The organism is Dactylosporangium sp. CA-139066, from assembly GCF_050936175.1.
Classification (GTDB): domain Bacteria; phylum Actinomycetota; class Actinomycetes; order Mycobacteriales; family Micromonosporaceae; genus Dactylosporangium.
Genome location: NZ_JBNJNH010000001.1, coordinates 6,013,370 through 6,071,040, shown reverse-complemented (window position 1 = coordinate 6,071,040; position 57,671 = coordinate 6,013,370). Strand labels below are relative to the sequence as shown.

Here is a 57,671-nt window from a genome sequence, read left to right as displayed (position 1 = left end):
CGGCGGTGCGCTGGCACAAGGTGGTGATCCGGGTCATCACCACGCCGCAGGCCGTGCTCAACGCGCTCAAGACCGGCCAGGCCGACGTCGCCGTCGGCGACCCGTCCACCGTCGCGGCCGCGAAACAGGCGGGGCTCACCGTCGCCTCCGCGATGTTCCTGTGGACCGGCGTGGTGCTCGCCGACCGGGGCGGCACGCTCGCCAAGCCGCTCGCCGACGTGCGCGTGCGGCAGGCACTGAACTACGCCACCGACCGGGCCGCGATCGCCAAGGCGCTCTTCCCCGGCGTCGGCGAACCCGCGCACCAGATCACCGTCCCCGGCGGCCACGGCTACGACGAGAGCCTCGCCGCCGCATACCCGTACGACCTCGACAAGGCCAGGAGCCTGCTCGCCGCGGCGGGCCACGGCGGCGGCTTCACGCTGACCCTCGTCACGCCCGAGTACCAGCAGCTGCACCTCATGGCCCAGGCGCTGGCGCAGCAGTGGAAGCAGATCGGGGTGGACCTGCAGGTCACCGACCACGCCAACGCCAACCAGTACGCCGCCGACGCGTTCGGCGGCAAGTTCCCCGCCTTCATGACGGCGTTCGGCCAGATCCCGATCTGGATGGAAGGGCCGTCGCTGTTCCTGCCCTCGGCGGCGTTCAACCCGCTCAAGTACGCCGACCCGGCCCTCCAGTCGCTCTACGACGAGGCGGCCCGGACCACGGGGGCGGAGAAGAGTGCGGCGGACAAGAAGGTCGTGGCGTACCTGACCAACCAGGCCTGGTTCGTGCCGGTGGTGATGACCGGGCTGCCGTATTACGCCCGCAACACCGTCGGCGGCGTCAAGACCTCCCCGGGCCAGCCGCTGCTGTCCCTGTACGAGATCGTGCCGGCCGCCTGAGCGCGGCAGAAAGGTCGTCCGCCATGCTCCGCGCCGCGGTCCGCTGGCTCGTCTCGTCGGTGACCCTGCTCTTCGTGGTCACCGGGCTGTCGTTCGTCCTCGTCTCGCTCGCACCCGGGGACGCGGCGACGTCCATCCTCAGCAGCCAGTCGGGCACCTACACCCCCGAGCAGTACGCCCGCACCCGGGAGCTGCTCGGCATCGACGAGCCGCTGCACGTGCGGTACTGGCACTGGCTGCGCGACCTGTTCCACGGCAGCCTGGGCCAGGACCTGTTCAGCGGCCAGCCGGTCGCCGAGATCGTCGGCGGCCGGCTGCTGCCCAGCCTCGCCGTCATCGCCGGCACGGTCGGGGTCTCCGCCGTCGTCGGCACCTGGCTCGGCGTCGCCGGCGCGCGGCGCAGCGGCGCCCTGGGCAAGCTGGTGGACGCGGCGTCGCTGGTCGGTCTCGCGGTGCCCAGCTTCTGGCTGGCGCTGCTCATGGTGGAGCTGTTCGCGGTGCGCCTGGCCTGGCTGCCCGCCGGCGGCTACGTCGATCCCGGCCGCGACCCGGCCGGCTGGCTGCGCAGCATCGTCCTGCCGGTGCTGACGCTGTCCGCCGGTGCGATCGCCTTCGTCGCCAAGCAGACCCGCGACTCGATGGCCACGGTGCTGGACAAGGAGTTCGTCACGATGCTGCGGGCGCGGGGCCTGCCGGTCCGCTCGATCCTCTACAAGCACGCACTGCGCAACGCCGCGGTCCCGGTGGTCACCATGCTGGGGCTGCTGTTCGTCAACCTGCTCAGCGGCGCGGTCCTGATCGAGGGGATCTTCGCCGTGCCGGGCCTCGGCCAGCAGGCAGTGACCGCGAGCGGCAGCCACAACCTTCCGGTGATCACCGGGGTGGCCTTCTGTTTCACCGTTGTCGTCGTCACCGTCAACCTGCTGGTGGACCTGGCGTACCGCTGGCTCGACCCGAAGGTGCGTGCCGCATGACCATGTCGATGGCCGTCGGCGACGCGCAGCCGGTCGGCGGGCACTCCCGGCGGCCGCGCTGGCGGCGTCTGCTGCGCCCCGGTCCGGGGCTCTTCGCGGGGTTCTTCCTGCTCTGCCTGACCGTCGCCACGGCGGGCGCCCGGTGGCTGGCCCCGGCCGACCCGGAGGAGCAGGACCTGGGCGCGGCACTGGCCGGGCCGAGCGCGGCGCACTGGCTCGGCACGGACCGGCTGGGCCGTGACGTGCTGAGCCGGCTGCTGCACGGCGGTCAGGTCACGCTCGTCAGCGTGGTCGAGGCGGTGGCGGTGTTCGTCGTGCTCGGCGTGACGCTCGGCGTGACGGCCGGATACCTCGGCGGCTGGGCCGACCGCGTGATCTCGTGGCTGGCCGACCTGCTGCTCGCCCTGCCGGGCATCATCATGCTGCTCATGGTGCTCGCCGTCTTCCCGGGCAACACGGCCGCCACCATGGTCGTGCTGGGGGTCATCTCCGCCCCGATGCTGCTGCGGGTCACGCGTGGGGTCACCATGAGCGTGAAGCAGGAGTTGTACGTGCGGGCCGCCCGCCTGTCCGGCCTGGGTGAGGTGCGCATCATGACCCGGCACGTCCTGCCCCGGCTCACCGGCCCGATCCTCGTGCAGGTCGCACTGTTCGCCGCCACGGCGGTGCTGGTGCAGGGGGCGCTGTCGTTCCTGGGGCTCAGTGCCCCCGAGACCGACGGCCCGAGCTGGGGCAACATGATCGCGCAGGCGGCCCAGGTCACCAGCCAGGACCTGTGGCTGGCGATCCCCACCGGGGCGCTGTTCACGCTGACGGTCCTGGCACTCGGGCTCTTCGGTGACGCGGTCCGGGACGCCACCGCCGACCACCGCGCGCCGGCGGCCCGGTTCCGCCCGGTGCGCTCCGCCGCCCCGGCCGTCCCGCCCCAGCCGGCGGCGGGGCCCGCGCCGCTGCTGTCGGTGGACGGCCTCACCGTCCAGTTCCCCGGACCGGACGGCCCGGTCACCGTCGTGCGCGATGTCAGCTTCACGGTCGCGCCGGGGGAGTGCGTCGGGGTGATCGGCGAGTCCGGCTCCGGCAAGACGATGATCGCCCGTAGCCTGCTCGGCCTGCTCCCGGCCGGCTGCGCGGTGACGGCGGGCGCCGCCACGCTTCGTGCCGACCCGGGTCCGGGCGTGGACCTGACCCGGCTCGACGAACGCGGCTTCGGCCGCATCCGCGGCCGCCGGATCGCGCTGGTGTCGCAGGAGCCGTCCAGCGGCCTGGACCCCGCGTTCCGGGTCGGCAGCCAGGTCGCCGAGGTGATCCGCCGGCACACCCCGATGAGCCGGCGGCAGGCCGCCCGGGAGGCGATCGAGCTGCTGCGCACCGTACGGCTGCCCGACCCCGAGCGGGTTGCGCGACGCTATCCGCACGAGCTGTCCGGCGGGATGGCGCAACGGGTCGTCATCGCCCTCGCGCTGGCCGGCAAGCCGAGCCTGCTCGTCGCCGACGAGCCCACCACCGCGCTGGACGTCACCGTCCAGGCGGAGATCCTCGCACTGCTCCGCGATCTGCAACGGCGCCTCGGCATGGCGGTCATCCTGGTCACGCACGACTGGGGCGTGCTGGCCGACCTGTGCGACCGGGCGGTGGTCGTGTACGCGGGGGAGGTCGTCGAGCAGGCCGGAGTCGCGGACCTGTACGCCGACGCGCGGCATCCGTACACGCGCAGCCTGCTCGCCGCCGACCCGCACCGCGCGGAGGCCGGGCGGGACCTGCCGACCATCGCCGGGACCGTCCCCTCGCCCAGACAGTGGTCGCCCGGCTGCCGGTTCCGCCCGCGGTGCGGCGTCGCGGTGGACGACTGCGCCGCCGGACGCATCCCGCTGACGATCATGTCCGATGACCGGGTGGCCCGGTGCATCCGAGCGGACGAGGTGGTGAAGCGTTGAACGACACGGTGAACGGTGCGCTGCTGGAACTGCGGGGCCTGACCGTGAACTACGGCCGCGGCCGGCGCCGGATCCCGGACGCGGTCAGCGACGTCAGCCTGTCGGTGGAGCCGGGCGAGACGGTCGCGCTGGTGGGGGAGAGCGGATCGGGCAAGTCGACGATCGGCAACGTCGTGCTGGGCCTCGTCCCGGCGACGGCCGGCACGGTCCGCTTCGACGGCGAGGACATCACGGCGGCCGGGCGCCGTCGGCGACGCATGCTGACCCGGCACATCCAGCCGATCTTCCAGGACCCGTACGGGTCGCTGAACCCGTCCCGGACCATCCGGCAGACGTTGGTCGAGCCGCTGCTGGCGCACGGGCGGGCGGCCGCGGCGGCCGGCGAGCGCATCGCCGAGGTCCTGGATCGGGTCGGCCTGCCGGCGGACGCCGCCGACCGGTACCCCGACGAGTTCTCCGGCGGCCAGCGCCAGCGCATCGCGATCGCCCGGGCGCTCGTCGCCGGGCCGCGCCTGATCGTGTGCGACGAGCCGACCAGCGCCCTGGACCTCTCCATCCAGGCGCAGGTGCTCAACCTGCTGCGGCGGCTGCAGCGCGAGTCCGGCATCGGGTACCTCTTCATCACCCACGACCTGGCGCTCATCCGGCACGTCGCCGACCGGGTGGTCGTGCTCTACCGTGGCCGGGTGATGGAAACCGGCCCGGCGGCTCGCGTGACCCGAGAGCCGCAGCACCCCTACACCCGGGCGCTGCTCGCCGCGGCGCCCGTGCCCGACCCCGTCGAGCAGCGCCGCCGCCGAGAGGCGGCACGGTCACTGCCGCCCGTCACGACAGCGGCCGCGCCGGCCGGCAGCGGCGAGCGCCCGGGGCAGGGAGCGCACAGCCGTGTCTGACACCGTCACGATCTACGACGTGGCCGCCCACGCCCAGGTGAGCATCTCCACCGTCTCGCAGACGATCAACCGGCCCAACCGGGTGAACGCCAAGACGCGCGAGCGGGTCCTGCGCGCGATCGAGGAGCTGCAGTACGTGCCCAAGGGTGTCGCGGTGAGCCAGGCGCGCCGCGGCGTCGGCCGCATCGGCGTGCTCGCCCCGTTCACCTCCTACGACTCGTTCCGCCGCCGGCTCATGGGCGTGCTGGCCGAGTCGGACGGCACGAACCGCGATGTCGTGGTCTACGACCACGAGTCGGCCGCGGCCAGCGTGTCACCGCTGCTGCGCACACTGCCGGTCACGGGGCGGCTCGACGGGCTGCTCATCATGGGCCTGCCCCTCGACGACGCGCTCGCCGAGCACCTGAGCGCCCGGGGGCTGCCGACGGTGCTCGTCGACAGCTCCCGGCCGGAGTTCAGCACCGTCACCATCGACGACGAGGAGGGCGGTGCGATGCTGGCCCGGCACCTGCTGCAGCGCGGTCACACGTCGTTCGCGTTCCTGCAGGAGCCGCAGGAGTCCCACGCGTTCCTCTCCCAGGGCCAGCGGCGCAACCGCGGCTTCCTGCGGATCCTCGCCGACGCCGGCATCGACGCCGCCGAGGTGCCGACGGTCCTCACCGGCAACGACATCGTCAGCAGCCGCAAGGCACTGCACGACGTGCTCGCGCTGCGGCCGGCGCCGACCGCCGTCTTCGCCCATCACGACCTGCTCGCCGCCGGCCTGGTGCTGGAGGCCCGCCGGCAGGGCCTGCGCGTGCCCGACGACCTCGCCGTCGCGGGCTTCGACGACGGCAGCGTCGCCGAGGCGGCCGGCCTGACGACGGTGAGCCAGCCGTTCGAGGAGTCCGGGCGGATCGGCGCCCGGCTGCTGGCGGAGCGGATCGCGGACCCGTCGGCGCCGGTGCAACACGTCATGCTCGGCCTGCGCCTGGTCGTGCGCGACTCGAGCTGATCCGATGATGAGCCCGCAGCGATACGAGGTCGTGGTGCGACACGACGTCCGGGTGCCCACGGCGACGTCCGGGGTGACGCTGTCCGCGGACCTGTTCCTGCCCCGGGCCGGCGGACCCGCTCCGGTGGTGGTGTGCCTCCTGCCGTACCGCAAGGACGCACTCGGCGGCGTCGGGGTCCGCGCGGTGATGCACGAGTTCGCCGCCGGCGGCATCGCCTGCGTACTCGCCGACCCGCTCGGGCTCGGTTCGTCCGACGGCGACGCGCGGCCGCCGTTCGACCCGGCCGAGGCCGATGACGGCGTGGACCTGGTCCGCTGGGCCACCGGGCAGCCCTGGTCCACCGGCGCGGTCGGCATGTGGGGGTACTCCTACGGCGCCCTCCTGGCACTGCGAACGGCGAGCCGCCGCCCGCCCGGGCTGCGCGCGGTCGTGTCCGTGCTGGGCATGCTGGACCCGGAACGGGACTTCGTGCATCCGGGCGGGGCTGCCGGCTGCTTCACCGCGCTTGCGATGTGGGGCCTCACGACGCTGCACAACCTGGTGCTGCCGCCCCTCGGGGACTTCCACGCCGCGGACGAGCAGCGGCGCTGGCGGCGGCGGGTGACGACCGCCGAGCCGTACCTCGCCGACGTGTACCGCCACCGCGCCGGCGACCCGCGGTGGCGTGACCGGGTGGTCGACCCGGCCGCGATCATCGTGCCGGTGCTATGCGTGGCGGGGTGGCGCGACATGTTCTGCGACGGGTCGCTGCGCACCTTCGAGGAGCTCGGCGGCATACGGAAGCTCCTGGTCGGGCCGTGGTCACACACGATCCCGGACGAGGCCGCCCCGGTGGCGGTGCGCTGGTGGCGACGGTGGCTGGCGGATGAGGCGAACGGTGTGGAAACCGAACCGCCGGTGACGCTCCACGTCCCCGGCACCGACCTGCCGGGCGCCGGCTGGCGCGACTTCGACACCTGGCCGCCGGAAGGCGTGTCGCAGGAGGTCATGCCGGTCGCGGCCGGGGCCGCGGTGGCCGCCGCGCCGGACGCGACCGTGGGCGCCCTGAGCGGCATGTGGGGCATCCCGGCCGGCGATGCCGGACGCGTCCTCGACCAGCACGAGGACGACACCCGTGCGGTCGCCCTCACCGGGGAGCCGGTCGGCGAACCGCTGCTGCTGCTCGGCCGGCCGGTGGTGACGCTCGACCTGACCTGGTCGGCGGCGCGGCGGGTCGTGGTCAAGCTGACCGACGTGGACCCCGCCGGCCGTTCGGTCCTGATCACCGGCGGGATCCTGGCCGACGTGCCGGACGACCGGTCGGCACTGCGGATCACGCTGGACCCCGCCTGCCACGAACTGCCGCCCGGTCACGCGTTGCGCGTCGTGGTGAGCGAAAGCGCATTCCCGCGGCTCTGGCCGGCGCCTGGGGGCGGGACGCTGCGGGTCGGTCGCGTCGGCGTCACCGTGCCGGTGGCGCCCGCCGGTGCCGGCAAGCCGGTGTCGCTGCCGGCCCCGGCGCGTCCTGTGGCCGCGTCGCCGTGGCTGGCGCACCGCCCGCTGTGGGAGATCATCCGCGAGCCGGCTCGGGACCGGGTGACCGTGGTGCTGGGCGACGAGACCAGCGCGGTCCTGCCGCACGGCGGGGTGCGGGTCGATGCCGGCAGCCGGGTCTCGGCCGGCACGGACCGGGAGGCGTCAGCCGGGACGCGGGCCGAGGGCACGGCCCGCACGATCGTCGTACTGCCCTCCGGCGAGCGGGTCCGCACGACCGTGCGGTTGCGGCTGACCCCGGAGGCCGGCAGCGCCGAGGCCCGGGTCACCGTCGACGGGGCGGAGGTCCTGCGGCACCGGTGGGAGTTCTGACCGGGCCGCCGAATCCCGGATCCCGGCGCAGAGCACTGCCGCGACGACCGCCGCCAGCGCGGCCCCGGCGAAGAACGCCCGGTACCCCGGGATCGTCCCGGCGCCGGCGGGCGCGAACCCGGCCGTCGCGACCGCGACCGCGGCCAGCACGGCAAGGCCGAGCCCGCCGCCGAGCTGGCCCGCGGTCTGGTAGCCGGCCGTGGCAAGCCCGGCCCGCCGCGGCACCGCCGTGGCCGCCAGCGTCACCGGCACCGACTGCACGCCGAAGCCGAACGCCAGCACGCCGAGGGCCGCCACCGGCCACACCGCAGAGGCCTGCGCGGTCATCGGCACCAGGGCCAGGATGCCCGCGGCCGTGACCGTCGAGCCGGCCACCGCGAGGTGCCACGGCGCGACCCGCCGCAGCAGCGGCGGCGCCGCGGCCGAGCCGGTCACGATCCCCAGGCTCAGCGGCAGCAGCAACAGGCCGGCGGTGACCGCGTCGAAGCGCAGCACCTCCTGCAGCCAGAGGGTGCCCGCGTAGCTCACCCCCACCAGCGCGCCGCAGGACAGCGCCGTCGCCGTGCACGCGGCCGCGACCCGCCGGGCCGGGAACGGCGACCGGTCCGCCGCTGCGGCGCCGGGCGCCGGCCCGGTGCCGTGACCGGACCGCAGGAGCCGTACCGCGGCGAGTGCGGTCGCCGCGCACAGCAGCGCGGGGAGCCAGAACAGCGAGGCCCAGCCGAGCAGCGCGGTGCAGAGCCCGCCGAGCACCGGGCCGAGGGCCACGGCGGCGGCGCCGGTCGCACCCCATACCGCCAGCACCCGCGCCCGCCCGGCCGCGGACCTGGTCGCCGCCGTCGCCACGGCGAGCGCGGCCGGGCTGAACAGCGCCCCGCCGGCACCCTGCACCGCCCGCCCGGCGAACAGCGCCTCGGCGTCGCCGGCGAGCGCGCACAGCACGCAACCCGCGGTGAACAGCGACATCCCGGCGACGAACGGCACCCTGGGCCCGGCACGGTCCGCGACGAGCCCGCCGAGGAACAGGCAACCGCCGAACACGAGGGTGTAGCTGTCCACCACCCAGGGCAGCCGCGCCGGGTCGATCCGCAGGTCGTGCCGCATCACCGGCAGTGCCACGTTGACGATCGTCGCGTCGGCGAGCACGACGAAGTTCGCCACGCACGCCACCAGTACGGTGACCCGCCGACGCGCGGCCGTCAGCACCGGCGCCGCGGCCGGTGCCGACGGTGCGGCCGTTGCGGTCCGGGCCGCCACCGTCACCACTGACCCGCCAGCGCTCCCGCGGCGACCTCGGCGAGGGCGCCGGCGAACTCGTCCGCGACCGCCGCCAGCCGGTCGCGCGGGTACAGCCCGTCGTGCCCGCACACCTCGCCGCCGACCGCGCCGTCGGGATCGACTCGCAGGTTGTACGACAGCGGCAGCACCTCCGGGTGATCCTCGGTGTGGCGCGGCGCCAGGCGCAGCGGATCGATCGGCCGGGCGGCGACACGGACCTTCCTCCCGCCCGGCACGTCCAGCGTCGCGGACAGCGGCGCGGCCGCCGGCAGGTAGTTGTACCGGGTGTCGAAGAGCCGCTGCCGGCGCACGGTCAGGTCGTCCGGGACCACCTGGCGGATCCGGCCGAGGGGGAGCCGATGGGCGAGCGCCTCCCGATATGCCCGAGCGACGTCGGCGACGAGCTCCGCGAAGTGCGCAGGCCGGGACACGTCGACCCGCACCGGGAGGTGGTCGAGCAGCGGGCCGACGACCCGCTGTGACCCCGGCCGGTCACGGCCGGCGCGGGTCACGCCGATCACCTGGTCGTCGCCGGACTGCCGGCGCCGGGCCAGCAGCAGCGTGGCGAGCAGCGCGGTGTTGAGGCCGCCGCCCTGGTCGGCGGCGAGGCGCCGCAGCGCCTCGGCCGCGCGGGCGGGCAACGGCGCGATCGGGGCGCAGATGAACCTGCCGCCGACGGGAGGCAGCGGGGCCAGCGGCGGCAGGCCGCGCAGGCGCTCGCGCCACCACTGCTCGTGACCGGCGTCCCGCCGCCCGCGCTCCGCCGCCGTGTGGTCGCCCAGGTGCAGCGACAGCCGCGGCAGGCGCGGCGCCCGCCCCTCCACCGCCGCCCGGTAGCAGCGGACGAGCTCGTCGTGCAGCACCCCGTGCGACCAGCCGTCGAAGATCAGGTGATGCATGAACAGCGCCAGCACGCAGCGGTCCGGACCGAGGCGCAGCAGCGAGCCGTGCCACAGCGGCGGGCGCTGCAGCTCCCGGGGCCGCTGCGCCTCGGCGACGATGTGCGCGTCCGCCGCCCCGTCCGGATCCGGTGTCCCGCCGAGGTCCGTGACCTCCAGGTCGACGTCGACCGACGGCTGGACGATCTGGTCCACGTCGGGATCGGTGCCGCCGGTGCGCATTCGGAACCCGGTGCGCAGCGCGGCATGCCGGTCGGTGAGGTGGGTCAGCGCGGCGCGCACCGCTTCGGCGTCGAGCGGGCCCGTGACGTCCCAGGCGATCGGTAGGCTGTAGTACGAGCGGCCCTCGACGCACGCGCGCACCCAGTCCCGCTGGTAGTAGCTGGTGGGCAGCCGCGCCGGCTCGGCCAGTGTCAGGGTCGTCACCCGTGTCTCCTTCCTCCAGATGGATGTCGTTCAGAGTCCGGCCACGAGCGCGGCCACGTCGCGGTCGGGCTCGCGGGCGGCCCGCTCCAGCACGCCGCTGAACCGCTCGGCCCACCGGCGCACCTGCGCGGACCCGTGCAGGTGGCCGTCGCCCTCCACCTCGCCGGCCAGCAGACCGCGGTCGATCCGGGGGCGGTAGGCGAGGGTCGCGTCGCCGAGCCACCACGCGTCCGGCCGTGACTTGGCGATGCCGTACGGCAGGAGCAGGTCCTCGTCGGCTGCTGCCGGTGTGGCGCCTGCTGCCGCGGGCCTCGCCGGCGGCAGGAAGTTGAGGTTCACCGCGAAGAGCGGCGCCGGCCGGCGGCCCAGCAGCTCCACCAGCCGGCCTAGCGGCAGCCGGTGCTCGTACGCGTCGAGCAGCGCCTCACGGACCCGGCCGACCAGGCCGCGGAAGGTCGGCCGGCCCGCGATGTCCACGACCAGCGGCAGCTGGTCGGCCAGGCAGCCGACCACCGAGCGCAGGTGCGGCTGGTCGCGGTTGCCGACCGTCAGCCCGATCACGACCCGCTCCTCCCGCGCCGTGTCGAGGTGCGCCGCGACGCTCGCCGCCGCGAGCACCGCCGTCATCGTCGTCCGCGCCGTGGCGGCGAGCCGCTGCAGCGCGGTGACCACGCCGGCCGGCAGCACGGGCAGGGCGGGGCGGTCCATGAGATGGGCGGCGCCGGCGGCCGGGTACGGCAGCCCGAACGTGTCGTCGGCCCCCGACAGGGTCTGTTCCCAGTACCGCCATTGCGCCGCGGTCGGGCGCACGGCGCGCTCCTGCCGGGCGAAGTCCGCCATGTGGGTCACCGGGCGGGGCAGCCGCTCACCCCGCCACAGCCGGGCCGCCTCGTCGGCGAGCACCTGACTGGTGCTGAGATCGGAAATGGCATGGTGCAGCCAGAGCACGAGGACGTGCCGGGCACCCGCGGCGTGCAGCTCGGCGCGGGCGAGCGGGCCGTCCAGGAGCCGGAACGGCCGCTCCGAGCCGGCGAGCAGCCACCGGGGCAGCAGCTCACGGACGCTGCCGTCGTGCCGCTCGTACACGAGGTCCAGCCGGCCCGTGCCCGCCACTCGCTGCCCGGGTGGCGAGCCGGGACCGGCCTCGCTGGTCAGCTCGGTGCGCAGCGCGCCGTGCCGCGCCACCAGTTCGTCGAGCAGCCCCCGCACTCGATCGACCGCCACCGGTCCGGGCAGCGCCACGACGGACGGCACGTTGACCGCGGATTCGTCGGCGGCCAGGAACGACTCCTGGCAGTACGACACCGGAGCGGTCACCGTCGGGGTCGCCGCGAACGTCTCCGTGCTCACGCGGCGACCTCGCTCGGCGACCGGCCGTCGTCGAGCAGCTCGTCGTCGCCCGCCGCCGGCGCGGCGTCGACCCGCGCGGCGAACTGCCGCAAACTGGTGCTGTCAAGCAGGTCCCGGACCGTGACCTTGCGGCCGAGCTCCTCCGACAGCTCGCTGACCACCTCCATCGCCGCCAGCGACGCCCCGCCGAGCTGCAGGAAGTCGTCGCTCGCGGAGATCTGGTCGAGGTCGAGCGCCACCGACCACAGCTGCGCGGCCCGGATCTCCGTCGGCGTTCGCGGCGGCTCGTAGGGCCGTGCGCCCACGTACTGCTCCAGGTCTTTGCGCAGCTGCCGCTTGTCGACCTTGCCGATCATGTTGCGCGGCATGTCGTCGACCATCACGATCCGCAGCGGTGCGGCGGCGCCCTGGCGCTCGCGCGCGAACTCCTGCAGGGCGGCGACGTCCAGGCCGGGCCTCGCGCGCACGGCGGCCATGACGCACTCGGTGAGCACTGGATGCGGCACGCCGCACACCGCGGCCTCCACGACGCCCGGGAACTCCATGAGCGACGCCTCGACGTCCAATGTGGACACATTGAGTCCACCGGTGTTGACGAGGTCGGGATTGCGGTCGACAAGGTAGAAGTAGCCTTCGGCGTCGACGAGGCCGATGTCCCCGGTCCGGGTCCATCCGCCGTCGAGGAACACCGCCGAGTCCGTGCTCTCGCCGTCGTAGCGGCGCTGCGGCGCGTCGCTGCGCAGCTGGACGTCGCCGGCCACGCCCGGCGGGGCCACGTCGCCGTCCGGCAGGACGATGCGGACCTCGGAACCCGCCGCGGGCCGGCCGAGCGAACGGGGCCGGTCGCGGTCGTAGTCGGTGGCCATCCGGCGCGGCCAGCACTCGGTCGTCGAGTAGACGTTGCGGATGCGGGCCGTCGGGAAGAGTTCGGCGAGGGCCTGCAACGTGGCCGGGTGGATCGGGGCGCTGGTGGTGCGGACCTGTTCGACGCTGCTCAGGTCGTACCGCTGCCGCGCACCGGCGGAGATCAGCGCGATGGCCATCGCGGGCACGAGCACCAGGTCCGTGGGTCGATACCGGGCGATGGCCTCGAGGACCTCCGCGGGGACGAACTGCGGCAGCGTGAGCGTGCGGTGCGGGCTCGGACCGAGGGGCTGCACCAGCAGGCCCTGCCCGACGGTCGTGCCCGGCGGCAGTGCGTGCAGGGCGGTACGCGGCCGGCTCGCCCGCGAGCGCATGAGCGGGAACAGCAGGTTCTCATGCGTCGCGACGACGCCCTTCGGCACCCCGGTCGTCCCCGACGTGTAGATGATCTCGGCGTCGTCCGTGGGCGACACCGGCACGGCGAGCGGCGTGTTCGGCTGCCCGGCGAGCAGATCGGCCACGGTGCACCGATCGGCGTCAACGAGATCGCTGTCGCCGACGACGAGCACCGCCCGTGACGCGTGGAAGGCCGCCGTGGCCTGCTCGCGCCCAGCCGACGGGGACACCGGCACGGCGACGGCGCCCGCCTTGAGCGCACCGGCCCAGGCGATGGCGTAGTCCGTCCAGTACCGCGACGAGACGTTGAGCAGGACACGGGAGCCAGGGGTGACGCCGCGCGCCCGCAGCCCGTGGGCGGCGGCGTCAGAGGCGGCGTCCCACCGGCCATAGGTAAGGTCGGCCGCTCCCGCCACCTGGTGCGCGATCGTGGCCGGCCACTGCGCGGCGCGCAGTCTCAACTGGCCCGGTATTGTCCATTGCGCCACATCATTGGTTTGCGTCACTGAGTCTCTCCCGTTCAAGATTGTTGGACGAGGCGGGGTGACAACCCGCATCACGCTAGGGGCGCGCGGCGGCGTGCGGCAATCCGCAAAGCGATTCCGGCTATCCTTTTTCTGTGCCGTCCGGCGCACGTATGCCCAGGTTGTGAAGCGTGTGTTGCGGGCGTATGAATGACCCGGGGCCTTGACCTGTGCGTTACTTTGCTGCCCCCGGAAATTTACGTGCCACATTGTTCCAGGACTGCCATTACAGATCATGTCTGGTCGATGTACAGATCATTTATGGAGCGCCGGCACGTCGTCGAACCCGACGTGCCCGCCTCACCCCGTACGGCGCCGACCGCCGGAGGACTTCATCCGCTCCTACGGCTGTCCCCTCGACCGTCGCGCGGCGGTGCCGGCGGCGCTCGAATAGGCTCGCTCCGATGAGCGTGCTGAGCCGATTGCGGCCGGGCGAGGGCCGGGTGGCGGTGCTGCGCGACCGTGGCTTTCGACGCTACTTCGCGGGCTATGCGACCTCAATGCTCGGCACCAACATGTCCACGGTTGCCACGGCGTTCGCGGTGCTGCAGAGCGGCGTCGGCCCGGCGGGGCTGGGCTATGTGCTCGCCGCTCGCATCCTGCCGCAGGTGGTGCTCGTGCTCGGCGGCGGCGTGGTCGCCGACCGCATCGGCCGCCGTCAGGTCATGCTGGGCGCCGACGTGCTGCGGTTCGTGACCCAGGCCGGATTTGCCGCGATCATCCTCGTCGGTGCGGCCCCGCTCTGGCTGCTGATCATCCCGGCGGTCCTGCTCGGCGTCGGCGAGGCGTTCTTCAACCCGGCGCTGAGCGCTCTCACCTCGCAGATCGCGCCGGCCGAGCAGTTGACCGACGCCAACGCGCTGCTCGGCCTGGCGCAGTCCACCGCGCGCATCGCCGGGCCGGCGATCGCCGGCCTGCTGGTCGCGGTGACCTCGCCCGCGATCGTCATCGCCGTCGACGCGGCCACCTACGGCGTCAGCGTGCTGTGCCTCGCCCTGATCAACGTGCCGCCGCTGCCGGGCACACCGCGCCGCAACCTGATCGCCGACCTTCGCGAGGGCTGGTCGGAGTTCTCGTCGCACACCTGGCTGTGGGTGACGACGCTGCAGTTCTCGCTGTTCAACCTCATCGTCTGGGGCCCGTTCCTGGCCCTCGGCCCAGTCGCCGCCGACCAGCGACTCGACGGTGCCCGGTCCTGGGGTCTCATCATGGCCGGATACGGCGGCGGTGCGGTCTTCGGCGGCCTGGCCATGCTTGGCCGCCGCCCCCGCCGTCCGCTGCTCGTGGCCGTCGGCGCGTCGCTGGGCTGGGCGGCGCCGTCGGCGTTCCTCGCTGCGGGCCTGCCCACGCTCGGCGTGTTCGTCGGCACCGTCCTGGCCGGCGTCGGCTCGTCCGTCTTCATGGCGCTGTGGACGACCACGACGCAGCGGCGGATCCGCGCCGACGCGCTGGCCCGGGTCAACTCGTACGTCACGCTCGGCACGTTCGGTCTGGGCCCGCTCGGGCTGGCCCTCGCCGGCCCGGTCGGCCTGACGATCGGCATCGGTTCGCTGTTCTGGGTCGGCGCGGTCTGGCAGGTGGCCAGCACCGCCGTTGTGCTCACGCTGCCCAGCACGCGCCGCCTCACGCTCGACCAGGCGCCTTCGACCGAGGCCACGGCGGTGGATGGGCTGCCCGCCGAGGACGATCGCGCGTCGTCGCGGTAGGTCCGGCTCATTGGTCGAGCGCGTCGGCCGGGCGGGGCAGCCATGTGTTCCTCGGCCGCGGCCGGGATGGTGCTGCGGCCGGCTGATCCTGGCCGCCGGGCGGCCAGGTCCAGCAGCGGGGCGAGAAACACGGCTGACCTGACCAAGCGCATGATAATTCGTATTAGCGTCTTGACGCCGTCAGATCCGAACCGCGAAACTCATTGATCATTCGATCGGGCGGAGGGTCAGGAACTCCGGGCATCCGGTCGTCGAGGCGGCGAGCAACCCTGTCCAGCGTTTCGGGGTTCGCGTCAGCCACTTGAAAGGGCAACACATGCGCCGTCTGCTCTCCGCCCTCGCGACCTCCGCCGCGTCCGTCGCGCTCGTCGTGACCGCCGCGCTCGTACCCCCGGAGGCGGTTGCGGCCGACGCCCCCGCCTTCGGCGCCCCGGATGCCGTCGCCGCCGACTACTACGGTGCGCTGCTGCGCCACACCCGGTGGGTCGAGACGGTGTGGGACCCGGCGGCGGGCGCGTACCAGCTGACGGACTACAACTTCGCCGTCGTCCTGGGCAACGCCGTCCTGCTCACGCACGGCGACTACGACGCCGGCCTCGCGGGCGTGAGCAAGGACGTGCTGCGTGCGCAGACGCTGGCCACGATCAAGAAGTTCGCCGCGGACAACCGGCTCGTCCGGGCGGACGGCACGTGGGGCAAGCGGCTGTTCTGGGACTCGACATTCGAGTCGTACTTCCTCGACGCGGGCCGGCTGCTGTGGGACGAGCTGGACCCGGTCACGCAGGCGAACCTCAAGACCATCGCGACGGGCCAGGCGAAGTACACCGCCGACCTGAACTTCGGGCAGGACCCGCTGTCGGGCAGCTGGGACGCTCGGTGGCCCGAGGGCGCCTACCAGGCGGACACGGCGCTGGAGGAGTCCGGCGTGTACACCCAGGCCCTGGCCCCGGGCGTCGCGTGGGCGCCCGACGACCCGGATGCGGGGCGCTGGGCCGACCAGCTGAACACCTGGGGCCGCAACGCGGCCGGGCAGCCGACCGCGGACCGCAACAATCCGGCGCAGGTGGGCGGGGCGCCGATCTCGAGCAACACGATGCACAACATCAACGACACCTACCTCGTGGAGAATCACGGGGCGTACGCGCCGCACTACCAGTCGGACATCTGGCGTTCGGGCGGCCGCAACTCCATCCAGTTCATCCTCAACGGCCGGCCGGTGCCCGACATCCTGCTGCACCAGCCGAATTCGGCCGAGCTGTGGAACTCGCTCCAGCTCGGCATGTCGGCGCAGGGCGAGCCGTTCATGCCGATGGTGGCCGACCGCGAGTTCCTCTACGGCCGTGACGTGATCCCGCTGGCGTTCGTCGGCCAGGTCCTGCGCCGCCCCGAGGCGGTGACCGCCGAGCAGCACCTGGCCGCGGGCCTGGCCGCCTACCAGGCGTACGCGCCGGCGAACCGGCTGACGAAGTTCTCCGGCGAGGCGAAGTACGAGCCCGAGGCGCGCGCGGAGATCGCGATTTCCTACCTGCTGCACGACCACGCGGCAAGCTCGGCCGCCGGGCCGGTGCGGCCCCTGACCGACGCGCAGGCCCTCGCCGCCGCCGCGGGCGTGCGCGACTACGGCGTCAGCGCGGGGATCGTCATGCAGCAGAGCACGACGGCGTGGGCGGCCGCCCTCAGCAAGCCCGGGTACGTCAAGTTCCCGTGGGTGCCCGGCCACGACTCGTGGCTGTTCCAGGTCTCGGGCGCGACGCCGTTCCTGTACCCGTCGACGGGCGCGAAGGTCGCCTCCCGCGACGTCACGACGTACGTTCGGCCGCGCGACGGTTTCGACGGCACGGCGTCGGTCCTGCAGGTCGGGTCCGGCTACGCGGGGCAGGTGACGCTGCCTACGGGGGCGGCGGTCTACGCCTCCACGGGCGCCGGGGCCGATGACGGCATCGTCTCGGTCCGCAACCTCGACATGGGCGGCGCGTTCGGCCTGCGCGGCTCGCGGAGCTACACGACGGCGGAGGGCACCACCACGGTCGCCCCGCCGGCCAGGATCCCCGCCGACCCGGCCGACGCGAAAGCCGCCCGCGTGGACGACCTCACGTTCGACGCGCCCACCACCGCCCGGTACGTGCGCATGCTCGGTCAGCAGGGCAACGCCAAGTACGGCTACTCCATCTACTCGCTGCACGCGTACGGCCCCGGCGACGGTTCGGCGCCGCCCGCCGATGCCGCGGCCGGCCGGCCGGCGACGGCGTCCAGTGAGGACGTCGCGAACGGGTACACGGCTGCCCATGTGACCGACGGCAACCCGTCGACCCGCTGGGCCGTCTCGGTCGCCGAGCGCACCCGGCCGGACTCCTGGCTCCAGGTCGACCTGGGAGCCCCGACCAAGCTGGGCTCGGTCCGCGTCGCGTGGGAGTCGGCGGCCGGCGCCCGCTACCTGGTCCAGGTCTCCGACGACGGGCAGACCTGGCGCACGGCCGCGGCCTACGGCAACGCTCCGGCGGACGTCAACGTCGCGCGCCTCGACACCCTGGACCTGACGCCGCCCGGGCAGACGGCACCGGCGCCGGTCACGACGCGGTACGTGCGGATGCAGGGGGTGCGGGGCAACGCCCAGTACGGCTACTCGCTGTACCACTTCCGGGCGTTCTCGCCCAACGGCACCGACGTCGCGGCCAAGCGGCCGGTGACGGCGTCGAGCGCCGACACCGGGCTCCCCGCGAGCGCCGTCACCGACGGCAGCCCGACCACCCGCTGGGCCGTGTCGAAGGCGGACCGGCTCCGGGGCGACTCGTGGATCCAGGTCGACCTCGGCGGGCCCATCGCGCTGTCGCAGGTGCAGCTGGGCTGGGAGTCCGCGGCGGGAGAGGAGTACATCGTCCAGACCTCGACGGACGGCGTCACCTGGCAGGACGTCGCGCGGCACCGGGAGACCGGCAACCGCGCGCTCGAGTCCCACGGCGGGTGGATCTCCGTCGAGAACAAGGGCGGGTTCGTCGTCCGGGGCTCCAGCGCCCCGATCACCGTCTCCCGCGCGAGCGACACCCAGCAGGTGATCCGCCTCGCCGACGGCGGTCAGGGGCCGCGCCTGATCGAGATGGTGCCGGGCGCCGCCGCCGCGACGGCCGCGCAGGCCGCGCGGCCCGAGCCGACGACGTCGAACCCCGCCACGCAGGCCGCGCTGGTCGACGGCTTCCTGGTCGTCTTCAACCTTTCCGGCGCCGCGGCCACCACGGCGGTCACGATCCCGCACGACGGCGGCGCTGTCGCGCTGTACGCCGGCACCCAGCGCGTCGGGGCGACGTCCTCGGTGCTGGACGTGACGCTCCGCCCGGGCTCGGCCGTCGTGCTCGCCCCGCGGGCCACCGCGGTGACGCCGGGTAAGGGGACGGCACCGGCCGGACTGACCGCCGTCGTCACCGACGCGCGCACCATCCAGGTCTCCTCCCACGGCACGGCCCGCTCGGTGCTGCTGACCAACCTCGAGACCGGCGAGGTACTGGGCGCCGGCCTGCCGCCGACGGGCATGGTCAAGACCGTGTCCTACCCCTCCGCCCACCCGTACCCGGTTGCCGACCTCGCGCTCGGCACGGAGACGTTCCCCGCATCCGTGCTTCCGCAGGGCATGACCCCGCCGTCGCTCGCCGTCGACGGCGACGCAGGCACGGCCTGGGTCCCCGGACCGGACGGGCGCATGGTCGTCGATCTCGGGCGCTCCGCCGCGATCGACACGGTCAGGCTGACCTGGAACGGGACGCAGGCCCCGGCGGCGACCGTGTCGGTCAGCGACGACGGCCTGACCTTCACCGACGTCGGCTCGGTCGCGGCGGGCACGCAGCTGGGCTCGGTCAAGCTGGGCACCACCACAGCGCGGTACGTCGCCCTCACCACCACGTGGCATCCGGGCGACGCCGGGCTCAGCACAGTCGAGGTACGCCCGGGCGTATAACCCCATCGAGTTCGCGTACAGCCGGCCGCGGTCGCCGGACGACGCCGACCGCGGCCACTGCTGCCCGCCGACTCCGGCTGCGTGTCCGCGGGCCGGTCGTATGCTCCGCAAATGGACATCGGTGACACGTCGATGATGGCTGCGGTGCTGGGCGCGGCCGAGGACGCCGCGCCGGTGGATGCCGTGGAGTCGGTCACTCGCGAGCTCGGTACCGCGCTTGACGCGCGGTCGGTGTCGTTCCTGATCGCTGATCTGGGTGGCCGGGCGTTGGTCCGGCTGGCGTATGTGCCGCTGGACGAGGCCACCGGGGACGAGGGGGGCCGGCGAGGTGGTGACGAGGTGGCCACCGTGTTGCCGTTCGACGGCGGGGTCCAGGAGCAGGCGCTGCGTTCGCAGATGCCGCGGGTGTTCGGCGGTCCGGACGGGTGGACGGTGCTGGCGCCGGTCACCGAGCGGGGTGAGGCGATTGGTCTGCTGGAGCTGGTGCTGCCGGTCGAGCCGGACGCCCGCGCCGTGCAGGAGATCAGCCGGGCCGCGCACCTGTTGGGGTTTGTGGTGATCGCGAACCGGCGGCACACGGATCTGTTCGAGTGGGGGCAGCGGACCATGCCGTTCAACCTGTCGGCGGAGATCCAGCGGCGGCTGCTGCCCGGGGCGTACACCTGTGAGGCGGGTGCGTTCACCCTGTCGGGGTGGATGGAGCCGGCGGCGAGCATCGGCGGGGACACCTTCGACTACTCCCTGGCCCGCGACGTGCTGCATTTCAGCGTCACCGACGCCATGGGTCACGGCGTGGCCAGCGCGCTGACCGCGACGCTGGGTGTGGGCAGCCTGCGCAACACCCGCCGCCGCGGGCTGGACCTGGTGGAGCAGGCGGTCCTCGCGAACGCCGCGGTGGCCGCGCACGCGTCCCCTGGTAGCACGTTCATCACCGCGGTGCTCGGCCGGATCGACCTGGCCGGCGGCGTGTGCACGATGATCAATGCCGGGCATCTGCCGCCGCTGCTGGTCCGGGACGGTCAGGTGGAGACCGTGCGGCTGCCGCGCAACTTCCCCCTCGGCATGGTGCCCGACGCGACCTTTCAGACCAGCGAGGTGAAGCTCCGGCCGGGAGACCGTCTGGTGGTCGTCACCGACGGGATGCGGGAGAACCGGGCGGCGCGGCTGGACCTGGACAGCGAGCTGCGCTCGGTCGCGGACCTGCACCCGCGGGAGGCGACCCGGGTGCTGGCCGACGCGGTCCTGCGGGTGGCCGGCCCCGCCCTCGCCGACGACGCCACGCTGCTGATCATCGACTGGTACGGCCGTCACGGGCAACTCCGGCGCACGAGTGCGGGCGCCGACCAGGCCCGCGCGAGCGCACCCGGGCCTGGCTGACCGGCGCCGCCAGGGTCAGGGCGCCGCGTCGGCGGCCAGGCTGTCCTCGGCCGCTTCCACGCTGTCGTAGATGCCGACGAGACGGTCCACCGACGTCAGCTCGAACACGGTGCGCACCATCGGCCGGGCGCCGGCGATGCACACCCCTCCGCCGTCCTGCACCAGCTGTTTGTGCAGCCACACGATCATGCCCAATGCGGTCGAGTCGATGAGCCGCACACCGGCAAGGTCCAGCACCACATGACGGGCACCTTCATCGACAGCCTGCTGCAGCCGTTCCCGCACGTCGGGGGTCGTGGCGAGGTCAAGAACCCCGCCCGCCTGCACGACAACACACCCACGGCCCGGCCGGATCGTCAACGACAGGTCCACCCCACGGCCCTCCCCTCACGCGCGAGCCATCGATCCCCGACGTCAGCCTACGGACCGGATCGGCCCGCCGCCCGCGCATCTGGATGCCCGGGCAGCGCCAAAGTCATGCGCAGCAGCACACAGCCCGGGGCCGTGGGGACGAACTCGGCCCGGTCCGACATCGCGGCGATCAACGCCAGACCACGGCCGCTGGTCTGTTCCGGGTCCAACGGAAGGGCGGGAAACGTCCCGCCGTTCGGGACGCGGCCACGGTTGCCGACCTCCAGCACACAGGTGCCGGCCTCGATCGCGATGTGCAGGTCAAGCGCGGTCCCAGGCTCGCCGTGCTGCACGACGTTCGCGCAGGCTTCGGTGAGCAGGACCGCAAGGCGGTAGCAGGAGCGCTCGTCGGCGTTGGTCAGGCTCAGCAGTACAGCAAGCATCTGGCGGGCTTCACCGATCGACGGCGGCTGCGGCGGCAGCGACTCTGTCAGGGTCAGCCGCACGGGCTCTCCCTCGTCGGCGAAACGCTTCGCTGCCGCGGCGCGCCCTCGGTCATGTCGAAACACTACCCCCGCCGGGTGAGGGCAAACGATGCTCGAACACGCCACCGACGTCGGCCTGCCAGGTCCGGCGCCCCGGACGCTGGTCACGGATCGCAAGCCGTGCCGCGCTACATCGGCGGTCGGCAAGCACTGGTCATGATCAAAAGTGATGAGCGGTTCACGTCGATACGCCGAGAGCGATGCGGATCAGCGGCGGCCGGCTGCGCTTGTCGATGTGTTCCCGGGTTGCTGGCGCTGAGCGTCGTGCGCGGATTCGGGTCGGCTTGAAAGGTGCTCACCCCGACCCACCTGCCGACATCATATCGGTAAGAGGGTGGGTCAGTTGGTGATCTTCTCCACGTAGGGGGCGAGTAGTTCACGGGCGAGGCCGGTGGCGGCGCGCAGTGCCAGTCCGCTTTCGATCATGCGGCTGAGCGTGTAGACGATCGACTGGATCAGCTCCGCCATGCGCTCGGGGTGAGCTGCTCCGTGCTCGGCCAGCGCGGCCTGCAGCGGGACCTGAAGGCTGTCGTGCAGAAGCTTGCTGGAGGTGGCCAGGGCTTCGCTGCTGCCGATGCCCGACAGTGCCCGCACCAGTGCGTGGTCTCCGCGCGCGACAAGCTGCAGGTTGGCCTCGACGTAGGCGAGGATCTTCTGCCCGGGTGTTGCGGCGGCGTCCATGTGTTTGCCGACGTAGGCCGCCCAGCGGGGAAACGTGTCGGTGACCAGGGCGTCGAACATGTCGGTGCGGGACTTGAAGTACGAGTAGGCGCTGGAGCGGGCGAGCCCGGCGTGCTGGGCGACGTCGGCGAGGCTGGGGATCTGGTCGGGGTGTTGTGACAGCAGGGCGCGGGCGGCGTCCAGCAGTGCGGCGCGCTGCGCGGCCCGGTGCTCGGCGACGGTCGAGGCTTGGATCTTCGGCACTGCGGCTCCCGTCCTCCCGGCGACGCGCTGGTGCTGGTCGTGCCCGCGCCCGCTGTCGTCTTCACGTGGCGGCGGTGAGCCTGCCGTCGATCATCTCGTAGACCGTGTCACAGTATTGCAGCACGTCATGGTCGTGGGTGACCATGACCACCGCGACCGAACGGCGGGCGGCTTCGCGCGCCAGCAACTGCACGATGTCGTGACTGCGAGCCCGGTCCAACGCGGCGGTGGGCTCATCGACCAGCAGGACATCCGGCTCGGTCACCAGCGCTCGGGCGATCCCCACGCGTTGCCGCTCGCCACCGGACAGCTGATCCGGACGGCGAGTGGCCATATCGGCCAAGCCGACCTCGGCCAACAGTTCATAGGGGTCGCGGCCGGTACGCTCGGCCCGCGGCCCGAGGCGCTGCACCAGGCGCAGCTGGTCGACGGCGGTCAACGCGGGCAGCAGGTTACCGGACTGGAACACGAACCCCACATGCCGCCGCCGCAGACCGGTACGCACCCGGCGACTGGCGACCGTCATGTCGTGTCCGGCCACCGTGACGCTGCCCCGGTCGGGACGGGCCAGCCCACCGGCGACCGCGAGCAGGCTGGACTTGCCCGCGCCGGACGGCCCGACGATCGCGGCCAGCTCGCCCGGCCGGACGCTCAGATGGACATCGTCGAGGGCCTGCACCGTCTCGGCGGCATTGCCGTGCCGCAGAAAGACCGCCCGCAGCTCCAGCCCCGGTTGAGGGGTCCCGCTACGGTCACCGGACGCGGTGGCTGAGGCAATGGCGTGGTTGCTCATCGGTTTCCTCCCAGCGCGGTCGCGGGGTCGATGGAGGTCAGGCGGATGACGGCGGCGCCCGCGCCGACCAGGCCGAGCACGACCAGGCCGACCGCGGCGGCACCGATGCTCGGCGGACTCAGGGCGAACGGAGCGCCGCTGCCGGCGACCCAGACGCCGAAGCCGAGCCCGATGCCCACCCCGACGACCACCGCACCGGTCAGCAGGACGAAAGCCTGCATCAGCGCGTCGCGCAGCACCCATGAGGTCGAAGCGCCCAGTGCTCGCAGGACTGCCACTTCCTGCTTGCGCTGGATCGCCCACACGGCGAAGAACGCGCCCGCGACGAGAGCCGAGATCGCGTAGAGGAAGCCTTGGATCAGCTGCAGGGTCGTCGTCTCGGCCGTGTAGCCGGGCGAGGCGCCGTAGGACTGCGACAGGGTGAGGCTCTCGGTGTCCGCTGCGGCGTCGCCGGCGGCCAGGTCCACCGACGTACCGGCGTGGGCGCGTACGGCAACTGCGGTGATCTCCTGCGCGGCGTGCGCGGGCAACGGCGTGCCCGGGGCCGTGCCGGACTTGATCGCCTGCCACAGTGGCAGCGGGACGTAGGCGACGTCCACATGCCCGAACGTGTCTTGCTGCCGGGTGACCCCCACCACTCGCATCTTTGTGCCCAGCCTCGCCACCGTGACGACATCGCCGATGTGCAGACCCGCGTCCAGCGCGGTCGGGCTCACCACGATCCCGTCCGAGGGACCGAGCCGCTCTCCCGAACTCACCGCCGGGGACACGAACGAGCCTGGCTGAACCCCGAACAGCGCCAGATCGATCTCGGCGCCCTTGTCTGTGCGGGTGTTGACCAGCACGTTGCCGAACGGAGCGGCATCGGCGACCCCCGGCTGCTTCTGCCAGGCATCTACCGCCGACATGTCCACGACGCTGCGCGAGAACGCCGAATCGATCTGCACGCCGTGCGCGAACGCGAACGAGGTCACCGGCAGGTTCTGCAGACCTGACACTCCGTCGCGGACCAGGCCGACCGACAACCCGGACAACATCACCATCAGCACCGCGATCAGTGCTATCACTGCGGCCACCAGCAAAAACCGCACCCGAGCGAAGCGTAGCTCCCTCCATGCCAGGAACATCAGCGGCCACCATCGCATCTTATCGACATCATGTCGCCATGTTACCAACATGCTGTCGATAACACGCGCTCCGCGTCGCCTCCGCCGCAGCACTCAGGTCATCGCCGACGGCGCCCACGCCAAACTCCTCGGTCACGGCAAGGACGCGCGACCGTGCGGCAAAAGGCGACGCGGCCGTCGTTGCCGACGTGCCGCGTCATCATGTGCTGGTGCCTTTCGATCACAGCAGAAGGTTGAAGACCTGGAGCGCTCCCTCCCAGTGTGCGGTCTGCGGATTCTTCAGCTCCGGGTCCATGATCTTGAAGGTACGCGCGAGCGCGACGCTCAGGCCGCCGACGATGCCCGGCAGCCGGCGCTCGGTCTCGTCGCCCAGCGCGAGGTCCAGCGGTGGCCTTGGGGTGAGCGCGTCCAGGATGGGGCGCAGCTCGATCTCTTCGTCGAGTTTCCGGAACTCGTGGATGCGCTCCTGCAGGCCCTTCGTCACCGGCAGGTCGTGCGGCGCGATGACGTCGCGACCGTTCGCCTTCGCCGTGGCCTGTGCGATCAGGAGCAGGTCGTAGACCTTCTGGTCGACAAAGTCGCTGTAGCGTTTGAGGTCGTTCTTATCCACGTCCAGGCTCGCCGCCGCCCGGAAGAAGCGTTCGAATCGGTCGATGGCCAGCACCGGCATCCCGGTACCTCCTTTTCTGTGAGTCGTCGGCAGCTACCCGCAATCGGGCCGCGCATGCGCCGTCGTACCTCAGCGGCTGAGGGCAGCGTCGCGTGATTCGAGCAGCGCCCGCGGATGGTCGTACACGCGGACTGCGCCCGCCTCGAGCAGCTCTGCGGCGCTGATGCCGCCGCAGGTCAGGCCGATGCAGGGGATGGCGAGTGCGCCGGCGGCGTGGATGTCCCAGACGGAGTCGCCGACGAACACCACCTCTTCCGGGGAGAGTTTGGTCCGGGCGAGCGCGACCTGGACGGTGTCCGGTGCCGGCTTGCTCGCGCCGGCGTCGTCGAGTGACGTGGCGGTGTCGACGAAGTCGTGTGCGTCGAGGGCGATCAGCATGATGTCGAGCTCGGTCCGGGTCGCGGAGGAGGCGATCACGGCCCGCATGCCGCGTTCGTCGACGGCCTGCAGCAGTTCGCGCGCGCCGGGCGTGGGGCGGACGCGCCACCAGTACTGGGCGTAGAGGCTGGTGTGTGCGGCGCGGATGTTGTCGTCGTCGTACCGGTCGTGGTCGGGTCCGAGCAGGTGGTCGATGATCCGGTCGGCACCCATCCCGATGGCTCGATGGATTTTTGCCATCTCGACGTCGCGCTCATACTGACGGAACGCCTGCCACCACGACACGGTGTGCAGGTATGAGGTGTCGACGAGCGTGCCGTCGAGATCGAAGAGCACTCCGCTGGTCATGGTGCCGGGCTACCCGCGTGGGCGGTGGTCATGTCGGCCCGGGCGTCCGGCCGCTGGTGGTCATGCGCGATCGGTGGGACGGCTGGCGCCGTGCGTGAACGACACCGACTCCGGGCCGTGGACCGGGGCGGGCTGCCGCTCGAGCCGGCTCAGCGCCCGGCGCAGGTCGCTCAGCAACAGGTCGGCCAGATCGTGGCTGAACCCGTTGCGCACCACGATACGCAGCACCGCCAGGTCGGTGCGGTGCTCGGGGAACGTGTACGCCGGTACGACCCAGCCGCTCTCACGCAGCTTCAACGAGACGTCGAACACGCTGTACGCGGTGATGTCCTCGCGCAGCGTGACCGCCAGCACCGGCAGCTCGTCACCCCTGGTGAGCACCCGGAACGGCCCCAGCCCGGCAATCTGGTCCGCCAAGGCGGCCGCGACGTCCCGGCTGTGGAGCTGCACCCTGCGGTACCCCTCGAAGCCGAGGCGCAGGAAGTTGTAGTACTGCGCGACGACCTGCGAGCCGGGACGGGAGAACGTGAGCGCGAACGTCGGCATCTCGCCGCCCAGGTAGTTGACCCGGAACACCAGGTCCTCCGGCAGCGCGGCGGCGGCGCGCCAGACCACCCAGCCGAGGCCCGGGCAGACGAGACCGTACTTGTGCCCGGACACGTTGATCGAGGCGACCCTGGGCAGCCGGAAATCCCAGTTTAGGTCCGGGTCGCAGAACGGCGCGATCATCCCGCCGGACGCCGCGTCGACATGCACCGGGATGTCCCATCCGGTGCGTCCCTGCAACTCGTCCAAGGCGGCGCAGATTTCCGCGACCGGCTCGTAGCTGCCGTCGAACGTGGAACCCAGGATGGCCACCACGCCGATCGTGTTCTCGTCGCAGCGCTCCACGGCCGCGGGCCCCGACAGATGGAACCGATCCCCCTCCATCGGTACCAGCCGAGCTTCCACATCCCAGTAGTTGGCGAACTTCTGCCAGCAGACCTGGGTGTTGATCCCCATGACGATGTTCGGCCGCTGCGTCGGCAGTCCCGCGGCCTGGCGCGCGTGCTGCCAGCGGCGCTTGAGGGCCAGCCCACCGAGCATGCACGCCTCACTCGAACCGGACGTCGAGCAGCCTGGCGCCCGCCCCGCGTCGGGGGCGTGCCAGAGCGCGGCCAGCATCCGCACGCAACGGATCTCGATGTCGGCGGTGCGCGGGTACTCGTCTCGGTCGATCATGTTCTTGGTGAGGCTTTCGGTCGCCAGCCGAGTGGCCTCAGGCTCCATCCAGGTGGTGACGAATGTGGCGAGGTTGAGCCGCGGGTTGCCGTCGAGCAGCAGCTCGTCGTGGACCACCTGGTAGGCGACCTGCGGGTCGAGCTCGGTGTGTGGCAGCCGGTCCCGGGGGATCCGGACCGGCTCCCTGGTGAACAGCGGGTTCACCGAGAGCTCTGGCCGCGGCGCCTTCCGTTCGTACTCGGGGAGCGACGACATTTCCTGGGCCCTCCTGTTCGCTTCTGCGCATCGCTTCAGCGCTTCAGCGCTTCAGCGCCACGTTGCGGCCTACCCACGCACGCGGTGATCATGCCCGGTGCCCGCCTCACCCCGGCGAGAGGGTACGGATCGGCCTGGGCCGGGCAACGGTTGGGTGATGCGAGCGTCGTCGTTCCCGTCGATCGAGTCGTACGGGTTCCTATCCGACTGCGAGACGACCGCACTCGTCGCGCCCAGCGGGAACGTGGAGTGGCTGTGCCTGCCGCGGCTCGACTCGCCCAGCGTCTTCGGCGCGATCCTCGACCGGGATGCCGGCGGATTCCGTGTGGGGCCCGCGGACACCATGGTGCCGGCCGCCCGCCGGTACCTGCCGGGCACCATGGTGCTGGAGACCAGCTGGGGCACGCCGACCGGCTGGCTCATCGTCTGCGACGTCCTGCTCATGGGCCCCTGGCACCACGACACCGAGCGATCCCGGACGCACCGCCGCGCGCCGACCGACTACGACGCCGAGCACGTGCTGCTGCGCACGATCCGCTGCGTCAGCGGTGAGGTGCAACTCAACTTGGACTGTGAGCCGATCTTCTGCTACGGCCGGCAGCCGGGGCGCTGGGAGTACCCGGGCCCGGACTACCACGAGGGCCTCTGCCACGCGGACGGCAGCGACATCCAGCTGCGGCTCACCACCGACCTGCGGATCGGCTTCGAGGCGACCCGCGCGGTCGGCCGGACTCTGATGAAGGACGGCGACCGGCGGTTCTGCGCGCTGTCGTGGACCTCGCGCGAGCCGCCGCGCGACTGGGACAACGCACAGGGGCGGCTGATCTGGACCGCCCACCACTGGCAGCGCTGGCTGGCCCGGGGTGATTTCCCGGACCACCCCTTCCGGGCGCACCTGGAGCGCAGCGCGCTGACCCTGAAGGGGCTGAGCTACGCCCCGACCGGCGCACTCGCTGCCGCGGCCACCACCTCCCTGCCGGAGACCCCCAGCGGCGAGCGCAACTTCGACTACCGGTACAGCTGGATCCGCGACTCCTCGTTCACGCTCTGGGCGCTGAACACGCTTGGCCTCACCTGGGAGGCCGACGACTACCGCCGGTTCATCACCGAGATCGCCAGCCGGTACATCGACCTGCAGGTCATGTACGGCGTCGGCGGCGAGCACGACCTCACCGAGCACCCCCTGGACCATCTGCACGGCTACGAAGGCGCGCGCCCGGTACGGGTCGGCAACGACGCATTCCAGCACCACCAGCACGACGTGTGGGGCACGATGGTGGACTCGGTGTACCTGTACACCAAGGCCCGCGACTGGCTCGACGACCGGCTGTGGCAGGTGCTGGTGCACCAGGTGGAGAGCGCTGCGAAGCACTGGCGCGAACCGGACCGCGGCATCTGGGAGGTCCGCGGCGAGCCACGGCATTTCACGTCGTCGAAGGTGATGTGCTGGGTGGCACTGGACCGGGGCGCTCGCCTGGCCCGGCTGCGCGAGGAGTGGGGCCGCGCCGAGCAGTGGCAGCAGTACGCGGACGATGTCCACGCCGACGTCCTGGCCAACGGCGTCGATGAGCACGGCGTCTTCAAGCAGGATTACGACACCGGCATGCTCGACGCCTCGCTGCTGCTGGTGCCGCTGGTCCGTTTCCTGCCGCCGGACGATCCGCGGGTCCGGGCCACCGTGCTGGCCATCGCCGCCGAGCTGACCGTCGACGACCTCGTGCTGCGGTACCGCACCGAAACCACCGACGACGGCTTCACGGGCGAGGAGGGCACGTTCGCGGTGTGCTCGTTCTGGCTGGTGTCCGCGTTGGTGGAGATCGGCGAGGTGGAACGCGGCCGACGGCTGTGCGGCAAGCTGCTGTCCTTCGCCGGGCCGCTCGGGCTGTACGCCGAGCAGATCCAACCCGACAGCGGCCGGCACCTCGGCAACTTCCCGCAGGCGCTCACCCACCTGGCCCTCATCAATGCGGTCTTCCACGTCATCCGCAACGACGAGGCGTACCCCTGATCGCCGCCTCATCCGACCGGACGGCGACCACGGGCAACGTGCCGGTCAGCGCATCCGCAGTCTGTACGGGTTGCGCGCCCGCCCCAGCTCAGCGGGCGCCCGAGCCGGTGGGCTGGGTTGCCGGCTCCGAGGGGCTCTGTACCGGGTTGAACACGTCGTCCGGCAGGGCCGCCTCGACGGGCTGGTAGATGTACCGGACGAACTCGCCGCCCGGGCGCTCGTCCGCGCCCCCGGGCCACAACCCGTTGGTGTCGACGCCGACGACCGAAGTTCGGTCGCTTGTGTTGTCCCGTGCCAGGGCCCACACCGTGATCGGGTACGAGACTGTGTGGGTCGGGCCGAACCGCCATCGGGCATACCACCCGGGCGGGCTCGGCACGATCGAGCCTAGGGTCTTCATCGCTTGGCGGTCCTTCCTTCGTCTCCAGGGTGGTTGTCGTCCGCCGGGTGGTCCATGCCGCCGCGGTACTGCTGCAGCTGAACCAGGTCGGCAGTCATACGCGCCACCTACCCTGCCTGTCGGCGGGGCAAGCATCTGCGCCGGCACCGGCACGGAATTGCGCGGACCACGCACCCCGCACGCACACCACGAGCGGGAGGGGTTCAGCGGCCCTTCCTGGGTAGCGCACCAGACATGACTACGACGCAGGAGGTACTGCAGTACCTGAACGCGGTCGACTACCCGGCGGACAGGGAGGCGTTGCTGCAGGAGGCGGAGCGGGAGGGTGCACCACCCGACGTCCTCAAGGCGATTCGCGGGATGCCACCGGTCGTGTACCGCAACAAGGAAGAGGTCGGGCGCTCCGTGAAGACCCCGATCGCCGAGGAGACGCCCGCGGAGAAGGGGGCGAAGGCCCGCGACCGCAAGCACCAGAACGTTGCCGAGTACCTGCGCCCGCCCGGGCCGTAACACCACCGCGGCGGTTGCGAACAGGACGGGGCGTTCGCCCCGGGATGGTGAACGCGACGGCAGCGAGCCGCGACAGGTTGAGACGAATTGCCACCGATCCCAAGGGGGCGGAGCATGAACTACGACAGTTTCCTCGAAATTGTCCGGCAGGAGGCAGGGATCGAACCGGAGCAGGCCGAAAACATCAGCTGCTCCACCCTGAACCTGCTGGCGCAGCGCATCTCGAAGGGTGAGGCCGAGGATCTCGCCCGCCGGCTGCCCGAGCCGCTGCGGCCCTGCATGGAGCACGGGGGCCCGCGCGCGACCTTCCACGCGGACGCGCTGCTGCAGCGCATCGAGCGGGAGCTGCACAGCGACCACGCGACCGCTGAACGGGTCGCACGAGCGGTGCTGACTGCGGTGTACGTCTCCGTCGGCTCGAAGGAGTACGCCGACATGCGCTCCGAGCTGCCGAAGGACTTCCTGCCACTGCTCGAATCGGCCGAGGCCACCGCGGTACGACTGAGGACCAGGCCGTCGCCGCCGTTCGTCGGCGGGCTCGGCGTCGACGAGTTCGTCGGGCGGGTCGCCGAGCGCGCCGGCCTCACCCAGGATCTGGCGAGAAAGGCCACCGAGGCCGTGCTCGAGGTGCTCGCGATGCGGGTCACCGACGGCCAGATCGAGGACCTCAAGCCGTTCGTCCCGCGGGAGCTGCACGACCCGCTGAACCTCGGCGAGCAGCGCAGCGGCGGGCGTGCGCTGCCGTTGTCCGTCGAACAGTTCCTCGACGAGATCGCACGGCGGGAGGGCGAAGGCGTCACGCGCGAGCAGGCGGCCCAGCACGCCCGCGCCGTTTTCGCCGTCCTGCACGAGGCCGTCGGCGAGAAGGAGTTCCGTGACACCGTCGCGCAGCTGCCGCTGGACTACATTTCGCTCGTCGAGGCCGCACGGACCGGCACCGGCGTCGACGTCGGCAGGGCTCCGGGCGGTACAGTGGCGGCCACCGGCGCACCCTCGCAGCCGCCGGAGTTCATCGGTCCCCTCTCTGCGGACGAGTTCGTCGGGCGGGTCGCCGAACGGGCCCACCTCGACCCCGGCCGGGCCGCCCGCGCGACCGACGCCGTCCTCGAGGCCCTCGCGCTGCGGATCACGGCTGGCGAGGTCGAGGACCTCAGGCCGTTCATCCCGCCGGAGCTGCGCGGCCCGCTCGACCGGGGGGTCGAGCGCAGCCGTGGCCGCGCCCGGCGCATGGAGCTTCAGCACTTCCTCGACGAGATCGCCACGCACGAGGGACCGGGCGTCACGGAGGAGGAGGCGGCCTCCCACGCCCGCGCCGTGTTTGCGGTCCTCTACGAGGTGGTCGGCGAGAAGGAGTTCCGCGACACGATCGCCCAACTGCCCGCCGAGTACGAGCGGATTCTTCCTCAGGTGACGAAGCCGCGCCGCTGACTGACTACGCACACGTACACGTACGGGTTGCCACCCGCCCCCTGAACGCCTGCCTCACGCCGCCCGGCCCGCACCGCAGGCCGGGCGGCGTGTGTGCAGCCGGCGTCAGCGTTCGGCGTCCGCGGCGGCCTCGTCGACGGCGAATTCCAGCTCCGGCAGTGAGTAGCCGCCGTCGTGCCGGTCGCCGTTGATGAAGAAGGTCGGCGTGCCGTTGACCCCGCTGTGAACCCCGCTGACGAAGTCAAAACGGACCTTGTCGAGGTAGTGGTGGCTGCGGATCGCCCCGGCGATCGCTTCGGCGTCGAGCCCCACGGCCTCGGCGCCCGCGAGGATGGTCATCGCGTCGAGCTCATCCTGGTGTTCGAAGAGCCAGTCGTGCATCTGCCAGAAGCGTCCCTTGCTGCCGGCGGCCTCGGCGGCTTCCGCCGCCATCTCCGCGACCGGGTGGACGTTCGTCAGTGGGAAGTGCCGATACGCGAACAGGATCGCGCCCTGTCGCCGGTGCAGCAGCTCACCGACGATCGGGTACGCCCTCCCGCAGTACGGGCACTGGTAGTCGCCGTACTCGACGAGCGTGACCGGCGCGTCGACGGGTCCGAGCGTGTGATCGCGTTCGGTGACCGGTACGACGAGCCGGGCACTCGCGGTCTGCAGTGGCGTTGTCATGGCGTCTCGTCCTCCTGCTCATCTCGACGTGCAGCAACGAGCGTCCGCAGGGCGACCGACCTGCACCGCGGACGGGGCACCTGGCTACCCGAGTGATCAGCGGATGCCCGCAAGGGTCGTGTCGGCCCACTGCCGCAACGCAGCCGCGGGCGCGGCGCCCGACTTGCGCGCGAGGACCTTCCCGTCGTGCATGATCAGCAGCGTCGGCACTGCCTTCACGTCGAAGCGGCGGGACAGCGCCGGAGCGGCATCCACGTCGACCTTGACGAGCTTCACCTTGCCGGCGAGCTCCCGGGCGACCTGCTCCAGGGCGGGCGTCACCATGCGGCACGGCCCGCACCAGGTCGCCCACAGGTCGACCACCACCGGGAGGGCCGACTGCTCCGCCACCGCGGCGAACGTGGTGTCGGTCGCGTCGGCGATCCACGGCAGGGGCTGATGGCAGTTGCCGCACCGCGGGACGCCCGGGGACGCACCGGGGACGCGGTTGCGCCGCCCGCAGTGCGAGCAGACGACGATCTCGCCGCTCATGCGCGGCTTCTACCCCCAGCCGTGGCGGTCATGCACAACATGTGTCCACGCCGGCGGTGAGGTGATCGAGGTCAGAGCATCTCGAGCGGAGTGGGGCCGTCCGGCGGCGGGAACGCACGGTCGAGGTCGGCGAAGTCCTGGGCGGTGAGTCGCACATCCAGCGCGGCACGGTTCTCTGCGGTGTGCTCCGGGTGGGCGGCCTTCGGGATCGTGGTGGTTCCGTCCTGGCGGATCACCCAGGCCAGCGCCACCTGTCCCGGGGTGACACCGTGCCGCTCGGCGACGGCGATGACCGTCGGATGGCGCAGGACGGTTCCCCGGTGGTCGAACGGCGAGTAGGCCATGACCGTCAGCCCGAACCGCTGGCACGCCGGCAGCAGGTCCCACTCGATGCCGCGACGGGCCAGGTTGTACAACACCTGGTCCGTCTGCACGGCGTGGCCGTCGGGGACCGCGGTGGCTGCTCGCAGGTCGGTGGTGTCGAAGTTGCTGAGCCCCCAGAACCGGATCTTGCCCTGCTGCTGCAGCAGCGTGAACGCCTCGACGGTCTCGTCGACGGGCGCCGGGCCGGGCCAATGCAGCAGGTACAGGTCGATGTGATCGGTCCGCAGCCGGTGCAGGCTGCGGTCGCAGGCCTCGATCGTGCCCGCCCGGTCGGCGTGCTCCGGCAGGACCTTCGTCACCAGGAACACCTCGTCGCGGCGGCCGAAGACCGCGTCACCGACGAGGCGTTCGGCGGCGCCGTCGCCGTACATCTCGGCGGTGTCGATGAGGGTCATCTCCAGGTCGAGGCCCAGCCGCAGCGCGGTGAGCTCCTCCTCGCGGCGCATCGGGTCCTCGCCGAGGCCCCACGTTCCCTGTCCCAGCACGGGAATCTGTTCGCCGGCCGGCAGTTCCACCATCCGCATGCTCAACGTCTTCATCGCAGCGCACTACCTCGGCTCCGGGTGAGCAAACCCGGTTGGTTCAGGCGGTGCTCGCGGGGTAGCAGTCGGAGTTTCCCCCAAATCGTTGCGTGAGGGAGTACCCCATGTCTACGTCCTCCGCTGTCCGGCACAGCCCGATCGCCACCGTCAACCCCTACAACAACCAGCTCGTCCGTGAGTTCCCGCCGATGAGCCGGGAGGCCGTCGACAACGCAGCGCAGAACGCGCAGCACGCATTCCAGTCCTGGCGCCGGGTCGGCGTCGACGAACGGGCCGCGCTGGTCGGCCGGGCCGCCCGGCTGCTCCGCGAGCGCGGCGAGGAACTGGCCCAGCTGGTGACGCTGGAGATGGGCAAGCTCATCGGGCACAGCCGCGCCGAGATGGACCTGTCCGCGAGGATCCTGCAGTACTGCGCCGACGAGGGGCCCGGGCTCGTCGCCGACGAGCCGTTGGAACTCGACGGTGGGTCGGCCGCCATCGTCAACGATCCCCTGGGTGTGATCGTGGGCGCCCAGCCGTGGAACTTTCCGGTGTACCAGGTGGTGCGGTTCGCCGGACCGAATCTGGTGCTGGGCAACACGATCCTGCTCAAGCACGCGAGCAACACCCCGCAGTCGGCGCTCGCCATGGAACGGCTGTTCACCGACGCTGGGATACCGCAGGGGGTGTACACCAACCTGCTGATCACCGGCTCCGAGGTCGATCGCGTCGTGGAACTCGACGTCGTGCGCGGCGCGTCGCTGACCGGCAGCGAGCGCGGCGGCGCCAGCGTCGGGGCCGCCGCCGGGCGCAGCATGAAGAAGAGCGTCCTGGAACTGGGCGGCAGCGATCCGTTCATCGTCCTCGACGGCGACAACTTCGAGCACACCGTCGAGGCGGCCATGGCGGGGCGCATGCACAACATGGGGCAGAGCTGCGTGAGCGCGAAGCGGATGATCGTGACGTCCGGCGCGTTCGACCGGTTCGTGACCGCGCTTGCCCAGCGTATGCGCGCGCTGCAGCCCGGTGATCCCGCCGACGAGGCCACCACGCTGGCGCCGCTGTCCTCGGAGCGCGCCGCCGAGAAGCTGTTGGACCAGGTCCGTGATGCCCTCGACAAGGGCGCCACCGCGGTCGTCGGCGGCGGGCGGATCGATCGCCCCGGCGCATTCGTGCAACCCACGGTCCTCGTCGGCGTGACCCCGAAGATGCGCGCCTACCATGAGGAACTGTTCGGTCCGGTCGCCGTCGTTCATCAGGTGGACAGCGACGACGAGGCGGTCGCGCTCGCCAACGACTCGCCCTACGGCCTCGGCGGTGCCGTGTTCGGCAGCGACCTGGCGCGGGCCCGGTCGGTCGCACGCCGGGTCGAGAGCGGGATGGTGTGGATCAACCACCCGACGTCGTCCGAGCCGAACCTTCCCTTCGGCGGCGTCAAGCTGTCGGGGTACGGACGGGAGCTGTCCTCCATCGGCTTCAAGGAGTTCGCCGACCGGAAGCTGGTCGTGACCATGCCCGCGGACACGCCCATCACCGACGCGCTCGGCTGACAGCAGCCGCCTGGAGCGCTGCATCATCTCCATACCGGCATGTCGCCCGACGTGCCGGGCTATCCGCGCGGGCGCTGGTCATGACGGCCCGCGAGGTTCATCCGGTCCAGGGGAAACACATCCTCGGGTACCAGCCCAGGATCGAAGGTGATGCAGCCACCGAAGCCCTCGCGGGAGCCGTCGGCTCCTACTCACGAAGGGAATCGATCACCATGACGATCGCACCGTTCACCTCCAGACGGCGTCGCGGCGGTCAGCTGGCCGGAGCACCGGCGTATCGGTGGGATCCGCGCCAGGAACTGGATGAAATCAACAGCCGGTTCGGGCAGCTGATGCAGGCGGTCCTCGGCGATCCCACCGCGCTGGCCCCGGCCGCCGCGTGGTCGCCGCTGGCGCCGCCGATCGACGTCGAGGAGACCGAGGACGCCTACGTCATCGACGTCGATCTGCCGAACGTCGACCCGGCTGAGGTCAACCTCGAGATGCGGGGCGAGGAGTTGCGCATCTCCGGTTCCTTCCAGGACCGCGAACGCGGCGGCGTGATGCGCCGTCAGAACCGCCAGACCGGTGAGTTCGAATACATCGTCGACCTGCCCAGCGACATTGACGCCGGCCGGGTCGAGGCGACGTACAAGAACGGCGTGCTGACCGTCAGTGTCGGCAAGACGCGCGACGCCCAGCCGCGCCGTATCGAGATCCAGGGCCAGCAGGGCCAGCAGGGCCAGCAGGGCCAGCAGGGCCAGCAGGGCCAGCGGGGCCGCGCGGGCCAGCAGGGGACGACCGGCCAGGGTGGCCAGAGCGGGCGGGGCGACCGGCAGTGACCTGACCGACCAGACAGACGCTGGCAGGACGGTGACACGGATGGCAGTGCAGTACGAAGAGCTCATTCGCCCGGTCCGGCAGAGCCTCGGGGACGACGAGACCGCACTGCGGGCGGTCCGCGCGACCCTCGAGACTCTGGCTGAGCGGATCGGCAAGGACGAGGCGCTGCACCTGGTCCCCGCCCTGCCGGCCGAGGTGGCGCCGTGGCTGCTCACTACCGGCCCGGCGCAACGGTTCGATCCCGCCGATTTCGTGAGCCGGGTGGCTCACCGGGAGGACGCGCCGATCGAGGCGGCGCAACGGCACACGACGGTGGTGATGACAGCGCTGGGCCAGGCGCTGGACGACGAGACGTACCGGCACCTCACGGCACGGCTTCCCCGCACGTTCGCGCCCCTGCTGCCGAAGGGGGCATTCGCCGGCGGTGTCCCAGCGGACAGCTTCGTGCGCAAGGTCGCGGACCGCGCCGGCCTCGACCCGGCGCACGCGCAGCACGTGGCGGAGGTTGTCCTGGAGACCCTGGCCCGGCGGATCGGCGGCGAGGCCGAGGACCTGATGACGTTCCTGCCGGTACAGCTGCATCCGGCGCTGCGGCGGGGCCAGGAGGCACCCGATCCGGACCTGGCTCCGGAGGAGTTCGTCGTCGAGGTCACCCAGCGGACCGGGTTCTCCCCGGACCGCGTGATCCGGTACATCCGGGCCGTGCTGTCGACGGTGCGGGACGTCGTGGACGACGAAGAGTTCTTCGACGTTCAGGTCCAACTGCCCGGCCGGTACCGCGAGCTGTTGCGGGAGCCATGAACGCACCGGTCTCACCCGCGAAGGATGGGCACCGTCGCCCCGACCCGGTGAAGGCTCGAAAAATACGGTGCGCGACGGCGTCGTGACACTGGCCGGCTGGGACGTGCAGCGCCCGGACGCCGACATCGCCGCCGGCGGCGCAGCGCTGAACCCCGGAAAGGAGCGCTGTCGTCATGACCGGACCTGGCAATACCAAAAGCCCGTACGAGAGCAGCGCGATGCAGTTCCGTACGAACGAGCGCCCCGCCACGCCGGACGCCGCCGAGGGCCGGGGCGGCCCGGGGAGGGACGCCCGGGCGGAGGAGCGGCCGATGGTGACGGTCGCGACGTATCCGGACTACCTGTCCGCGCAGGCCGCCGTGGACCTTCTGGCCGACCAGAATTTCCCCGTCGAGCGCGTCACCATCGTCGGCACCGACGTACGCCTCGTGGAGAAGGTGCTGGGCCGGATGACCACGGCCCGCTCGGCGCTGGCGGGAGCCGGCAGCGGCGCCTGGTTCGGCCTGCTGATCGGCATCCTGCTCGGCGTCTTCGCCGTCGGTGCCTGGTGGCAGGTCGTCGTGTTCGGCGTCGTCGCGGGTGTCGTGTGGGGTGCTGTGTTCGGCGCGATCGCCCACGCGATGACCGGTGGCAGGCGGGACTTCGCCTCCGCGAGCGCCATCCAGGCGAACACGTACTCGGTGATGGTCGACGCCGAGTACGCCGACCAGGCGCGGCAGTTGCTCCGCACCCAGGAACGCTGACAGCACGTCCGAGACAGGCGAACGTCCGCACGGGCGAGAGGAGACCGACTCATGGCCAGGGCTGTAGGGATCGACCTGGGCACGACCAACTCGGTGATCGCGGCGTTCGAGGGCGGTCAGGCGACGGTCGTGACCAACGCGGAGGGCAGCCGTACGACACCGTCGGTGGTTGCCTACACCGACACGGGCGAGCGCCTCGTCGGGCAGTTGGCCAGGCGGCAGGCGGTGCTGAACCCGAAGGGCACGATCTACTCGGCGAAGCGGTTCATCGGCCGCAAGTTCGACGAGGTCGCCGAGGAGATCAAAACCGTGACCTACGACGTCGTGCCGGGTCCGGACGGCATGGTGCGCTTCGAGGTACGCGGCAAGCTGATCTCGCCGGAGGAGGTCTCCGCGCAGATCCTGCGCAAGCTCGCCGAGGACGCCGGCAAGTATCTCGGGGAGAAGGTCACCGAAGCGGTGATCACGGTCCCGGCATACTTCAACGACGCCCAGCGGCAGGCGACCAAGGACGCCGGCAAGATCGCCGGCCTCGAGGTCCTGCGGATCATCAACGAGCCCACCGCGGCCGCGCTCGCCTACGGGCTGGACAAGAAGGGCCACGAGACGGTCCTCGTGTTCGACCTGGGCGGCGGCACGTTCGACGTGAGTATCCTGGACGTCGGCGACGGCGTGGTCGAGGTGCGCGCCACGGCCGGCGACACCCACCTGGGCGGCGACAATTTCGACCATCGCCTGGTTGACCACCTCGCCGAGGAGTTCAAGCGGGAGCAGGGCATCGACCTGCGCAAGGACCCGCAGGCCCTGCAGCGGCTCACCGAGGCCGCGGAGCGGGCCAAGATCGAGTTGTCGTCGGTGACGCAGGCCCAGGTGAACCTGCCGTTCATCACCGCCGACGCGAGCGGGCCGAAGCACCTCACGGCGACGGTCGCGCGCGCCAAGTTCGAGGAGCTGACGCACGACCTGTTGGAGCGGACGATGGGTCCGGTACGGCAGGCGATGAGCGACGCCAAGGTCAGCGTGGACGACCTCGACGAGGTCATCCTCGTCGGCGGCGCGACGCGGATGCCCGCGGTGCAGGCCCTCGTCCGCCGGCTGACCGGCGGCAAGGAACCCAACATGACGGTCAACCCCGACGAGGTGGTCGCGCTCGGCGCGGCGATCCAGGCCGGGGTGCTCAAGGGCGACGTGCGCGACGTCGTGCTGCTCGACGTCACCCCGCTCTCCCTCGGAGTCGAAACTCTGGGCGGGCTCATGACGAAGGTCATCGAGCGCAACACCACCATCCCGACCCGGCGCAGCGAGGTGTTCTCCACCGCGGAGGACAACCAGCCCGCAGTCGATGTCGTGGTGCTGCAGGGCGAGCGGGAACGCGCCGCCGACAACCGGGTCCTCGGCCGGATGCGGCTGGAGAACATCCGTCCGGCCCCGCGCGGCGCGCCGCACATCGAGGTCACCTACGACATCGACGCCAACGGCATCCTCAACGTCTCCGCCCGGGACAAAGACACGAACGCGGAACAGAAGATCACCATCACCGAGAGCGGCACGCTCGACACTTCCGAGGTCGAACGGCTGGTCCGCGAGGCCGAACAGCACCGGGCCGAGGACCAGCGGATGCGCGAGGAGGTCGACGCCCGCAACGCGCTGGACAGCATCGCCTACCAGGTCGAGCGCCGCCTGGGCGAGCTCGGTGAGCAGGTGCCGGAGCACGAGCGGGCCCGTGCCTCGATGCTCGTCGAGGAGGCGCGGCAGGCGGTGCGTGACCAGGCGCCGCTCGATCGGGTCCGGTCGCTGACCGGAGACCTTCAGCAGGCGCTGTACTCGCTGAGTGCCCAGCCCGCCGGTGCGCCGGCCGGGCAGGAACCGGGCGAGCAGCAATCCGCCGGTGCCCGGGCCCAGGGCAGCGACGACGTCATCGATGCCGACTTCTCCACGGGGTGAGCCATGACTGAGCCGATCGCCTCCGCGCTCCCGACACCGCCGTCCGCCAGCGACGAGGTTGCGGAGCTCACCGATCGTTTGCACCGGGCGCTCGCCGATGTGGACAACACCCGCAAGGCGGCCGACCGAGACACGGCGGCGCTGCGGCTGTCCGAGCGGCTCGCCGTGTCCGCGGCATGGCTACCCGTCCTCGACCATATCGACCTGGCGCTGCAGCACGCCGATGCCGACCCGCAGTCGATCGTCGCGGGCGTGCAGCAGGTGCGCGAGCAGGCCGTGCGCGTCCTGTCGCAGCTCGGCTTCCAGCCGATCGACACGCCGGGCGTGCCGTTCGACCCGCAGCGGCACGAGGCGGCCGAGGCGGTCCAGGACACCGGCGCCGAGCCCGGGACGGTGGTGCGGGTGCTGCGGCCCGGGTTCGCGGCCGGAGACCGGCTGCTGCGGCCCGCCGTGGTTGTCGTGACCGCGTTCCCGGAGCTGCCCGAGGACACCACCGCCGGCACCGGGGACGACGCCCGACGGGACGGCGGAGCGGACGGTGGCTGACGGAACCGACTTCTATGAGGTGCTCGGCGTGCCCCGGGACGCCGACGCGGAACAGATCCAACGCGCGTACCGGACCCTGGCGCGCCGGCACCATCCGGACGTCAACAAGTCGCCGGGTGCGGAGGACCGGTTCAAGAAGATCAACGAGGCGTACACCGTGCTGTCGGACCCGAAGAGCCGGCGCAAGTACGACCGGTTCGGCGAGGCGTGGCGGCAGGTGCCCGACGACTACGAGCAGGCCGGTGCTCGGGCCGGCGGAAGCGGCAGGACCGGTGCGGGGTTCGGAAACTTCGGCGGGTTCGGCGGGTACGGCGGCCCGCGAGAGTACTCGTCCCGCGCGGGCGGCGGGATCGACGTCGAGGACCTCCTGGAGGGCCTGTTCGGTCAGCGGTCCGGCCGGGCGCGCGGCTACGGGCCCTCGCCTGGCGCCGACACCGAGGCCGAGATCACGATCGGCGTCGAGGACGCCTACCACGGCGGCCGGCGCCGGATCACGCTGCCGGACCCGAACGGGCAGCCGCGGCAGTACGAGGTGAACATTCCGGCCGGCGTGACCGAGGGCCAACGGATCCGGCTCGCCGGACAGGGTTCCTCGGGCGCGGGCGGCGGACCCTCCGGCGACCTGTACCTGGTCGTCCACCTGGCGCCGCACCCGCGCTACCACGTCGAGGGCCGCGACGTCATCGTGGACCTGCCGGTGGCGCCCTGGGAAGCGGCCCTCGGCGCGACCGTGCCGATGGAGACGCCCGGCGGGGCGGTGCAGGTGCAGGTGCCCGCGGGCTCGTCGTGCGGGCGGCGCCTGCGGCTGCGCGAGCGCGGCCTGCCGAACCCCCGGGGCAACCCCGGTGACCTGTTCGCGAAGGTCAAGATCGTGGTGCCGACGCGGCTGCCCGACGAGGAGCGCCGCCTCTTCGAACAGCTGGCGAAGGTGTCCTCGTTCGAACCGCGAGGTGCGTCATGACCTATGCGCTGGTGCGGCCACGGTACCTGTCGCTGGACGCGTTCGCTGCCGCCGCCGGACTGCACCCGGAGCTGGTCGCCCGGCTCGCCGCTCTGGGCCTGTTGGAGCCGTCCGTGGACGCCCGCGGCATCCGCTGGTTCCGGCCGGCGGACTTGGCCGTCGCGGCGCGGATCCACCGGCTGCACACCGGTCTGCCGCTCAACTACGCCGCCATCGGTGTCGTGCTCGACCTGCTCGACCGCATCGACGAACTGGAAGCAACGCTCAGGAGGCGGTCATGGACCTCAACCGGCTGACCGAACGATCTCAGCAAGCCCTCCACGACGCCCAGACCAAGGCCCTGCGCTTCGGCCACACCGAGGTCGACGGCGAACACCTGCTGCTCGCCCTGCTCGACCAGCCGGACGGCATCGTCCCACGGCTGCTGGCCACCATGGACGCCGACGTCGACCAGGTCCGCGAACGCGTCGAGGCGGAGTTGAAGCGCCGGCCGTCGGTCTCCGGGCCCGGCGCCCAGCCCGGTCAGGTCATGGTCACCCAGCGGCTCGCCCGGTCGCTCGAGACCGCCGAGCGCGAGGCCGGCCGGCTCAAGGACGAGTACGTCTCCGTCGAGCACCTGCTGCTCGCGCTCGTCGACGAGGACACCGGCACGGCCGCCGGAAGGATCCTGCGTGACCTGGGCATCAGCCGGGAGCGGGTGCTCACGGCCCTCACCGGCATGCGCGGCGCGCAGCGGGTCACCTCCGCCAACCCGGAGGCGGCGTACGAGGCCCTGGAGAAGTACGGCCGGGACCTGGTCGCCGACGCGCGCGCCGGCCGGCTCGATCCGGTCATCGGCCGCGACGAGGAGATCCGCCGCGTTGTACAGATCGTGTCCCGCAAGACCAAGAACAACCCGGTGCTCATCGGCGACCCCGGCGTCGGCAAGACCGCCATCGTCGAGGGCCTGGCGCAGCGGATCGTCAATCAGGACGTGCCGGAGGGCCTCCGCGACAAGACGATCTTTGCGCTGGACATGGGCTCGCTGGTCGCCGGGGCGAAGTACCGCGGCGAGTTCGAGGAGCGGCTCAAGGCGGTGCTGTCCGAGGTGACCGCCGCGGAGGGACGCATCCTGCTGTTCATCGACGAGCTGCACACCGTCGTCGGCGCCGGCGCCACCGAGGGAGCCCTCGACGCCGGGAACATGCTCAAGCCCATGCTCGCCCGCGGTGAACTGCGGATGATCGGGGCGACCACGCTCGGGGAGTACCGCAAACACATCGAGAAGGACGCGGCCTTCGAACGGCGGGTCCAGCCGATCCTGGTCGAGGAGCCCTCACCGGAGGACGCCGTCACGATCCTGCGCGGGCTGCGGGAGCGGCTGGAGGTGTTCCACGGGGTGCGCATCCAGGACGGTGCGCTCATCGCCGCTGTCCAGCTGTCCCACCGGTACATCCCGGACCGTTTCCTGCCGGACAAGGCGATCGACCTGGTCGACGAGGCCTGCGCCATGCTGCGCACGGAGATCGACTCCCAGCCGGCCGAGCTCGACGAGGCCAGCCGCCGGCTGATGCGCCTGGAGATGGAGCAGGCCGCACTGTCCAAAGAGGAGGATCCGGCGAGCGTCGCCCGCCGCGACCAGATCCAGCGGGAGATCGCCGACCTGCGCGCCCAGGTCGACGCGATGCGGGCCCAGTGGAACGCCGAACGGCAGGCGATCCGCAAGGTCCAGTCGCTGCGGGAGGACATCGAACGCATCCGCCGCGAGGCCGAGCACGCCGAACGCGCCTACGACCTGGACCGCGCGGCCGAGCTGCGGCTGGGCAAGCTCCCCGAGCTGGAGCGCAAGCTGGCGGCCGAGGAGGAGCGGCTCACCTCGAAGCAGAGCGGTCACCGGCTCCTGCGCGAGGTGGTCACCCCGGACGAAATCGCGCAGATCGTGTCCCGGTGGACCCACATACCGACCAGCCGGCTACTCGAAGGCGAGCGCGAGAAGCTCCTCCGCCTCGACGAGATCCTGCACGAGCGCGTCATCGGCCAGGACGAGGCGGTGCAGGCGGTCACCGACGCGATCATCCGGGCCCGCTCCGGCATCCGCAACCCGCGCCGCCCGATCGGTTCGTTCCTGTTCCTCGGCCCCACCGGCGTCGGCAAGACGGAGCTGGCCAAGGCGCTCGCCGAGGCGCTGTTCGACACCGACGAGAACATGGTCCGCCTCGACATGAGCGAGTACCAGGAACGGCACACCGTCGCCCGGCTCGTCGGCGCCCCGCCCGGCTACGTCGGCTACGAGGAGGGCGGCCAGCTCACCGAGGCCGTGCGCCGCAGGCCGTACTCCGTGCTGCTGCTCGACGAGATCGAGAAGGCGCACTCCGACGTGTTCAACACCCTGCTGCAGGTGCTCGACGACGGCCGGCTCACCGACTCGCAGGGCCGCACCGTCGACTTCCGCAATTCAGTCGTGATCATGACCAGCAACATCGGCTCGCAGTACCTCCTCGAAGGCGTCACCAGCGACGGAATGCTCACCGACGAGGCGCGCGCGGCGGTCATGACCTCGCTGCGCGGGCACTTCCGGCCCGAGTTCCTCAACCGCATCGACGAGACCGTGCTGTTCAAGCCGCTGACCCTGGCCGAGATCGAGCTGGTGGTCGACCTCATGCTCCAGGACCTGCGCAACCGGCTCATGGAGGACCGCCGCGTCGGGCTGCGGGTCACCGAAGCCGCCCGACGGCACATCGCGGCCGAGGGATTCGACCCGGTGTTCGGCGCTCGGCCGCTGCGCCGTTATCTGCAGCGGCAGGTCGAGACGCCGATTGCCCGCCTCCTTCTGCGGGGCGAGATCCGCGACGAGGCAACAATTCAGGTCGACCTCGGCCGGGCCGGTCTCCAGATCGACTGGGCCGGCGCACCGGCCGACGTCGGCGCCGCGCCGTCCTAGCCGCGAGCCGGACCGCTCGCTCGCGCTCGCCCCGACCTTGATGGGTCGGGGCGAGCGAGCTTCGAGCTTCTGGTGCTGAGCGGGCGCTACCTACCTACATATCAGGAGGGGGCGACGACGATGCGGTTCTCGACGGTGGTCACGCCGGGCGCGGACCAGGCCACCCGTTCCGCCTCCTGCCGCTCCGCCCACGAGCGGACCCGCCCGGTGAGCACGATCTTGTCGTTCTGCACGTCGACGTTGAGGTGCTCGGCGTCGGTTTCGGCACTGCGTACGAGTGCCTCCTCGATCCGCCTGCGCAGGTCTTTCGGCGACGGCTGCACCCGCGGACGCACCGAAAGCAGATTGGTCACCCCACGCACACCAGGCAGCTTGTCCACGGCGCGTTGCGCGGCCCTGCGCTCATGCTCCCACTCGACCTCGCCGCGCAGCGTGACCCAGCCATTCGTCACCGTCACCTCGACGTGGTCGATCGGGACGAACGCGTCCCATTCCAACGCGCGGACGGCTGCCGCGGCGATCTCCGAGTCCGGCAGCTGCGCCGCGACCGGCAACCGAACCTCGATGTCGTCGGCGACCGCCTTCACTCCACGTATCCGGTGCGCCGCACGCTCGGCGGCCCACTTCTTCGAGTAGTTGTCGACCCATCCGGCCAGCGTCACCACGCCGTGGTGTACCCCGACCGCTATGGCATTGGGCTGCAGGCGGGAGTCCCATCGTAGTTCCTCGATCACGTCCCGCTCGATGTCGGCGTCGGCGCGAGTGAAGGTTGCGGTGCTCATGGCTGCTCCTTCCGTCGGGCCACATTCAACCGTTCTGCGCGAAACCACCTGGTGGGAGTGGTGTGCTCCTCGACACTGCAACGGGCTGACGAGGAGGTCCGGGAAGCTATCGGGGGGTGGCTGCGGTGTCGTCGGCGACGCGGCCGGTGCTTTGGAGGTACTTCCATACCAGCTGCACTGCCGTGGCGCCTTCGCCCACGGCCGAGGTGACCCGCTTGATCGACCCCCGGCGCACGTCGCCGGCGGCGAACACGCCGGGCAGGTTGGTCTGCAGCAGAGACTGTCGCTGCGGGCCCGGCTCGTCGCTGTCCGGGCCGGTGAGGATGAAGCCGTCCTCGTCGGTGGTGACCTGACCGGCCAGCCAACCGGTGCACGGCTGCGCGCCGATGAAGACGAACAGCGCACGGGCGGGAAGCTCGCGGCGCTGCCCGGTGCGCTCGTCCTCGACCACGAGCCGTTCGAGTGTGTGGCCGCCCAGCAGCTCGCGTACCTCGGTTCGGAGGTGGGTCTCAACGGCCGGTGTCGTCTCGATTCGATCAACCAGGTAGCGCGACATGGTCTCGCCGAGGTCCTTGCCGCGGACCAGCAGGTGCACGGCCCGCGTGTATTTCGACAGGAACAGCGCCGCCTGGCCCGCCGAGTTGCCACCGCCCACGACCGCGACCGGGTCGTCGCGGCAGAACAATGCCTCCGGGAGGGTCGCCGCGTAGTACACGCTGGTCGCTTCGAACTCTTCGAATCGCGGGACGTCGAGCTTGCGGTACTGGACGCCCGTCGCGATCAGGACGGTCCGTGCTGTGACCTCACCGCCGTTGTCCAGCTCGATGACATAGTTGCCTTCTCGTTCCTCCAGCCCGCGCGCCCGAGCCGGCACGCTGAATCTGGCTCCGAACTTCTCCGCCTGCACGACCGCCCGCTCGGCCAGTTCCCCGCCGGAGATCCCGGTCGGGAAACCCGGATAGTTCTCGATCTGTGACGTTCGGCTGGCCTGACCGCCGGTGGCGAACTCGTCGAGGGTGACCGTCTCCAGCCCCTCCGAGGCGCCGTAGACGGAGGCGGCGAGGCCTGCCGGGCCCGCCCCGACGATGGCGAGGTCGCACACCGTGGCGCCGGGTTGAGGTGCGGGCAGGCCCACCGCCTGTGCCAGCTCCGCGTTGCTCGGCTTACGCAACACCTGCCCGGCCGGGCAGATCACCACCGGAGTCTGCTCCGCTGGCACGTCGAGTTCGCGCAGCAGTGTCTCGGCGTCCTGGTCGGTCTCCACGTCGACCCACTGGTAGGGAATGCGGTTGCGGGCTGCGAACTCGCGCAGCCGCCGGTTGTCGGGCGAGAAGCAGGATCCGATGATCCGAAGCCCGGCGCCGCGGCCGATCAGCAGGGAGCGGCGGATCAGGTACGCCTTCAGGATCCGGTCACCCAGGCTGGGATCCCGCGCGCAAACGGCCTTGAGACGGTCGACCGGCACCCTGAGGACCTCGCCCGGCTCGCGCACCTGCGATGTGAAGAAGGCGGCCTGGCCGGTGAAAAGGCTCAGCTCCCCCAGAAAGCGCTTGGGGCCGTGCACGCTGATGACACGTTCGTCGCCGCCGAACCCGTCGACATTGGCTACCTTGCCGGCGAGCACCACGAAGAAGTCGTAGTTCTCCTCACCCTCCCGGATGAGCACCTCGCCGGTCTGCGTGCGGTAGCGCCGGCCCTCGGCGGCGAGGGCGTGGATCTGGGCGTCATCCAGGCGTGGGTAGGCCCCGTCGCGGTCCGGCGTCTCGGCCAGCACGTTCACATCGCCCTCCTTACCAGGAAGGCGATCTACCCGAAGCGTCGCCGGCTAACCCTCGTTCCCCGCCATGTCGGGCTCACAAGGTTCGAAGCATCCAGCGGCCGGCTGGAACAGCGTACGATGCGCATCTCGCGCTCGACGCCTCGCTCGGCGGCAGCGCCACGTCGCCCAGGTCGCCGATGGAAGCGTCGTCCTGGGCGACGTAGTGGTTGGTGACCTCGCACCTTCGCGTCAGAGGTCCGGGTGCATGATCACCTTGGTCCAGCCGCGCTCACGCTTGTCGAAGTGCTCGTAGCCTTCCGGTGCCCGGTGCAGCGGCAGCTCGTGCGACACGATGTACGACGGCCGCGCCTTGTCCTCCACGATAAGGTTGAGCAGCGCGCGGTTGTAGTTCTTGACGTTGCATTGCCCGGTGGCCATCGTCTGGCCCTTGGTCCAGAACATGCCGTAGTTGAAGGCGGACTTCCCGTGCTTGTACAGCTGATCGGGGCTGCCGGGGTCCTCGGGTACGAAGACGCCGACGACGCCGATCGTGCCGGCGAACTTGACGGTCTGCACGAGTGAGTTCACCGTCATCTCCGGGTGCTCCTTCCCGGACGCGTCGTGGGCCTGGTAGCCGACGCACTCGCAGCCCCGGTCCGCGCCGAGGCCGTTCGTCTCCTCCATCACCCGGTCCACCACGGACTCCTTGGAGGCGTCGATCGGAATCGCACCGATCTTCGAGGCGAGTTCCAGGCGGTCCTGATGGTGATCCACCACCATGATCTTGGCGGCGTTTTTGATCGTCGCCGAGAGCGCGGCCATCTGACCCACCGGCCCGGCGCCGTAGATCACCACCGAGTCGCCGGGCTGCACGCAGGCGAGCTGTGTCGCGTGCCAGCCGGTCGGGAAGATGTCCGACAGCATCACGTAGTCGCGCTGCCGGTCCCGGTCGCGAGCGTTCTCCGGCAGCACGAGGCAGTTGAAGTCACCGAAGGGCACCCGCAGCATCTGGGCCTGACCGCCGTTGTACGGGCCCATGCCGGCGAAGCCGTACGCGGCGCCGGCCATGTTCGGGTCCGGATTGGTCTGCAGGCAGAAGGCGGTGAGGCCGCGCTCGCAGTTCGCGCAATACCCGCAGGAGATGTTGAACGGCAGGCATACCATGTCGCCGACGCGGACCTTGTCGACGCCCTCGCCTACCTCGACCACCTCGCCGAGGTTCTCGTGGCCGAGGATCCGGCCGGTCTCCATGTCTGTGCGGCCCTCGTACATGTGCAAGTCGGAGCCGCAGATGTTGGTAGTGGTGATCCGGACCAGGACATCTTGCGGGTGCTCGATGCGCGGGTCCGGCACGTCCTTGACCGCGACGTTACGCGGTCCCTCGTACACGACAGCCTTCATGACTCGCGCAGTACCCGGCCACTGGCCGTTGAACTGGCCGGCCGGGCGAACCGGAGGATGTCCCTGTGGGCTTGTCAAGCCGCGAGGCGGATCTCTGCGCGCGGCATCGCGCGGCTTGTTTTTTTCTTGCTCCGTGATCCTGCCCGGCTGACCGCTCAACGCTCGCTCGGGGCACCGGCCGGCAGCAGGTGCGCGACCTCGGGAGCGGTCGCGGCGAGCGCGTACGCCCGGTGCTCGGCCTCGACCTCGAAGCCCGTCGCCCGATGGGAGTGCTGGCGCATGTGCTCCTCCCAGCTCGGCACCTGGAACACCTCGACGAACGTGCCCGGATGCTCTCCCTGGCGGTACAGCCGCCACCGCGTCGCGCCGGTGCGCCGCCGGCCTTCCCCCACCCGCTCCATGGCGTCCACGAACTTGGCCTCGTTCGTCGGCTCGACCCGGTAGGTCACGACGACGAGCACCGGGCCGGCTTCGGGCTCCGGTTCGAGCTCGAGGTGAGGCACCGGCCAGTACACCGTCGGGTTCCGGTCGATGTGGTGGGTGTCGAACAGCGGCAGCAGCCGGACGGTGGCGGCGCCGAGCAGCATCGCAGCGCCGGCGGTCGTGAAGGCCCAGACCAGGCCGGTGCGGGTGGCCACCGCGCCCCACAGCAGCGCGCCGATCGCCTGGCTGCCGAAGATCACGATTTGGTACACCGAGAGCCCGCGCGCCCGTACCCACACCGGCAGGAACAGCTGCATCTGCGCGTTGATGTTGGACAGGACCGCCACCCACGCGATGCCGGCCGGCACGAGCGCGACGGTCACCGCGAGCATGTTGTGCCACAGCGCGATGAGCAGCAGGCAGCCGGCGTAGGCGGCGCTGGCCACGAGCAGGGCGACGTTCGTCGGCAGCAGCCGGTGCAGGTGCGGCAGGACGATCGCGCCGATGATCGCGCCGACGCCCAGGGCGCCCATGAGCGTGCCGTACCCGCCCGCGCCGACGTTCAGCAGCCGGCTCGCGACGAGCGGCAGCAGCGCCCACAGTGCGGTGGCGGGCACCACGAACAGCGTGGAGCGCAGCAGGATCCGGCGGGTCACGGGGGAGTGGCGCACGTACCGGCCGCCGGCGCGCAGCGCGGCCAGGAAGCGCTCCGGGTCCTCGCTCGCCGTCATCGGCCCCGGCCGCCAGGCGATGAGCACGGCCGCGAACACCGCGATCGACAGGGCGTTGAGCGCGAACACGGCCGCGATGCCGATCCACGCGATCACAAGGCCGGCCAGCGCCGGGCCGACGGCGCGGGCGAGGTTGATGCTGACGGCGCCGAGCGCCGAGGCATGGGCCAGTTCCCGGCGTGGTACCAGCTCGGGGATGAGCGCACCGAAGGCCGGGGCCGTCAGCGCCGCGCCCGAACCGAGTGCGAACGTCAGCGTCAGCATCAGCGCCGGCGTCATCGCGCCGAGCGCGGTCGCGACCGCCATCGCGGCGCCGACCGTTGCCATGCACACCTGGACGGCGATGAGCAGGTGGCGGCGGTCCAAGATGTCGGCGAGGACGCCCGCGGGCAGGGCGAGCAGCAGCACCGGCAGCGTGGTCGCGGTCTGGACCATCGCGACGAGGATGTCCGCGCCCGGGATGGACACCAGCAGCCACTGGGCGCCGACCGTCTGCATCCACGTGCCGATGTTGCTGACCAGCAGCGCGATCCACAGGGCGCGGTACGTCGGCACCCGCAGCGGCGCCCATGCCGAACTCGCCGGTCCCCTCACCTGTCCCAGCGTCGCGGTCACGTGAGCTACGTACCCACTCGGTACGGCTTGTCGCGCTCCTACCGCGGTTTTCCGCGGAAGTCCGGTCACTGCACGTGCGGGACGTAATCGCGCGACTCGCCGGGATCGCCCGGGCGGGAATCGGCTTCCGGGTGCGTGGAACCGGCGTCGGCCTGCCTGCATCGTCTCGTCACGAGTGGTTCGCCGGTTGCGACGGGCTCAGCAACGCCGCGCCACGAGCATCGTCGGGGTCCATCGCATCCGCGTGTTCGTTCGGACCTGCCCGGCAACTGTGGGTGTAACGCTCCCGAAGTCAAGACGAAACACCTCTTGACACTGCCGCAGGCTGGATTAGTGTTCAGACCACCTGCTCACCCGATCAGATGTTCGCCGGTCGGGTGACGGCGGCGATGCCACGGCGTGCGCTCGGGGGGCCGGGCGACCGCCATCAACGTATCGGGCTTCCACGCCCGCCTCAGACGCCAGAGGAGGATCGATGTCTTCGCTCGACTTCACCTACGAGAACATCGACAAGGTCATTGACCGGTCGACCTGGGTGGCCCCGGTCATCGACCCGGAGAAGACGATGCTGCTGGTGCTCGACATGCAGAAGGCGTGTGCTGAGCCCGGCGGTGCCATGTACATCCCGAGCGTCGGCGGCGCTCCGGAGGGCAAGGACGTCGTCCAGCCGGTGGTCAACGTGCTCGAGGCCTGTCGTGCCAAGGGTATCCCGGTCGTCTGGTCCTTGTGGGGCCTGCGCGGTGACGGCAAGGACGCCGGCTTCGCCGACAGGAAGTGGGGCCTCGTGGGCCAGCTGGACACGTTCCCGGGTTCCTGGGGCAACGGAGGCGACGAGCTGGTGGACGAGCTCAAGCCGCTCGACGACGAGCCGGTGATCCGCAAGCACCGGTTCTCCTCGTTCTACGGCACGGCGCTGACCGAGTACATGCGCCGCGCGGGCCGCGACACCCTCGTCGTCGCCGGCCTGTCCACCGGTAACTGCCAGATCTCCACCGCGATCGACGGCAACAACCAGGACTTCAAGATCATTGTCCTGGCCGACACGACCGCCGCCATCCCGGCCTCCATCCCCGGCGGCGCTGAGCAGCCGCTCGGCTACGGCCAGCACTGGGAGGCCCTGCGCAACATCCAGGCCAACCACGGCGATGTGCGCACCAGCGTCGAGTTCCTGGAGATGATCGGGGCCTGAGTCCCGCAGTTCCGGGCCGGTCGGCGGACGCCCTGCACACGGCCCGCCGGCCGGCCGTATTCGGCACCACCGAACAATCCGTCAGTACGAAAGAAGGACGTGAAATGTCGCTTTCAGGCAAGCGCGTGGCCCTGCTGATCGAAGACGAGTACCAGATCCTCGAGGGCTGGTACCCCTTGCTGCGCCTGCAGGAAGCCGGCGCCGACGTTCGCGTCATCGGCAGCGGTACCAAGAACGTGTACGACAGCAAGGAGCACTACCCGATGCAGGCTGACGCCGCCGCGCAGGACGTGTCCGCCGCCGAGTTCGACGCGGTGGTCATCCCCGGTGGCTTTGCTCCCGACAACATGCGCCTGCACCCGGAGATGGTGGACCTGGTCCGCGACGCCTACGAGTCGGGCAAGCTCGTCGCCGCCATCTGCCACGGCGGCTGGATGCTCGCCTCGGCCGGCGCGACGAAGGGCCGCCGGATCACCGGTTACCTCCCGATCCGGACCGACGTGGAGAACGCGGGCGGGACGTGGGTCGACGAGCCGGTCGTGGAGGACGGCAACGTCATTACCTCCCGCACGCCGGTCGACCTGCCCCAGTTCGGCCGGGCGATCGTCCAGTACCTCGAGCGCGCCTAGCGCGTACGGCGGCGGGCGAGCCGCGAGCACGCTGCAGTCCGTCGCCGTGCGGTGCGCCGAGTGCATCGAGCGCCGGCACGCCGACATCGCCGCCCAGAAGACCACGCCCGGCAACGCCGACGCGCCCGGCTTCTGACCTCTTCATGGCCCATCCAACAAGGGGATAAAGAAATGGCATACACCCCCAAGCCGGAGCCGGTCGACGCGATCGTCGTGGGGCTCGGCGCGACCGGTGGCACCGCCGTCAAGGTGCTCGCCGAAGCCGGCATGAAGGTCGTCGGCTTCGACCGTGGTCCGTGGCTGCGTGCTCACGAGCATTACTCTGGCGACGAAGTCAAGTACGTCAATCGCAACTACCTCTGGCCGGATCCGAAGCTGTTCCCCAGGACGCTGCGCCATGACGAGAACTCGGTCGCCGAGGTGTTCCCGTTCTCGCCGACCCCGCAGCTCGTCGGCGGCGGCACCAACCACTGGGCCGGCTGGGTGCCGCGGCCGCGCGAGTCGGACTTCATCCAGCGCACGCTGCACGGCGACCTGGAGGGCGCGAGCATCGCCGACTGGCCGATCCGCTACGAGCACCTCGAGCCCTACCTGACCAAGGTGGAGTGGGAGTTCGGGGTCTCCGGCGTGGCCGGCGCGGACAAGTACGAGCCGTTTCGCAGCAAGCCGTACCCGAGCGCGCCGCTGCGCCCGACCCGGTTCGGCAAGCGGTTCTACGACGCGGCCAAGAAGATGGGGATCAACGCGTTCCCGATCCCGCACGCCATGGTCACGAACAGGCACAAGGGCCGTGATCCCTTCAACAAGACCAGCTTCTGGAACCAGTACGGCGACCCGAGCGGCGCCCGGTCGAACACGCTGACCACCTTCATCCCGGAGGCGGTGGCGACCGGCAACTTCGAGCTGCGCTCCGAGTGCTTCGTGCGGGAGATCAAGGTCGGCAAGGACGGCCGGGCCACCGGCGTCGTCTACATCGACCCCGACGGTCACGAGGTCGAGCAGGACGCGAAGGTGGTCGTGCTGAGCCTCGGCGCCATCGAGTCGGCGCGGCTGATGCTGATGTCGAAGTCCGCGCAGTACCCCGACGGCCTTGCCAACTCCAGCGGCCTGGTGGGCAAGAACGCCACGTTCCACGAGTACGTGTTCGCCGTCGGCCTGTTCGACAAGGAGGTCGACGACCCGCTGTACGGCTGGGCCGGCAACTACATCAGCGGCGGAACGTTCGAGTTCTACGAGACCGACGAGTCCCGCGGCCACATCGGTGGCTGCCTGATCTCAGCCTCGCAGACGGTCCATCCGGTCAACTGGGTCTTCCCGGGCCGGCCGAGCTGGGGCAGCGCCCTCAAGGACGCCGACCGCGACTACTTCAACTACGCGATGAAGATCGGCGCGATCCTGCACGACATGCCGCGCGAGTCCAACCGCGTCGACCTGGACCCGACCGTCAAGGACGCCTGGGGCCTGCCGGTCGCCCGGATCACCCACCAGCCGCACGACAACGACGTACGCATGAGCAAATGGCAGGTGGACAAGAACGCCGAGATCCTCGAGGTCGCCGGCGCCCGCAAGACGGTCCCGGTCTACCTCGACCGGATGACCGGCAACACCTGCCACCAGCACGGCACGGCCCGGATGGGCAACGACCCGGCCAAGTCGGTGCTCAACGAGTGGTGCCAGACCCACGACATCGACAACCTCTTCGTCGTGGACGGGGCGGGTTTCCCGACCTCGACCGGCGTCAACCCGACGCTGACCATGATGGCCAACGCCTGGCGTGCGTGCGACTACATCGTCTCGACCTATGCCAAGGGCCGCGAAGAGCACATCAAGGTCAACTAGCCAACCGCGTTCACCAAGGAAGGAGGGCGTTGTGACCCTCAAGGCCGACTGGGAGATCGCCGGTTCGCCGGTCGACCCCGACTCGAACGAGCGGCTGTTCTTCACCGAGCACGAGTGGGAGACGGTCGAGGCCGCCACAGCCCGCATCATCCCGACCGACCACGACCCCGGCGCGCGTGAGGCGCGGGTGGTGGTGTTCATCGACCGCTACCTGTCCGGCATCGACTACATCTTCGCCGCGGCCGACGGCAGCGGGTTCCTCAGGCTGACCGGCAAGTTCGCCGAGGCGTGGCGGGCCCGGATGTGGGACATGCAGCAGACGTACCGGCAGGGCATTCGCGACCTGGACGCGGTGGCCCGGACCAACTACAACACCGACTTCAAGGACCTGACCGAGGAGCAGCAGGACAGCGTGCTGGAGATCTCCTCCGGCGCGCCGAAGCCCGCCAAGGTCACCCTGGGCACGACGGAGGCGGTGACCACCTTCCTCCAGGGCACCTTCGACGAGGGCATGGCCTTCTTCCCGGCGCTCTGCCTGCACACCAAGCAGGGCTTCTACTGCGACCCGGTCTACGGCGGCAACAAGGACCAGATCGGCTGGAAGGTCATCGGCTTCCCCGGCCCGAAGTCGCTGAAGGACACGATGGACGGTACCTACGACACGAGCCCGTACTTCATGGAGGGCGAGTACACCTGGGAGGACCTCGTTCCGCACCTGCGGGAGCATCCATTCCAGCCGGTCGGCGGGTGACCCGGAGCGGGAGCCGGTCCGGCTTCGCCATCGCGTGACCCAGGCTCCCGGCGAAATGACACGAGTCTTCGCCGGGAGCCGGCGCCGTCCCGTTGTCATTTGCCAACCGCGCCGTCCAACGGCAAAAGTAAGCGTCTATCGCGACGATGGTAGGATTGTGTTCAGGCCACCTGACCATTGCCGATGAGACTTGCTCCATTTCGGGTGAGACAGTGAGTCCGCTCAGTGAAGGGGGTCACGTGATGACCGGCACCAGCAACGGTGGCATCGAACCGGTGCGCCGGCTGAAAGTCGCCGATTCGGTTGCTGCCCAGCTCGAGCAGCTGATCACCCGCGGCGACTACAAGCCCGGCGAGAAGCTGCCGCCGGAGCGTGTCCTCGCCGAGCGGTTCGGCGTCGGGCGCAGCTCGATGCGTGAGGCGATCCGGGTGGTCGAGGCCGCCGGCCTGCTGCGGACCGATCACGGCCGGGGCGTTTTCGTCATCAGCGACAAGAAGGCCCGCCCGACGCTGTCCGAGCTGCTGGTGTTCGACGACTTCACTGTCCCGGAGCTGTTCGAGGTGCGGTTGTCGCTTGAGCCGGACGCCGCGAGCCTCGCCGCCCGGCGCATCACCGCGCAGGAAGGTGCCGAGCTCGAGCGGATTCTGGCCGAGGCCGCCGATCCGCAGCTGAGCGACGACGCGTTCGTCAAGCTCGACGCCGAGCTGCACCGCGCGATCGTCCGGGCGACGAAGAACACGCTGCTGCTACGGCTCATGGAGAGCATCGAGCCGCTCTTCTTCAAGTACTCCCACCGAGTGATCCAACTGCCCGGGCGCCGGGCGCACGCGCACGAGGGTCACGTCAAGCTGTGCCAGGCCATCATCGGCCACCGGCTGCGCGACGCCAGGATCGCGGCGCTCAACCACATCCGCGACGTCGAGCGTGACATCGCCGAGCACCTGGAGCAGGCCGGCGAGCGGCACTGAGCCCGTAAACGCCGAAGAGCCCGCCCCGCAGCGCCGTTGCTGCGGGGCGGGCTCGCTTCTGTGGGTCAGGCGCCGGCGGCGAGGTCCAGCATCGGTGCGTGGTGCCGCGCGGGCCGGTGGCCCACCTTCCGCAGCGGCTCGGGCGCCTTCGGCATGGCCTCGAACAGGGCCAGGTCGTGGCCGGTGACGAGGAGGGCGTCCGTCGCGGCCGCCAGCGCGGTGAGCCGGTGCATGGACTGCACGGCCGTCACGCTGTCGGTGGTGATGCCCGGCGGAAGATCCTCCTCGATGCACGTGGCGGTGTTGATCGCATCGCCGGCGACGACGACGTTGCCCAGGTCGGGGACGTCCCAGAGCACCACCGACTGGTGCCCGGGGGTGTGGCCCGGTGTCATCACCAGCTGGATGCCGGGGAGCATGTGCCAGTCCCCGTCCGCGAGCGTCCATCTCGTCCTCGTGAAGTCCGCCGGCACGTATGCCTTGCCGGCGTGCCCGTCGGGGCTGAGCGCCCACCGGTGCTCGGCGCGCTGCACGACGTGGACGGCGTCGGGAAAGATCCGCCCGCCGCCGGCGTGGTCGTGGTGGAGGTGTGTGTAGACCACGGCCCTGACGTCACGCGGCGCGAGGCCGAGCAGCCGGAGCTGCTCGGCGGGGTGGTGGTGCGGCTCCATGAGGGGGCGGGCGGCCGTCGCCAGCTCAGCTCCCCAGGTCCCGACCGGGTCGGTGATCACGCCGGGGTCGTTGCCGGTGTCGATCAGGAGGTACCCCGCGCTGGTGCCGACGAGGAACATCTGGATCGGTACCGCGATGCGGCGGCCGAAGGCGGAGCCTGGCACGACGACACTCGACTCCACCTCCAGCAGGCCGCCGTCGAGGAGATGGAGCGAGGTGACGGACGACTTCATGCGGCTGCCGCCTCGGCGCTGGCGTGCAGGCATCGCAACAGCAGCGCCATCGAGGTCGCGCCGGCGTCGACGTGGCCGCGGCTGCGGTCGCCGAGGTAGCTTCCCCGGCCCATCCTGGCCACCATGTCGGCGGTGGCGTCGCGACCCTCCTCGGCCGCCGCGGCGGCGCGCCCGAGCGCCTCCACGAGGCCACAGGAGCGGGTGTCGAGGGACTGGAGCACGGTGACGGCCGGGTGGATCGCGTCGACCAGCGTCTTGTCGCCCGGTGCCGAGCCGCCGAGCTCGCGGATACCGTCCAGGGCGGAGCCCAGGCCTGCGCGGAGGCCGGCGAGGTCCAGGGCGGTCCGGCCCTCGCCCACGTCGCTCAGCCGGAGGAAGAACGTGCCGTAGAGCGCGCCGCTGGCGCCGCCGACGGAGTTGACCAGGGCCATGGCGGCGGCCGACAACTGCTCCTGGACGTCGGTGAACGCTGCGTTGCGCAGCAGGGCCTGCACCGCAGCGGCGCCCTGGCTGAGGTTCGAGCCGTGCTCGCCGTCGCCGGTGGCCGAGTCGAGCTCGTTGAGGTGCGACTCCGCGGCGATGACCTCGGCGCAGAAGCGCTCCAGCCAGGCCGTCACGGCGTCCTGCGACAGTTCCGCGGTCATGTCAGACTCCCCAGCGCAGCGACGGAGTGTGTACGGGCCGGTCCCACAGGTCGAGCATGTCGTCGTCGACGTGGAGCACGGTCAGCAGCGCACCGTGGGAGTCGAGCGACGTGATGTAATTGCCCACCAAGCTGCGGACCGGGTCGGCGCCGAGCTTCACCAGGCGGTCCCGGACCGCGGCGAACAGCCCGTGCAGCTCGATGGAGGGGGTGGAGCCGAGGCCGCTGAGCAGGACCAGGACGCGGTTGCCCGCCTGGAGGCCGAGCTCGGCGGTGACCTTTTCCAGCAGGACGTCCGCGATCTCGTCGACCGGCGGGAGCGGCCGGCGCTCGTGGCCGCGGTCGCCGCCGATGCCGACACCGACCTCGTACTCCCCGTCGGGCAGCTCGAACGTGCGCCGCCCGGTCTTCGGGTGTGTGCAGGAGCTCAACGCGACGCCGAACGTCCGGCTGCGCTCCACGACCCGGCGGGCCAGGCCGGCGACGTCGTCGAGCGAACGCCCCTCCTCGGCCGCGGCGCCGCCGATCTTCTCGACCAGCACCGTGGCGCCCAGTCCGCGGCGCCTGCCCGCGAGCTCCGGCGGGAAGGACGCGTCGTCGTTGACCAGGACCTTCTCGATCCGGATGCCCTTGCGGCGCAGGATCTCGGCGGCGAGCCCGAAGTTCATGACCTCACCGCCGAAGTTCTTGATGATGTACAGCACGCCCGCGCCGTGGTCGGCGCTCTCGGTGGCCGCCATGATCTGGTTCGGCACGGGGGAGGTGAACACCTCACCGGGGCAGGCGGCGTCGAGCATGCCCAGCCCGACGTAGCCCGCGTGCAGCGGCTCGCAGCCGGATCCGCCACCGGAGATGAGTCCCACCTTGCCGGGTCGGGCCGCGGCCCGCCGGACGACGATGCGGCGTTCCTGGTCGAACTCGACTACGTCGGGGTGGGCCGCAGCCAGTCCGCGCAGGTAGTCCGCGACGACCGTGGAGGCCACGCCCATGATTTTCTGCACCCTGTACGCCCCCTTTCTGCATGGATAGGCCGGGCGGTGTCGGCACCGGGCCGGGAGGAAGAAACCGCGGGAACCTCTTGACTTTGCGGTTGCGCGCTCAGGATATTGGTCCGACCACCCGATCACAAGACCAGTGGTTCGCGGGAGAGGAACAGGTATGAAGGCGCCGTCCCCACTGCCGGCCGAGGCGCAGCAACCCGTCGAGGTGCCGCACCTGCGTATGACGGACATCCGAAAGCGTTTCCAGGGCGTGCAGGCCCTCGACGGGGTGAGCCTGTTGGTGCGCAGCGGCGAGATCCACGCCCTGCTCGGTGGCAACGGCGCGGGCAAGTCGACGTTGCTGAACGTGCTGTCCGGCACCGTCACGCCGGACTCCGGCCGCATCGAACTGGCC

Annotated in this window: 49 protein-coding genes and 1 pseudogene (2 of these 50 running past the window's edge); 27 read left to right on the top strand and 23 right to left on the bottom strand. The window is 71.3% G+C overall.

The features are described 5' to 3' along the window. The 6 genes and pseudogenes from ACQEVU_RS27855 to ACQEVU_RS27830 all read left to right on the top strand — a co-directional run. Nucleotides 1-887: the 3' portion of an ABC transporter substrate-binding protein gene (locus ACQEVU_RS27855; protein WP_433328540.1), read on the top strand. 661 nt of this gene lie to the left of the window's left edge; 887 of the gene's 1,548 nt are visible here — the last part of the coding sequence; its start codon lies off the left edge, out of view; it ends in the stop codon at nt 885-887. A gap of 23 nt (nt 888-910) precedes the next feature. After that, entirely contained in the window at nt 911-1,861 is a 951-nt protein-coding gene (locus tag ACQEVU_RS27850; RefSeq protein WP_433328538.1) for an ABC transporter permease, read from the top strand. Next, the gene (locus tag ACQEVU_RS27845; protein ID WP_433328536.1) at nt 1,858-3,795 is read left to right on the top strand and encodes a dipeptide/oligopeptide/nickel ABC transporter permease/ATP-binding protein; all 1,938 of its coding nucleotides are present in this window, start codon (nt 1,858-1,860) and stop codon (nt 3,793-3,795) included. Before ACQEVU_RS27850 ends, ACQEVU_RS27845 begins: the two co-directional genes overlap by 4 nt. Then, nucleotides 3,792-4,688: an ATP-binding cassette domain-containing protein gene (locus ACQEVU_RS27840; RefSeq protein ID WP_433328534.1), complete on the top strand. Its 897-nt coding sequence runs from the start codon at nt 3,792-3,794 to the stop codon at nt 4,686-4,688. Before ACQEVU_RS27845 ends, ACQEVU_RS27840 begins: the two co-directional genes overlap by 4 nt. After that, nucleotides 4,681-5,682: a LacI family DNA-binding transcriptional regulator gene (locus ACQEVU_RS27835; RefSeq protein ID WP_433328532.1), complete on the top strand. Its 1,002-nt coding sequence runs from the start codon at nt 4,681-4,683 to the stop codon at nt 5,680-5,682. The genes ACQEVU_RS27840 and ACQEVU_RS27835 overlap by 8 nt, the downstream gene beginning before the upstream one ends. Before the next feature lie 4 nt (nt 5,683-5,686). After that, nucleotides 5,687-7,099: pseudogene (locus ACQEVU_RS27830) on the top strand (CocE/NonD family hydrolase); the annotation flags it as partial. A gap of 261 nt (nt 7,100-7,360) precedes the next feature. Here the strand turns inward: ACQEVU_RS27830 and ACQEVU_RS27825 are convergent. From ACQEVU_RS27825 to ACQEVU_RS27810, 4 genes are all read right to left on the bottom strand, one after another. Beyond that, nucleotides 7,361-8,689: an MFS transporter gene (locus ACQEVU_RS27825; protein ID WP_433328530.1), complete on the bottom strand. Its 1,329-nt coding sequence runs from the start codon at nt 8,687-8,689 to the stop codon at nt 7,361-7,363. Between the two features lie 98 nt (nt 8,690-8,787). Beyond that, nucleotides 8,788-10,131 (bottom strand): condensation domain-containing protein, encoded by a 1,344-nt coding sequence (locus ACQEVU_RS27820; protein WP_433328528.1) that lies wholly within the window; start codon nt 10,129-10,131, stop codon nt 8,788-8,790. Between the two features lie 30 nt (nt 10,132-10,161). Next, nucleotides 10,162-11,481: a condensation domain-containing protein gene (locus tag ACQEVU_RS27815; protein ID WP_433328526.1), complete on the bottom strand. Its 1,320-nt coding sequence runs from the start codon at nt 11,479-11,481 to the stop codon at nt 10,162-10,164. Continuing rightward, the gene (locus tag ACQEVU_RS27810) at nt 11,478-13,202 is read right to left on the bottom strand and encodes an AMP-binding protein (protein WP_433328524.1); all 1,725 of its coding nucleotides are present in this window, start codon (nt 13,200-13,202) and stop codon (nt 11,478-11,480) included. Before ACQEVU_RS27810 ends, ACQEVU_RS27815 begins: the two co-directional genes overlap by 4 nt. A 467-nt stretch (nt 13,203-13,669) precedes the next feature. On the opposite strand from ACQEVU_RS27810, the gene ACQEVU_RS27805 reads away from it, so the two are divergent. The 3 genes from ACQEVU_RS27805 to ACQEVU_RS27795 all read left to right on the top strand — a co-directional run bounded on the left by ACQEVU_RS27805 (nt 13,670) and on the right by ACQEVU_RS27795 (nt 20,294). Beyond that, entirely contained in the window at nt 13,670-14,971 is a 1,302-nt protein-coding gene (locus ACQEVU_RS27805; RefSeq protein ID WP_433328522.1) for an MFS transporter, read from the top strand. 316 nt (nt 14,972-15,287) lie between these two features. Further along, nucleotides 15,288-18,917: a discoidin domain-containing protein gene (locus ACQEVU_RS27800; RefSeq protein WP_433328520.1), complete on the top strand. Its 3,630-nt coding sequence runs from the start codon at nt 15,288-15,290 to the stop codon at nt 18,915-18,917. A 111-nt stretch (nt 18,918-19,028) separates the two neighbouring features. Further along, complete coding sequence (locus ACQEVU_RS27795) at nt 19,029-20,294, top strand: PP2C family protein-serine/threonine phosphatase (protein ID WP_433328518.1); 1,266 nt, start codon at nt 19,029-19,031, stop codon at nt 20,292-20,294. 15 nt (nt 20,295-20,309) lie between these two features. Here the strand turns inward: ACQEVU_RS27795 and ACQEVU_RS27790 are convergent, their stop codons facing one another. The 8 genes from ACQEVU_RS27790 to ACQEVU_RS27755 all read right to left on the bottom strand — a co-directional run bounded on the left by ACQEVU_RS27790 (nt 20,310) and on the right by ACQEVU_RS27755 (nt 26,906). Further along, nucleotides 20,310-20,666, bottom strand: coding sequence for an STAS domain-containing protein (locus tag ACQEVU_RS27790; protein WP_433328516.1), 357 nt, complete (start codon nt 20,664-20,666; stop codon nt 20,310-20,312). A 47-nt stretch (nt 20,667-20,713) separates the two neighbouring features. After that, entirely contained in the window at nt 20,714-21,151 is a 438-nt protein-coding gene (locus ACQEVU_RS27785; RefSeq protein WP_433328514.1) for an ATP-binding protein, read from the bottom strand. A 378-nt stretch (nt 21,152-21,529) separates the two neighbouring features. Next, complete coding sequence (locus tag ACQEVU_RS27780; protein WP_433328512.1) at nt 21,530-22,114, bottom strand: TetR/AcrR family transcriptional regulator; 585 nt, start codon at nt 22,112-22,114, stop codon at nt 21,530-21,532. Nucleotides 22,115-22,175: 61 nt separating this feature from the next. Further along, nucleotides 22,176-22,907, bottom strand: coding sequence for an ABC transporter ATP-binding protein (locus ACQEVU_RS27775; protein ID WP_433328510.1), 732 nt, complete (start codon nt 22,905-22,907; stop codon nt 22,176-22,178). Further along, a complete protein-coding gene (locus ACQEVU_RS27770; RefSeq protein ID WP_433328508.1) occupies nt 22,904-24,034 on the bottom strand; it encodes an FtsX-like permease family protein in 1,131 nt (376 codons plus the stop codon). The genes ACQEVU_RS27775 and ACQEVU_RS27770 overlap by 4 nt, the downstream gene beginning before the upstream one ends. A gap of 220 nt (nt 24,035-24,254) precedes the next feature. Continuing rightward, nucleotides 24,255-24,704 (bottom strand): DUF1931 family protein, encoded by a 450-nt coding sequence (locus ACQEVU_RS27765; RefSeq protein WP_433328506.1) that lies wholly within the window; start codon nt 24,702-24,704, stop codon nt 24,255-24,257. Between the two features lie 69 nt (nt 24,705-24,773). Beyond that, entirely contained in the window at nt 24,774-25,430 is a 657-nt protein-coding gene (locus ACQEVU_RS27760) for an HAD family hydrolase (protein WP_433328504.1), read from the bottom strand. 60 nt (nt 25,431-25,490) lie between these two features. Further along, complete coding sequence (locus tag ACQEVU_RS27755) at nt 25,491-26,906, bottom strand: glutamate decarboxylase (protein WP_433328502.1); 1,416 nt, start codon at nt 26,904-26,906, stop codon at nt 25,491-25,493. 157 nt (nt 26,907-27,063) lie between these two features. Here ACQEVU_RS27755 and ACQEVU_RS27750 point away from each other — a divergent pair, with 157 nt between their 5' ends. After that, on the top strand, nt 27,064-28,914 hold the full coding sequence (locus tag ACQEVU_RS27750) for a glycoside hydrolase family 15 protein (protein WP_433328500.1): 1,851 nt from the start codon (nt 27,064-27,066) through the stop codon (nt 28,912-28,914). An 88-nt stretch (nt 28,915-29,002) separates the two neighbouring features. Here the strand turns inward: ACQEVU_RS27750 and ACQEVU_RS27745 are convergent, their stop codons facing one another. Then, on the bottom strand, nt 29,003-29,314 hold the full coding sequence (locus tag ACQEVU_RS27745) for a hypothetical protein (RefSeq protein ID WP_433328498.1): 312 nt from the start codon (nt 29,312-29,314) through the stop codon (nt 29,003-29,005). A gap of 234 nt (nt 29,315-29,548) precedes the next feature. Here ACQEVU_RS27745 and ACQEVU_RS27740 point away from each other — a divergent pair, with 234 nt between their 5' ends. Both ACQEVU_RS27740 and ACQEVU_RS27735 read left to right on the top strand, forming a co-directional pair. Further along, nucleotides 29,549-29,824, top strand: a complete 276-nt coding sequence (locus ACQEVU_RS27740; protein ID WP_433328496.1) for a DUF2795 domain-containing protein — start codon at nt 29,549-29,551, stop codon at nt 29,822-29,824. 114 nt (nt 29,825-29,938) lie between these two features. After that, on the top strand, nt 29,939-31,252 hold the full coding sequence (locus tag ACQEVU_RS27735) for a DUF2267 domain-containing protein (RefSeq protein ID WP_433328495.1): 1,314 nt from the start codon (nt 29,939-29,941) through the stop codon (nt 31,250-31,252). 105 nt (nt 31,253-31,357) lie between these two features. Here the strand turns inward: ACQEVU_RS27735 and ACQEVU_RS27730 are convergent, their stop codons facing one another. From ACQEVU_RS27730 to ACQEVU_RS27720, 3 genes are all read right to left on the bottom strand, one after another. Beyond that, the gene (locus ACQEVU_RS27730; protein ID WP_433328493.1) at nt 31,358-31,918 is read right to left on the bottom strand and encodes a DsbA family protein; all 561 of its coding nucleotides are present in this window, start codon (nt 31,916-31,918) and stop codon (nt 31,358-31,360) included. 96 nt (nt 31,919-32,014) lie between these two features. Further along, nucleotides 32,015-32,449 carry a thioredoxin gene (gene trxA, locus ACQEVU_RS27725; protein WP_433328492.1) on the bottom strand — a complete coding sequence of 145 codons (435 nt, stop codon included), beginning with the start codon at nt 32,447-32,449 and terminating at the stop codon, nt 32,015-32,017. Between the two features lie 71 nt (nt 32,450-32,520). Beyond that, entirely contained in the window at nt 32,521-33,372 is an 852-nt protein-coding gene (locus ACQEVU_RS27720; protein ID WP_433328490.1) for an aldo/keto reductase, read from the bottom strand. A 107-nt stretch (nt 33,373-33,479) separates the two neighbouring features. Here ACQEVU_RS27720 and ACQEVU_RS27715 point away from each other — a divergent pair, with 107 nt between their 5' ends. The 9 genes from ACQEVU_RS27715 to clpB all read left to right on the top strand — a co-directional run bounded on the left by ACQEVU_RS27715 (nt 33,480) and on the right by clpB (nt 43,641). Then, nucleotides 33,480-34,904: an NAD-dependent succinate-semialdehyde dehydrogenase gene (locus ACQEVU_RS27715; protein ID WP_433328488.1), complete on the top strand. Its 1,425-nt coding sequence runs from the start codon at nt 33,480-33,482 to the stop codon at nt 34,902-34,904. A gap of 80 nt (nt 34,905-34,984) precedes the next feature. Next, nucleotides 34,985-35,725: an Hsp20/alpha crystallin family protein gene (locus ACQEVU_RS27710; RefSeq protein ID WP_433328486.1), complete on the top strand. Its 741-nt coding sequence runs from the start codon at nt 34,985-34,987 to the stop codon at nt 35,723-35,725. Nucleotides 35,726-35,765: 40 nt separating this feature from the next. Continuing rightward, nucleotides 35,766-36,527, top strand: coding sequence for a DUF2267 domain-containing protein (locus tag ACQEVU_RS27705; RefSeq protein WP_433328484.1), 762 nt, complete (start codon nt 35,766-35,768; stop codon nt 36,525-36,527). A gap of 311 nt (nt 36,528-36,838) precedes the next feature. Further along, complete coding sequence (locus tag ACQEVU_RS27700; protein WP_433335110.1) at nt 36,839-37,270, top strand: general stress protein; 432 nt, start codon at nt 36,839-36,841, stop codon at nt 37,268-37,270. Nucleotides 37,271-37,321: 51 nt separating this feature from the next. Continuing rightward, the gene (gene dnaK / locus ACQEVU_RS27695; protein WP_433328482.1) at nt 37,322-39,214 is read left to right on the top strand and encodes a molecular chaperone DnaK; all 1,893 of its coding nucleotides are present in this window, start codon (nt 37,322-37,324) and stop codon (nt 39,212-39,214) included. A 3-nt stretch (nt 39,215-39,217) separates the two neighbouring features. After that, a complete protein-coding gene (locus ACQEVU_RS27690; RefSeq protein ID WP_433328480.1) occupies nt 39,218-39,760 on the top strand; it encodes a nucleotide exchange factor GrpE in 543 nt (180 codons plus the stop codon). Further along, the gene (locus ACQEVU_RS27685; RefSeq protein ID WP_433328478.1) at nt 39,753-40,721 is read left to right on the top strand and encodes a DnaJ C-terminal domain-containing protein; all 969 of its coding nucleotides are present in this window, start codon (nt 39,753-39,755) and stop codon (nt 40,719-40,721) included. The genes ACQEVU_RS27690 and ACQEVU_RS27685 overlap by 8 nt, the downstream gene beginning before the upstream one ends. Then, entirely contained in the window at nt 40,718-41,017 is a 300-nt protein-coding gene (locus ACQEVU_RS27680; RefSeq protein ID WP_433328476.1) for a chaperone modulator CbpM, read from the top strand. The genes ACQEVU_RS27685 and ACQEVU_RS27680 overlap by 4 nt, the downstream gene beginning before the upstream one ends. Next, complete coding sequence (clpB, locus tag ACQEVU_RS27675) at nt 40,999-43,641, top strand: ATP-dependent chaperone ClpB (RefSeq protein WP_433328474.1); 2,643 nt, start codon at nt 40,999-41,001, stop codon at nt 43,639-43,641. Before ACQEVU_RS27680 ends, clpB begins: the two co-directional genes overlap by 19 nt. A gap of 101 nt (nt 43,642-43,742) precedes the next feature. Here clpB and ACQEVU_RS27670 read toward each other — a convergent pair whose 3' ends face one another. The 4 genes from ACQEVU_RS27670 to ACQEVU_RS27655 all read right to left on the bottom strand — a co-directional run bounded on the left by ACQEVU_RS27670 (nt 43,743) and on the right by ACQEVU_RS27655 (nt 49,331). Beyond that, nucleotides 43,743-44,423: a BON domain-containing protein gene (locus tag ACQEVU_RS27670; protein ID WP_433328472.1), complete on the bottom strand. Its 681-nt coding sequence runs from the start codon at nt 44,421-44,423 to the stop codon at nt 43,743-43,745. A gap of 106 nt (nt 44,424-44,529) precedes the next feature. Further along, on the bottom strand, nt 44,530-46,203 hold the full coding sequence (locus ACQEVU_RS27665) for an FAD-dependent oxidoreductase (RefSeq protein ID WP_433328470.1): 1,674 nt from the start codon (nt 46,201-46,203) through the stop codon (nt 44,530-44,532). A 228-nt stretch (nt 46,204-46,431) separates the two neighbouring features. Next, a complete protein-coding gene (locus ACQEVU_RS27660) occupies nt 46,432-47,742 on the bottom strand; it encodes a glutathione-independent formaldehyde dehydrogenase (RefSeq protein WP_433328468.1) in 1,311 nt (436 codons plus the stop codon). Continuing rightward, nucleotides 47,739-49,331 carry an MFS transporter gene (locus ACQEVU_RS27655; RefSeq protein WP_433328466.1) on the bottom strand — a complete coding sequence of 531 codons (1,593 nt, stop codon included), beginning with the start codon at nt 49,329-49,331 and terminating at the stop codon, nt 47,739-47,741. The genes ACQEVU_RS27660 and ACQEVU_RS27655 overlap by 4 nt, the downstream gene beginning before the upstream one ends. Nucleotides 49,332-49,827: 496 nt before the next feature. Between ACQEVU_RS27655 and ACQEVU_RS27650 the strand changes: the two genes are divergently transcribed. From ACQEVU_RS27650 to ACQEVU_RS27630, 5 genes are all read left to right on the top strand, one after another. Next, nucleotides 49,828-50,541: a cysteine hydrolase family protein gene (locus ACQEVU_RS27650; protein ID WP_433328464.1), complete on the top strand. Its 714-nt coding sequence runs from the start codon at nt 49,828-49,830 to the stop codon at nt 50,539-50,541. A 104-nt stretch (nt 50,542-50,645) separates the two neighbouring features. Beyond that, on the top strand, nt 50,646-51,170 hold the full coding sequence (locus ACQEVU_RS27645) for a type 1 glutamine amidotransferase domain-containing protein (protein ID WP_433328462.1): 525 nt from the start codon (nt 50,646-50,648) through the stop codon (nt 51,168-51,170). A 171-nt stretch (nt 51,171-51,341) separates the two neighbouring features. Next, on the top strand, nt 51,342-53,009 hold the full coding sequence (locus ACQEVU_RS27640; protein WP_433328460.1) for a GMC family oxidoreductase: 1,668 nt from the start codon (nt 51,342-51,344) through the stop codon (nt 53,007-53,009). Nucleotides 53,010-53,040: 31 nt separating this feature from the next. Next, the gene (locus tag ACQEVU_RS27635; protein ID WP_433328458.1) at nt 53,041-53,760 is read left to right on the top strand and encodes a gluconate 2-dehydrogenase subunit 3 family protein; all 720 of its coding nucleotides are present in this window, start codon (nt 53,041-53,043) and stop codon (nt 53,758-53,760) included. 242 nt (nt 53,761-54,002) lie between these two features. Continuing rightward, the gene (locus ACQEVU_RS27630; RefSeq protein ID WP_433328456.1) at nt 54,003-54,728 is read left to right on the top strand and encodes a FadR/GntR family transcriptional regulator; all 726 of its coding nucleotides are present in this window, start codon (nt 54,003-54,005) and stop codon (nt 54,726-54,728) included. A gap of 65 nt (nt 54,729-54,793) precedes the next feature. Here ACQEVU_RS27630 and ACQEVU_RS27625 read toward each other — a convergent pair whose 3' ends face one another. From ACQEVU_RS27625 to ACQEVU_RS27615, 3 genes are read right to left on the bottom strand one after another with little or no spacing between them, the layout of a single operon-like run. After that, nucleotides 54,794-55,633, bottom strand: coding sequence for an N-acyl homoserine lactonase family protein (locus ACQEVU_RS27625; RefSeq protein WP_433328454.1), 840 nt, complete (start codon nt 55,631-55,633; stop codon nt 54,794-54,796). Next, nucleotides 55,630-56,277 (bottom strand): dihydroxyacetone kinase subunit DhaL, encoded by a 648-nt coding sequence (dhaL, locus tag ACQEVU_RS27620; protein ID WP_433328452.1) that lies wholly within the window; start codon nt 56,275-56,277, stop codon nt 55,630-55,632. The genes ACQEVU_RS27625 and dhaL overlap by 4 nt, the downstream gene beginning before the upstream one ends. Nucleotide 56,278: 1 nt before the next feature. Continuing rightward, entirely contained in the window at nt 56,279-57,277 is a 999-nt protein-coding gene (locus ACQEVU_RS27615; protein WP_433328450.1) for a dihydroxyacetone kinase subunit DhaK, read from the bottom strand. Between the two features lie 157 nt (nt 57,278-57,434). On the opposite strand from ACQEVU_RS27615, the gene ACQEVU_RS27610 reads away from it, so the two are divergent. Continuing rightward, a protein-coding gene (locus tag ACQEVU_RS27610) for a sugar ABC transporter ATP-binding protein (protein ID WP_433328448.1) crosses the window boundary here: on the top strand, nt 57,435-57,671 show its 5' portion. Its footprint extends 1,368 nt past the window's final position; 237 of the gene's 1,605 nt are visible here — the first part of the coding sequence; its start codon is at nt 57,435-57,437; its stop codon lies beyond the right edge, outside the window.

Coding starts and splice junctions, on each gene's coding strand:
- ACQEVU_RS27720 (WP_433328490.1), bottom strand. CDS start 33,372: ATGAAGACGTTGAGCATGCGGATGGTGGAACTGCCGGCCGGCGAACAG.
- ACQEVU_RS27690 (WP_433328480.1), top strand. CDS start 39,218: ATGACTGAGCCGATCGCCTCCGCGCTCCCGACACCGCCGTCCGCCAGC.
- ACQEVU_RS27705 (WP_433328484.1), top strand. CDS start 35,766: ATGGCAGTGCAGTACGAAGAGCTCATTCGCCCGGTCCGGCAGAGCCTC.
- ACQEVU_RS27625 (WP_433328454.1), bottom strand. CDS start 55,633: ATGAAGTCGTCCGTCACCTCGCTCCATCTCCTCGACGGCGGCCTGCTG.
- ACQEVU_RS27845 (WP_433328536.1), top strand. CDS start 1,858: ATGACCATGTCGATGGCCGTCGGCGACGCGCAGCCGGTCGGCGGGCAC.
- ACQEVU_RS27760 (WP_433328504.1), bottom strand. CDS start 25,430: ATGACCAGCGGAGTGCTCTTCGATCTCGACGGCACGCTCGTCGACACC.
- ACQEVU_RS27715 (WP_433328488.1), top strand. CDS start 33,480: ATGTCTACGTCCTCCGCTGTCCGGCACAGCCCGATCGCCACCGTCAAC.
- ACQEVU_RS27750 (WP_433328500.1), top strand. CDS start 27,064: ATGCGAGCGTCGTCGTTCCCGTCGATCGAGTCGTACGGGTTCCTATCC.
- ACQEVU_RS27740 (WP_433328496.1), top strand. CDS start 29,549: ATGACTACGACGCAGGAGGTACTGCAGTACCTGAACGCGGTCGACTAC.
- ACQEVU_RS27775 (WP_433328510.1), bottom strand. CDS start 22,907: ATGAGCAACCACGCCATTGCCTCAGCCACCGCGTCCGGTGACCGTAGC.
- ACQEVU_RS27645 (WP_433328462.1), top strand. CDS start 50,646: ATGTCGCTTTCAGGCAAGCGCGTGGCCCTGCTGATCGAAGACGAGTAC.
- ACQEVU_RS27770 (WP_433328508.1), bottom strand. CDS start 24,034: ATGTTCCTGGCATGGAGGGAGCTACGCTTCGCTCGGGTGCGGTTTTTG.
- trxA (WP_433328492.1), bottom strand. CDS start 32,449: ATGAGCGGCGAGATCGTCGTCTGCTCGCACTGCGGGCGGCGCAACCGC.
- dnaK (WP_433328482.1), top strand. CDS start 37,322: ATGGCCAGGGCTGTAGGGATCGACCTGGGCACGACCAACTCGGTGATC.
- ACQEVU_RS27630 (WP_433328456.1), top strand. CDS start 54,003: ATGACCGGCACCAGCAACGGTGGCATCGAACCGGTGCGCCGGCTGAAA.
- ACQEVU_RS27800 (WP_433328520.1), top strand. CDS start 15,288: ATGCGCCGTCTGCTCTCCGCCCTCGCGACCTCCGCCGCGTCCGTCGCG.
- ACQEVU_RS27670 (WP_433328472.1), bottom strand. CDS start 44,423: ATGAGCACCGCAACCTTCACTCGCGCCGACGCCGACATCGAGCGGGAC.
- ACQEVU_RS27680 (WP_433328476.1), top strand. CDS start 40,718: ATGACCTATGCGCTGGTGCGGCCACGGTACCTGTCGCTGGACGCGTTC.
- ACQEVU_RS27650 (WP_433328464.1), top strand. CDS start 49,828: ATGTCTTCGCTCGACTTCACCTACGAGAACATCGACAAGGTCATTGAC.
- ACQEVU_RS27805 (WP_433328522.1), top strand. CDS start 13,670: ATGAGCGTGCTGAGCCGATTGCGGCCGGGCGAGGGCCGGGTGGCGGTG.
- ACQEVU_RS27735 (WP_433328495.1), top strand. CDS start 29,939: ATGAACTACGACAGTTTCCTCGAAATTGTCCGGCAGGAGGCAGGGATC.
- ACQEVU_RS27795 (WP_433328518.1), top strand. CDS start 19,029: ATGGACATCGGTGACACGTCGATGATGGCTGCGGTGCTGGGCGCGGCC.
- ACQEVU_RS27745 (WP_433328498.1), bottom strand. CDS start 29,314: ATGAAGACCCTAGGCTCGATCGTGCCGAGCCCGCCCGGGTGGTATGCC.
- ACQEVU_RS27710 (WP_433328486.1), top strand. CDS start 34,985: ATGACGGCCCGCGAGGTTCATCCGGTCCAGGGGAAACACATCCTCGGG.
- ACQEVU_RS27755 (WP_433328502.1), bottom strand. CDS start 26,906: ATGTCGTCGCTCCCCGAGTACGAACGGAAGGCGCCGCGGCCAGAGCTC.
- ACQEVU_RS27765 (WP_433328506.1), bottom strand. CDS start 24,704: ATGCCGGTGCTGGCCATCGACCGATTCGAACGCTTCTTCCGGGCGGCG.
- ACQEVU_RS27850 (WP_433328538.1), top strand. CDS start 911: ATGCTCCGCGCCGCGGTCCGCTGGCTCGTCTCGTCGGTGACCCTGCTC.
- ACQEVU_RS27640 (WP_433328460.1), top strand. CDS start 51,342: ATGGCATACACCCCCAAGCCGGAGCCGGTCGACGCGATCGTCGTGGGG.
- ACQEVU_RS27730 (WP_433328493.1), bottom strand. CDS start 31,918: ATGACAACGCCACTGCAGACCGCGAGTGCCCGGCTCGTCGTACCGGTC.
- dhaL (WP_433328452.1), bottom strand. CDS start 56,277: ATGACCGCGGAACTGTCGCAGGACGCCGTGACGGCCTGGCTGGAGCGC.
- ACQEVU_RS27700 (WP_433335110.1), top strand. CDS start 36,839: ATGGTGACGGTCGCGACGTATCCGGACTACCTGTCCGCGCAGGCCGCC.
- clpB (WP_433328474.1), top strand. CDS start 40,999: ATGGACCTCAACCGGCTGACCGAACGATCTCAGCAAGCCCTCCACGAC.